This is a genomic window from Paraburkholderia bonniea, from assembly GCF_009455625.1.
In the GTDB taxonomy this organism is placed as follows: domain Bacteria; phylum Pseudomonadota; class Gammaproteobacteria; order Burkholderiales; family Burkholderiaceae; genus Paraburkholderia; species Paraburkholderia bonniea.
The window spans coordinates 171,930-229,600 of sequence record NZ_QPEQ01000001.1 but is presented as its reverse complement, the minus strand read 5'-3'; the positions used below and the strand labels follow the sequence as shown (position 1 = coordinate 229,600).

Annotated in this window: 43 protein-coding genes and 4 pseudogenes (2 of these 47 cut by a window edge); 31 read left to right on the top strand and 16 right to left on the bottom strand. The window is 59.9% G+C overall.

Annotated elements, in window-relative coordinates; all coding sequences use genetic code 11:
* The 3 genes in view from gspL to GH656_RS00995 are tightly spaced (at most 29 nt apart) and all read left to right on the top strand, a layout consistent with a single transcriptional unit that may run on beyond the window.
* Nucleotides 1-365, top strand: the end of a protein-coding gene (gspL, locus tag GH656_RS01005) for a type II secretion system protein GspL (protein ID WP_153074179.1). It extends 1,078 nt beyond the left edge of the window; only the last 365 of its 1,443 coding nucleotides appear in the window; the start codon falls outside the window, past its left edge; it ends in the stop codon at nt 363-365.
* On the top strand, nt 362-874 hold the full coding sequence (gene gspM, locus GH656_RS01000) for a type II secretion system protein GspM (protein WP_153074178.1): 513 nt from the start codon (nt 362-364) through the stop codon (nt 872-874). Before gspL ends, gspM begins: the two co-directional genes overlap by 4 nt.
* Before the next feature lie 29 nt (nt 875-903).
* Complete coding sequence (locus tag GH656_RS00995) at nt 904-1,683, top strand: type II secretion system protein N (protein WP_153074177.1); 780 nt, start codon at nt 904-906, stop codon at nt 1,681-1,683.
* A 227-nt stretch (nt 1,684-1,910) separates the two neighbouring features.
* Here GH656_RS00995 and GH656_RS00990 read toward each other — a convergent pair.
* Together GH656_RS00990 and GH656_RS00985 are read right to left on the bottom strand one after the other, a co-directional pair.
* Nucleotides 1,911-3,494, bottom strand: a pseudogene (locus GH656_RS00990) (efflux transporter outer membrane subunit); the annotation flags it as partial.
* Between the two features lie 342 nt (nt 3,495-3,836).
* Nucleotides 3,837-4,709, bottom strand: coding sequence for a pirin family protein (locus tag GH656_RS00985; protein ID WP_153074176.1), 873 nt, complete (start codon nt 4,707-4,709; stop codon nt 3,837-3,839).
* Between the two features lie 274 nt (nt 4,710-4,983).
* Here GH656_RS00985 and GH656_RS00980 point away from each other — a divergent pair, with 274 nt between their 5' ends.
* Nucleotides 4,984-5,787: a hypothetical protein gene (locus GH656_RS00980; RefSeq protein WP_153074175.1), complete on the top strand. Its 804-nt coding sequence runs from the start codon at nt 4,984-4,986 to the stop codon at nt 5,785-5,787.
* Nucleotides 5,788-6,103: 316 nt separating this feature from the next.
* Nucleotides 6,104-7,702, top strand: a complete 1,599-nt coding sequence (locus GH656_RS00975) for a DHA2 family efflux MFS transporter permease subunit (RefSeq protein ID WP_246184173.1) — start codon at nt 6,104-6,106, stop codon at nt 7,700-7,702.
* 223 nt (nt 7,703-7,925) lie between these two features.
* Here the strand turns inward: GH656_RS00975 and GH656_RS00965 are convergent, their stop codons facing one another.
* A complete protein-coding gene (locus tag GH656_RS00965; RefSeq protein ID WP_246184172.1) occupies nt 7,926-8,369 on the bottom strand; it encodes a hypothetical protein in 444 nt (147 codons plus the stop codon).
* Between the two features lie 345 nt (nt 8,370-8,714).
* Here GH656_RS00965 and GH656_RS00960 point away from each other — a divergent pair, with 345 nt between their 5' ends.
* Nucleotides 8,715-10,262 (top strand): dienelactone hydrolase family protein, encoded by a 1,548-nt coding sequence (locus GH656_RS00960; protein WP_246184171.1) that lies wholly within the window; start codon nt 8,715-8,717, stop codon nt 10,260-10,262.
* Between the two features lie 55 nt (nt 10,263-10,317).
* Here the strand turns inward: GH656_RS00960 and GH656_RS00955 are convergent, their stop codons facing one another.
* A complete protein-coding gene (locus tag GH656_RS00955) occupies nt 10,318-10,572 on the bottom strand; it encodes an AbrB/MazE/SpoVT family DNA-binding domain-containing protein (protein WP_153074174.1) in 255 nt (84 codons plus the stop codon).
* Between the two features lie 89 nt (nt 10,573-10,661).
* Nucleotides 10,662-10,895 (bottom strand): annotated as a pseudogene (locus tag GH656_RS00950) (IS5/IS1182 family transposase); the annotation flags it as partial.
* 193 nt (nt 10,896-11,088) lie between these two features.
* On the opposite strand from GH656_RS00950, the gene GH656_RS00945 reads away from it, so the two are divergent.
* The 5 genes and pseudogenes from GH656_RS00945 to GH656_RS00925 all read left to right on the top strand — a co-directional run.
* Nucleotides 11,089-20,430 (top strand): hemagglutinin repeat-containing protein, encoded by a 9,342-nt coding sequence (locus tag GH656_RS00945; RefSeq protein WP_153074173.1) that lies wholly within the window; start codon nt 11,089-11,091, stop codon nt 20,428-20,430.
* Nucleotides 20,430-20,900 (top strand): hypothetical protein, encoded by a 471-nt coding sequence (locus GH656_RS00940; RefSeq protein ID WP_153074172.1) that lies wholly within the window; start codon nt 20,430-20,432, stop codon nt 20,898-20,900. The genes GH656_RS00945 and GH656_RS00940 overlap by 1 nt, the downstream gene beginning before the upstream one ends.
* A gap of 109 nt (nt 20,901-21,009) precedes the next feature.
* On the top strand, nt 21,010-21,894 hold the full coding sequence (locus GH656_RS00935; protein ID WP_153074171.1) for an EndoU domain-containing protein: 885 nt from the start codon (nt 21,010-21,012) through the stop codon (nt 21,892-21,894).
* Nucleotides 21,891-22,220 carry a hypothetical protein gene (locus tag GH656_RS00930; protein ID WP_153074170.1) on the top strand — a complete coding sequence of 110 codons (330 nt, stop codon included), beginning with the start codon at nt 21,891-21,893 and terminating at the stop codon, nt 22,218-22,220. Before GH656_RS00935 ends, GH656_RS00930 begins: the two co-directional genes overlap by 4 nt.
* 69 nt (nt 22,221-22,289) lie before the next feature.
* Nucleotides 22,290-25,106, top strand: a pseudogene (locus tag GH656_RS00925) (hemagglutinin repeat-containing protein); the annotation flags it as partial.
* Nucleotides 25,107-25,265: 159 nt separating this feature from the next.
* Here the strand turns inward: GH656_RS00925 and GH656_RS00920 are convergent.
* From GH656_RS00920 to GH656_RS17695, 3 genes are all read right to left on the bottom strand, one after another.
* Nucleotides 25,266-25,502 (bottom strand): SymE family type I addiction module toxin, encoded by a 237-nt coding sequence (locus tag GH656_RS00920; protein WP_153074168.1) that lies wholly within the window; start codon nt 25,500-25,502, stop codon nt 25,266-25,268.
* 89 nt (nt 25,503-25,591) lie between these two features.
* The gene (locus GH656_RS00915) at nt 25,592-25,816 is read right to left on the bottom strand and encodes a SymE family type I addiction module toxin (RefSeq protein WP_153074167.1); all 225 of its coding nucleotides are present in this window, start codon (nt 25,814-25,816) and stop codon (nt 25,592-25,594) included.
* Nucleotides 25,817-25,909: 93 nt separating this feature from the next.
* Nucleotides 25,910-26,125, bottom strand: coding sequence for a hypothetical protein (locus tag GH656_RS17695; RefSeq protein WP_174769666.1), 216 nt, complete (start codon nt 26,123-26,125; stop codon nt 25,910-25,912).
* A 163-nt stretch (nt 26,126-26,288) separates the two neighbouring features.
* Between GH656_RS17695 and GH656_RS17970 the strand changes: the two genes are divergently transcribed.
* From GH656_RS17970 to GH656_RS00880, 6 genes are all read left to right on the top strand, one after another.
* On the top strand, nt 26,289-27,275 hold the full coding sequence (locus GH656_RS17970) for a hypothetical protein (protein ID WP_246184170.1): 987 nt from the start codon (nt 26,289-26,291) through the stop codon (nt 27,273-27,275).
* On the top strand, nt 27,262-27,720 hold the full coding sequence (locus GH656_RS00900) for a hypothetical protein (protein ID WP_153074166.1): 459 nt from the start codon (nt 27,262-27,264) through the stop codon (nt 27,718-27,720). Before GH656_RS17970 ends, GH656_RS00900 begins: the two co-directional genes overlap by 14 nt.
* Nucleotides 27,717-28,595: a polymorphic toxin type 22 domain-containing protein gene (locus tag GH656_RS00895; RefSeq protein ID WP_153074165.1), complete on the top strand. Its 879-nt coding sequence runs from the start codon at nt 27,717-27,719 to the stop codon at nt 28,593-28,595. Before GH656_RS00900 ends, GH656_RS00895 begins: the two co-directional genes overlap by 4 nt.
* A 475-nt stretch (nt 28,596-29,070) precedes the next feature.
* Nucleotides 29,071-29,418 (top strand): hypothetical protein, encoded by a 348-nt coding sequence (locus GH656_RS00890; RefSeq protein WP_153074164.1) that lies wholly within the window; start codon nt 29,071-29,073, stop codon nt 29,416-29,418.
* Nucleotides 29,391-29,951 (top strand): hemolysin, encoded by a 561-nt coding sequence (locus tag GH656_RS00885; protein ID WP_153074163.1) that lies wholly within the window; start codon nt 29,391-29,393, stop codon nt 29,949-29,951. Before GH656_RS00890 ends, GH656_RS00885 begins: the two co-directional genes overlap by 28 nt.
* On the top strand, nt 29,948-30,175 hold the full coding sequence (locus GH656_RS00880; protein ID WP_153074162.1) for a hypothetical protein: 228 nt from the start codon (nt 29,948-29,950) through the stop codon (nt 30,173-30,175). The genes GH656_RS00885 and GH656_RS00880 overlap by 4 nt, the downstream gene beginning before the upstream one ends.
* A 98-nt stretch (nt 30,176-30,273) precedes the next feature.
* Here the strand turns inward: GH656_RS00880 and GH656_RS00875 are convergent.
* Nucleotides 30,274-31,562, bottom strand: a pseudogene (locus tag GH656_RS00875) (IS4 family transposase).
* 457 nt (nt 31,563-32,019) lie between these two features.
* Here GH656_RS00875 and bioA point away from each other — a divergent pair.
* Genes bioA through bioB form a run of 4 tightly spaced genes read left to right on the top strand, consistent with a single transcriptional unit; the run spans nt 32,020 to nt 36,375 of the window.
* Nucleotides 32,020-33,378, top strand: a complete 1,359-nt coding sequence (gene bioA, locus GH656_RS00870) for an adenosylmethionine--8-amino-7-oxononanoate transaminase (protein WP_153074161.1) — start codon at nt 32,020-32,022, stop codon at nt 33,376-33,378.
* On the top strand, nt 33,378-34,586 hold the full coding sequence (gene bioF, locus GH656_RS00865; protein ID WP_153074160.1) for an 8-amino-7-oxononanoate synthase: 1,209 nt from the start codon (nt 33,378-33,380) through the stop codon (nt 34,584-34,586). The genes bioA and bioF overlap by 1 nt, the downstream gene beginning before the upstream one ends.
* Nucleotides 34,583-35,302, top strand: a complete 720-nt coding sequence (bioD, locus tag GH656_RS00860) for a dethiobiotin synthase (RefSeq protein ID WP_153074159.1) — start codon at nt 34,583-34,585, stop codon at nt 35,300-35,302. Before bioF ends, bioD begins: the two co-directional genes overlap by 4 nt.
* Nucleotides 35,303-35,334: 32 nt before the next feature.
* Nucleotides 35,335-36,375: a biotin synthase BioB gene (bioB, locus tag GH656_RS00855; RefSeq protein WP_153074158.1), complete on the top strand. Its 1,041-nt coding sequence runs from the start codon at nt 35,335-35,337 to the stop codon at nt 36,373-36,375.
* An 11-nt stretch (nt 36,376-36,386) separates the two neighbouring features.
* Here bioB and GH656_RS00850 read toward each other — a convergent pair whose 3' ends face one another.
* Together GH656_RS00850 and GH656_RS00845 are read right to left on the bottom strand one after the other, a co-directional pair.
* A complete protein-coding gene (locus GH656_RS00850) occupies nt 36,387-37,400 on the bottom strand; it encodes a sulfate ABC transporter substrate-binding protein (protein ID WP_153074157.1) in 1,014 nt (337 codons plus the stop codon).
* A 111-nt stretch (nt 37,401-37,511) separates the two neighbouring features.
* Entirely contained in the window at nt 37,512-38,144 is a 633-nt protein-coding gene (locus tag GH656_RS00845; protein WP_153074156.1) for an RBBP9/YdeN family alpha/beta hydrolase, read from the bottom strand.
* Between the two features lie 158 nt (nt 38,145-38,302).
* On the opposite strand from GH656_RS00845, the gene GH656_RS00840 reads away from it, so the two are divergent.
* From GH656_RS00840 to GH656_RS00820, 5 genes are all read left to right on the top strand, one after another.
* Nucleotides 38,303-38,509, top strand: a complete 207-nt coding sequence (locus tag GH656_RS00840; protein WP_153074155.1) for a hypothetical protein — start codon at nt 38,303-38,305, stop codon at nt 38,507-38,509.
* Complete coding sequence (locus tag GH656_RS00835) at nt 38,506-39,447, top strand: 2-hydroxyacid dehydrogenase (RefSeq protein ID WP_153074154.1); 942 nt, start codon at nt 38,506-38,508, stop codon at nt 39,445-39,447. The genes GH656_RS00840 and GH656_RS00835 overlap by 4 nt, the downstream gene beginning before the upstream one ends.
* 96 nt (nt 39,448-39,543) lie before the next feature.
* Nucleotides 39,544-40,470: a hydroxymethylglutaryl-CoA lyase gene (locus tag GH656_RS00830; RefSeq protein WP_153074153.1), complete on the top strand. Its 927-nt coding sequence runs from the start codon at nt 39,544-39,546 to the stop codon at nt 40,468-40,470.
* 76 nt (nt 40,471-40,546) lie between these two features.
* Nucleotides 40,547-41,077 carry a YbaK/EbsC family protein gene (locus GH656_RS00825; RefSeq protein ID WP_153074152.1) on the top strand — a complete coding sequence of 177 codons (531 nt, stop codon included), beginning with the start codon at nt 40,547-40,549 and terminating at the stop codon, nt 41,075-41,077.
* Nucleotides 41,078-41,115: 38 nt separating this feature from the next.
* Nucleotides 41,116-41,517 carry a hypothetical protein gene (locus tag GH656_RS00820; protein ID WP_153074151.1) on the top strand — a complete coding sequence of 134 codons (402 nt, stop codon included), beginning with the start codon at nt 41,116-41,118 and terminating at the stop codon, nt 41,515-41,517.
* On the opposite strand, the gene GH656_RS00815 is transcribed toward GH656_RS00820, so the two are convergent.
* Nucleotides 41,499-45,857 carry a transporter substrate-binding domain-containing protein gene (locus GH656_RS00815; RefSeq protein WP_174769665.1) on the bottom strand — a complete coding sequence of 1,453 codons (4,359 nt, stop codon included), beginning with the start codon at nt 45,855-45,857 and terminating at the stop codon, nt 41,499-41,501. The genes GH656_RS00820 and GH656_RS00815 overlap by 19 nt on opposite strands.
* Before the next feature lie 236 nt (nt 45,858-46,093).
* Here GH656_RS00815 and GH656_RS00810 point away from each other — a divergent pair, with 236 nt between their 5' ends.
* Both GH656_RS00810 and GH656_RS00805 read left to right on the top strand, forming a co-directional pair.
* Nucleotides 46,094-46,732, top strand: a complete 639-nt coding sequence (locus GH656_RS00810; RefSeq protein WP_153074149.1) for a DUF2239 family protein — start codon at nt 46,094-46,096, stop codon at nt 46,730-46,732.
* Between the two features lie 677 nt (nt 46,733-47,409).
* Nucleotides 47,410-48,717 (top strand): solute carrier family 23 protein, encoded by a 1,308-nt coding sequence (locus tag GH656_RS00805; protein ID WP_153074148.1) that lies wholly within the window; start codon nt 47,410-47,412, stop codon nt 48,715-48,717.
* Nucleotides 48,718-48,798: 81 nt separating this feature from the next.
* On the opposite strand, the gene GH656_RS00800 is transcribed toward GH656_RS00805, so the two are convergent.
* The 3 genes from GH656_RS00800 to GH656_RS00790 form a co-directional block, all read right to left on the bottom strand.
* Nucleotides 48,799-50,466, bottom strand: a complete 1,668-nt coding sequence (locus tag GH656_RS00800) for a Na+/H+ antiporter (RefSeq protein ID WP_153074147.1) — start codon at nt 50,464-50,466, stop codon at nt 48,799-48,801.
* A gap of 559 nt (nt 50,467-51,025) precedes the next feature.
* Nucleotides 51,026-52,603, bottom strand: coding sequence for a tetratricopeptide repeat protein (locus GH656_RS00795; protein WP_153074146.1), 1,578 nt, complete (start codon nt 52,601-52,603; stop codon nt 51,026-51,028).
* A 47-nt stretch (nt 52,604-52,650) separates the two neighbouring features.
* Nucleotides 52,651-52,908 (bottom strand): hypothetical protein, encoded by a 258-nt coding sequence (locus GH656_RS00790; RefSeq protein WP_153074145.1) that lies wholly within the window; start codon nt 52,906-52,908, stop codon nt 52,651-52,653.
* Nucleotides 52,909-53,258: 350 nt separating this feature from the next.
* Between GH656_RS00790 and GH656_RS00785 the strand changes: the two genes are divergently transcribed.
* Entirely contained in the window at nt 53,259-53,963 is a 705-nt protein-coding gene (locus tag GH656_RS00785; protein WP_153074144.1) for a copper homeostasis protein CutC, read from the top strand.
* 139 nt (nt 53,964-54,102) lie between these two features.
* Here the strand turns inward: GH656_RS00785 and GH656_RS00780 are convergent, their stop codons facing one another.
* Entirely contained in the window at nt 54,103-54,921 is an 819-nt protein-coding gene (locus GH656_RS00780) for a TrmB family transcriptional regulator (protein WP_153074143.1), read from the bottom strand.
* Between the two features lie 195 nt (nt 54,922-55,116).
* On the opposite strand from GH656_RS00780, the gene GH656_RS00775 reads away from it, so the two are divergent.
* Both GH656_RS00775 and GH656_RS00770 read left to right on the top strand, forming a co-directional pair.
* Nucleotides 55,117-56,739, top strand: a complete 1,623-nt coding sequence (locus GH656_RS00775) for an MFS transporter (protein ID WP_153074142.1) — start codon at nt 55,117-55,119, stop codon at nt 56,737-56,739.
* A gap of 28 nt (nt 56,740-56,767) precedes the next feature.
* Nucleotides 56,768-57,671, top strand: partial view of a nitrilase-related carbon-nitrogen hydrolase gene (locus tag GH656_RS00770; protein ID WP_153074141.1) — the 5' portion only. It continues 137 nt past the right edge of the window; the window shows 904 of its 1,041 coding nt (coding positions 1-904); the start codon lies at nt 56,768-56,770; its stop codon lies beyond the right edge, outside the window.

Below are 57,671 nucleotides of genomic sequence, written 5' to 3'. Positions count from 1 at the left end.
TGGCACGCCAGCGTGATGCGATTCACGCGCAGATGACCGAGCTGCTGTTCAATGCCTTCCCCAAAACCACGGTAGTGCTCGATGCACCCGATCAAATGTCGCGGCAGTTGCAGCAACTGCGGGTGGCGGCGGGTGAGCTTTCGCCGGACGATTTTCTGTCGCTGGCCGATGGCCTCGCGCGCTCGCTTGGGCCGGTGCCGGTGAACGGCATCGCCGCGCTCGATTATCACGATCACCGGCTTGAAGTGAGCTTCAAGCCTCAAATCAAAGTTGATCCCGATCTGGGCCAGCGCCTGGCGCGTAACGGGCTGACTGGCGCGATTGATAGCAGCACTGGCAAATGGACCATCAGGAGCGGCCAATGAAAACCGAATTGCTTGAAACATGGTCTGGCTTTTGGGAAGCCCGCACGTCACGCGAAAAAGCGCTGCTGACATGGGGTGCCATTGCGCTTGGCGTGGTGCTGGCGTGGTCCGTGCTGTGGGCTCCGGCGCAAGAAGGCCGGACGCGTTTGCGCGAAACTTTGCCGGGATTGCAGCGGCAACTGGCGCAAATGAATGCGCAGGCCAACGATGCGCGTGCGCTGTCGGCGGCGAGCCAAAGCATTGCGCCGACCGGCGGGGCACTGAAGGATGCGCTGAGCGCCTCTTTGAATGAGCGTGGCTTCGCGCCAGTCCAGGTGCAATTGATGGGCAGTGCGGTGCAGGTGCAAATGAAAAACGCGTCGTTTCCAGCCTGGATCACCTGGCTTGATGAGGTGCGCCGCCAGTTCAAGGTGCAGGTTTCCGAGGCGCATTTCACGGCGCTTAAGGACGACGGCCAGGTTGATTTGAGCGTGGTGCTGCAACCGGCTAGCGCCTCAGGCTCCCGTTGATGGCCTCTGGCGACAGGACAGGATTTTTTATGACTTTCTGGATGCGGCGCGTGCGCGCTGCCCTACCGTGGGTGCTGGTCGGCGTGCTGTCGAGCGGGGCGACGCTGATAGCGTTGTTACCCGCAGCATGGATCGCGCCGATGTTTGCCAAGGCGACTAACGGCCACATCAATCTGGCCGATCCATCGGGCTCGCTCTGGCGTGGTTCGGCCACCCTGATGCTGGCGGCGGGGACGGACGCCAGCGGCGCGACGGTGCTGCCTGGACGGATCGAATGGCAGACTGCGTTCTGGCCACTCTTCACCGGCCGAGTGCGGATGCAGATGCGGCAAACGGATGCGATGCCGGATGCCGTGCGGGTCGATGCGCAACTGCGGGGCGCGACGCTGAGCGCGGGCGGGATCGGGGTGCCAGCGGCGCTGCTGGCGGGTCTGGGTGCGCCGTTCAACACCCTCGATCTGCAAGGCGATGTGCGGTTGAGCTGGACCGATTGGCGCAGTTTTGGCTCAGAGGCGTTTGGCCAGTTGGTCATCACGCTCAACGAGATGAGCTCGCGGGTTTCGCGGGTCAAGCCGCTGGGTTCTTACCGGGTGGTGTTCCAGGCGGAAGGCGCGGGCGCGACGCTCGATCTTTCAACCACTAAAGGCCCGTTGATGCTGAGCGGCCATGGCACGCTGCGTGAAGGCGCGGTGTCGTTTCAGGGCTCCGCTAGCTCTGCGGCTGAAGCCCGTGAGAACCTTGCCGGGCTGTTGAACTTGTTGGGCCGGCCGAATGGGCCGGATTCGGTGGCGCTGGTTTTCGCGCGCTAGGTTGGGCGTGGGTTTCAGCGTTTAACGCTAGCGGCAGGGGTGGGGCAGGAGCGAGGGGCTTATAGCGCGTTTGTTGTTGCTGTTTTTGATGGGGTGGCTGTGGTCGAAGTTGCTGGGGTTGCCGCCGCGCTTGAAGAGCTTGAAGTACCCGAAGTACCCGAAGTACCCGAAACACCCGAAACACCCGAAACACCCGAAACACCCGAAACACCCGAAACACCCGAAACACCCGAAACACCCGAAACACCCGAAACACCCGAAACACCCGAAACACCCGAAGCACCCGAAGCACCCGAAGCACCCGAAGCACCCGACGCCGCCTCAGGCGCAGCCATCGCGCCAGTTTCCTGATTCATCTGCGCGGTATCCCAGCCGCCGCCTAGCGCTTTCACCAATCCCACCGACGACACCATGCGCTGCCCCGCCAGCGTTGCCAGTTTCTGCTCGGCATTGAACGCTGTGGTTTGCGCGCTCAGCACGCTCAGATAGTCGACGATGCCCGACTGATACTGGTTAGTGACGATCGCCAGCGCTTGCCGCGCCGATGTCACGGCCTGCTGTTGCACCGCGATTTCCCGCGCAAGAATGCGTTGCGATGCGAGGTTGTCTTCGACGTCCTGAAATGCTGTCAGCACCGTTTGCCGGTATAGCGCCACCTCTTGATCGTAGGCAGCTCGCGCTGCTTCGGTCTGGGCTTGGCGTAGCCCCGCATCGAAGAGCGTTGCCGCCAGTTGCGGCCCGAGCGTCCAGAAGCGCGCCGGGGCGGTGAAGAGCTGCGACATCACCGAACTCTGGAAGCCGCCGTTCGCCGAAAGTGTCAGTGAGGGGAAAAACGCGGCGATGGCGATGCCGATCTGTTCGTTGGCGGCGGCGGCTTTGCGTTCCGCTGAGGCGATATCGGGCCGGCGCTCAAGCAGGGCGGACGGCATTTGCAGTGGCACCGCAGGCGGCGTGGCGTCCAGCGGCATCGGCGCTAGCGAAAAAACCGAGGCAGGTTCGCCGATCAGCACCGCAATCGCATGCTCGTTTTGCGCTCGGGCCACGCCGTTGTCGATGGCCGCCGCCTGGGCCGATTGCAGCTGGGTTTGCGCCTGAATCACATCCGCTCGCGCTGCGACGCCCTGGGCGTAACGGTTTTGTGTCAGATCCAGTGAGCGCTGATAGGCCTGAACGGTGTCGTCGAGCAGTTTTTGTGTGGCGTCGAGCGCGCGCAACGAAAAATACGTCTGCGCCAGCGTGGCCTGCGCAGACAGCCGGGCATTCGCCAGATCAGCCGCCGCGCCTTGCTGTCCCGCCTGTTGCGCGGCGACCGCGCGGCTGACTTTGCCCCACAGATCAGGCTCCCAAGTCGCATCAAGTGTCAGATTGGCGCTATTGCCGATGCTTCCCGAACCCGCACTGCTCCCACTACTTCCGCTGCCGGAGAGCGAGCTGCTACGGTTGCGTGAGCCGCTGGCCGTTGCCCCAATCACCGGGAAATACGCGGCGCGGGCCTCGCCAACTAGCGCACGGGCCTGACGATAGGCGGCGGCGAACTGGGCAATGGTCTGGTTCGAGGCGTTAAGCCGTTCTTCGAGCGCGTTCAGTTGCGCGTCTTGATAGATCAGCCACCATGCGCCCCGGTCGTGCTGGTCGGCGGGTTGAGCCAGCTTCCAGCCGTCGGCGGCTTCTTTGTATGACGCCGGAATCTCCGCCATGGGCCGTTTGTAGTCCGGCCCCACGGCGCAGCCCGTGAGCAATGCGGCCAAGGCTATGGCCAAAGTGGCGTTGCGGCTCAGTGGACGCGGGCAAAGGCGAGATTCGGACGGCATGCGGTGAATTCCTGTTGATTCGGTGTGCTGGCGTGGCGGCGTGTCGCGCGCGGCAGGGCCGGGGCCAGGCCGGTAATGCGGCTGAAACATGGGCCACCGCGATGGCGCGTGGCTGCGGCATGGTAGCTCAGCCATGCCGTAGCCACGTATAGGGAGCGTATAGGGCACGCAAAAGCGACAGGGTAATGCGGCAGGGTGTGGAGGGGATTACGGAGGGTTCGCGCGGCGTTACGTGAGATTACGGTGCGGGGTAGATGCAATCGCGGAGCACCTCATAAAAAACAAGAAAGGGCGGCAGCGCTAACCCGGCTGCCGCCCTTTCAGATGCAATTCATGCGCCACTTACTCGGTAGCGAAGCGCCCTTCGCGGTAATCACGATAGGCATCGCTGATCTGCTCAGGCGTGTTCATCACGAATGGGCCACGTGCCACGACGGGTTCGTGCAGCGGCTGGCCAGCCACTAGCAGCAGTTCGGTGGGCTCGTCGCCAGCCTTGAGCCGCACGTCGGAGCTGTGGTGCGCAGCATCGCGTGTGAGCCAGCCCAACTGGTTTGCCGCGACACGCTGGGCCTGATCGGCACCGGCCTCCAGTGCTCCTTTCATGACATACACGAAGCCGTTGTAATCGGCGGGGATGGTTTCCGTTAGCGTCGTGCCTGGTGCCATCCGGATCAGCAGCATTTTTACCGGCGTGTAGTTCATGGTGCCGGACTGGACCTCGTTCGAAGCCCCCGAATACACCCGGATTTCGACACCTGGTTCATGCCGCACGGGCACTTTGTCAGCCGTCAGATCCTGATAGCGCGGCGGCACCATCTTGCTCGCGGCGGGCAGGTTGACCCACAGTTGCAGGCTATGCACCACGCTATCGGCGGCGGGCACTTCGTTGTGGATGATGCCGCTACCCGCGGTCATCCACTGCGCGTCACCCGGGCGAATCGAGCCCTGGTTGCCATGGCTGTCCTGGTGATCGAGCTGGCCGTCGATGATGAAGGTCACGGTTTCGAGGCCGCGATGAGGATGCAGCTCGAACACGCCACGTGGAAACCAGTCTTCCATCATCAGGATGAATGGATCAATCGCCGCCCAGTCGCCAGGGCGAATCAGCTCACGCGCGCGATGAGTGTGATTCATGCCGGGTTGCACGGACGGGCTCGACAGGCGGGCGATGCCGCGATGGAAGGTTTGAACGCTGGCTGGCTGGATGGGATTCATGGTGCGTGCTCCTTTCTGTTCTTTCTGGTTGGGCTGCTGCGCTTTACCTGTTTGACGTGCATGAAGCGCACGCAGACGCAGCGCGGCGAACGGTCTGTACCAGATGCGGACGTTAAACGAGTGCAACAGCCCAGCGTGGTGAAACACAGTGTTCCAGAAATGGAACGTGTGCCGGTGACTGAGCGCTGGGCTGTTCGGATGGAACGTTTGTCAGAGCGAGGTTACTTAGATTGGCAATATTTATAAATAATATCTTGAGAGGAATTAACCGAAAATGCTCACTAATCAATTTGTAAAATCATCTTCTGTTAATGGCAAGACATTGAATGAGGGAAGTCAGGATCTTGAAACGGCATCTCCAGAAATAGCGGGGAAGCCTTGTGCTATTGTCGAAACCGATAATCCTTCTGCGACTCATGCGCAGCAGCGGTTTTCGATGAATAATGTTCGATTTGATCATGCGGAAATCGAGAGAGGCATTGATTTACGTATGCTCGCAGCTTATCAAAGGGCTGAGATTTTAAATGGAATTAACAATGATATTTTTAAATCTATTCAAACTTTAAAAGATCTGATAACGAATTTTGATGTTTCGAATCGGTCTGTCAATTCTAAAAATTTAGAGGGGGCTATAGATTGTTTTTTCATGGCGGGAATTTCTATGGAGCAGAGAAAATTTGGCGATGAGGAATTTTTATTTGATTATGAATCACGTCCGGAAAAATTAAGAGAAAGCTCATTCTTTGCGAATTTTAATAAACATATTTCGAAGAAAAAAGAATATGCTTCGGCTTTGACGCAGTTGCTTGAAGCTGATGGAAAAATAAGTAAACTATTTAATGATAAAGCATTGTTAACGCCGATGCTCTACGAGTTTTGGACTAAATTTAATAGTTCCCCTGAAATGAATTCCGTACATCTTATTAAGGCTACTTTTGCTGAGATGAAAGAGTTTGATAAGCGGCTCGATTTTTTGGCGGAGTCTAAATCTCAAGTTTTCTCTAAAGATGATTTTCCAGCTGTAGATAATCTGTTGAGTTACAGTAAGGCAATGATTGATAAATATCTAAATAAATAAATTATGCTCTCCAGTAAGGGCGCATTTCAAGAGTCAATCGTCGTACTGGCATTGAGATTTTGCTAGATCTATTTGAAAGCAACTCCGTAGGGGCGTGCGGCTGATGATTAAATAAAGAGTGTGTTCTAGCTACTTTATTTCTGGCCGCCGCCCCCGCTTTTCCCGCCGCCTTAACGCTTTTACTCCTTGGCCTCAGGCATACCTCAAATCATCCGCCGGTAGGCAAGCAGACAAGCTAGGTAAGTCTGCTGAAAGCAGTGCTCTTCATAATCGCGGCCGTGGCGTATTCCGCTTAACAAACAAATAAAGAGAAGGGATGAACATGGCTGTCACGGTTTCCGCTGGTGCAGCATCCGGTGATCCTTCCCCACCCGCAACCACGTCTGCCGCTGCACCCGCGCCGCTAAGCGGCGGCGCGCTGGCGTTGCTGACCATCGGTCTGGCGCTGGGCACCTTCATGGAAGTGCTCGATACGTCGATCGCCAATGTCGCGGTGCCGACCATTTCTGGCAGCCTGGGTGTGGCGACCAGCGAAGGCACGTGGGTGATTTCGTCGTATTCGGTGGCGTCCGCGATTGCCGTGCCGTTGACCGGCTGGCTGGCGCGCCGGGTGGGCGAGGTGCGCTTGTTCACGCTATCGGTGGTGCTGTTCACGCTGGCTTCGGCGCTATGTGGCTTCGCGCAGAACTTCGAAGCGCTGATCGCGTTCCGGCTGGTTCAGGGGCTGGTCTCAGGCCCGATGGTGCCGTTGTCGCAAACCATCCTGATGCGTTCCTATCCGCCTGAAAAACGTGGCCTTGCGCTGGGCCTGTGGGCGATGACGGTGATTGTCGCGCCGATTTTCGGGCCGGTGATGGGGGGCTGGATTACGGACAACTACACCTGGCCGTGGATCTTCTATATCAACGTACCGATTGGCCTGTTTTCTGGGGCCTGCGCCTTTTTTCTGCTGCGCGGACGCGAAACGAAAACGTCGCGGCAGCGCATCGACGCGATTGGCCTCGCGCTGTTGGTGATCGGCGTGTCGTGCCTGCAAATGATGCTCGACCTCGGCAAGGATCACGACTGGTTCAATTCCGGTTTTATCGTCACGCTGGCGCTGATCGCGCTAATCGCGCTGACGTTCATGCTGGTGTGGGAGATGACCGAGAAAGATCCGGTGATTGATCTCTCGCTCTTCAAGGACCGGAATTTCGCGCTTGGCGCAGTGATTACTTCGTTTGGCTTTATGGCGTTTTTTGGCTCGGTGGTGATTTTTCCGCTCTGGCTGCAAACCGTGATGGGTTATACCGCGGGTCTTGCCGGACTGGCGACCGCGCCCGTGGGTTTGCTGGCGCTGGTGCTGGCACCGCTGCTCGGCCGCAACCTGCACCGGCTGAACTTGCGCATGGTGGCCAGCTTCGCTTTCCTTGTGTTTGCGTTTGTCTCGTTCTGGAATTCGACGTTCACGCTGGACGTGCCGTTCGATCACGTGATCTGGCCGCGCATCGTGCAAGGCATTGGCGTCGCCTGCTTTTTTGTGCCGATGACCACGATCACGCTTTCCAGTGTTGCCGATGAGCGTCTTGCCAGCGCCTCGGGGCTGTCGAATTTCCTGCGCACGTTATCGGGCGCGATTGGCACTGCCGTGAGCACGACGTACTGGGAAAATCACGCGGTTTATCACCATGCGGTGCTGGCGGAGTCTGTCAGTAACGCTTCGCAGAACACAGCCGCGTATAGCGACGCGCTGGCAAGCCTGGGTATCAGTGGCCTGGGCGCGACGGCGCAACTGAACCAGGTGGTGACGCAGCAGGCGTACATGATGGCAACCAACGATTTTTTCCGGATGTCGTGCGTGGGTTTTCTGCTGCTGGCGTTGCTGGTGTGGATCACCCGCCCGTCTAAAGGCGCTCGCGCGTCGATGGGGCATTGAACCTGAACCGGGGCCTGAACCGGAGCCTGAACCTGAACCTGAACCTGAACCTGAACCTGAACCTGAACCGGAGCCGGAGCCGGAGCCGGAGCCGGGGCCGGGTGCTGTGCGGGTGCTGGCGGCTGTGAGCTGTTGTGATGAGCCGCCATGAGTCACGCTGAACTGATGTAGCAACGGCCTCGGGCTGTGCCTGGTCTGGCCGGTTGTTTTTACCGAGCGGTTCTTACCGGATCGTTGAGGCGGGTAGCGCGGCTTCAGGGGCGGCCGGAGCGGGAGCCTGATTTGACATGCCGCGCACGAACGCTTTGAAATCAGCGCCTGCTTGCCACGGGTTAGGGCGGCACCCTAGCGTGCTGTCGCAGTGAGCGGCGAAATCCAGCGTGGCGGAGCCATCCGGGTTGGGGCTGCGGGTGATCTGGTAAGCCAGCGCGCGTTTGCCGCCATCTGGGGCGGCGGTTTGAATCAGTGAGTCGTTGGAGATTTCGACGGGATAGCGCGAGTGCTGTGTGATCCAGGTTTGTGCCCGGCCCCACCACTCGGTGCATTCGGCCGGGTTCGCGCAGGTTAATGGCGCGCTGGCAATCTGCATGACGTCGGGATCAAGCTGGCCGCGTGTGGAGCAGCTAGCGGCGAGGATGCATAACAGCGGTAGAAAGTACTTCTTCATGATTGCGTGCCTCCTTGAGGGTGGGGTGAAGCTCTGTGCCGCGCGTTCCGGGTGGCGGGACGCGCAGAGCCCACATGCAGGTTGGACTGCTGCCAGGGCGAGGTTGTTGCAACGGAATTGGCGGGCCATGCTGGGCGCTGGCCCACGGGTTCTCCTTGATTGTGCCGAGCCGGATTGCCGTGCGAGGATCGCCTCCAGCCAGCCGGGAGCATGCGCTTGCACCGCGGGAAAGCGTGTCCTGTCAGCCATCAGCGCTGGTTTCATCCGGTGTTTTCCTCTGTTTGTGCTTTGGCCGTGCCATGGTGCTATCGGGCCGTCGGCCGTTTTAACGCGGGAATGCAGTACATGATGTTCAGTCAAGCGCTCACGGGGTGCCGGGTAATGTGTGCAGCAGTGTTGCTGGCTGTGCCGTGCGCTCACGCTGTTGCGGTGGTGCCTGCGGTGGTGGTTTCGCCAACGCAAACGCCAACGCAAACGCCAACGCAAACGCCAACGCCAACGCCAACGCCAACGCCAACGCCAACGCAAACGCCAACGCAAACGCCAACGCAAACGCCAACGCAAACGCCAACGCCAACGCCAACGCAAACGCAAACGCAAACGCAAACGCAAACGCAAACGCAAACGCAAACGCAAACGCAAACGCAAACGCAAACGCAAACGCAGCCGGGCCCGCTGGCGCGGGCCGAGGTACCGCGTCTCGCGCTCAATGACGATGCCTGGCTGCCCACGGCATCGCTCAATGCTCAGGTGATCCGCATCCCCACCGATGCAGCAGATGTCACCGATGCCGCCGATGCATCAGGCCAGATCACACTCGAAGCCACGCTGTACAAACCCGATGGTCCAGGGCCGTTCCCATTGATGGTGTTTAACCACGGCAAGATCGCGGGCAATCCGCGTTTGCAGCCGCGCAGCGAGCCGCTTACGTTTGCTCGTGAATTCGTGCGCCGGGGTTATGCGGTGATCGCGCCTGACCGCCGTGGCTTTGCCCACTCTGGGGGGGAATATCAGCAAGACGGGTGCGATGTCGCCAGAAATGGCCTCGGGCAGGCCGCTGATGTGGCCGCGACGGTGCGCTTCATGGCGCAGCAGCCTTACGTGGATGCGCAACATATCGCGGTGGCGGGCACCTCGCATGGTGGTCTGGCGACGATTGCCTATGGCGAGCTGGCGGCACCCGGCGTGCGGGCATTGCTGAATTTCGCCGGAGGGCTGCGTCAGGATGCGTGCCGCCACTGGCAGGACAACTTGGTGGACGCTTTCGGCCGTTATGGCGCAGCGGCTCGTGTGCCGTCGCTGTGGCTGTATGGCGAGAACGATTTGGTCTGGCCTGCGGAGCTGGTGACGCGAATGTATGTTGCGTTTGCCGGCCAGGGTGGGCCGGCGGCGGTGCGGGTCGATATTGGCCGCTACAAGAACGACGCGCACCGGCTGGCGGGCGACCGCGATGGTGTGCGTCTCTGGTGGCCACCTGTCGAAGCCTTTCTCGCGCAAGCGGGCATGCCTACACGTGTGCTGTATCGCGTGGCTGATCCCGCGTTGCCGCCGCCCAGCGGCTATGCCCGTCTGGATGCCGTCGATGCGGTGCCGTTTCTCGATGACGCGGGCCGCGCGGGCTACCGCAACTTTTTGCGCCAGTATCCAAGCCGCGCGTTCGCGGTGTCGGATGCTGGCGCGTGGTCATGGGCCGAGGGTGGCGATGATCCGATGGCGGTGGCCGTCAAGAATTGCGAGCAGCAAAACGCGGGCGCTTGCCGCCTGTATGCGGTGAATGACGCGGTGGTCTGGAACCAGGATCAGGATTCGCGCAATAGCGTGGTGGCTGCCCCAGCCGATAACAAGCGCGGTTCGGGTCCCGTTGAGAGGCACGCGTTCGCTGGCCGGGAATAAGCGGCTGCCTGGTTCTGAGCGTTAGTTAGTGCGACGAGCCAAATTTCGCCGCGCACTACCATGCAAGCTCCGCGTCTTCCGTGTTACCAAACTCCCCCATCACCAGCGTGTCGCCTCCTGTCTGCGCAAGCACCTCGCTTGCCTCAGCCCAACCTTCGCGGGCTTTATGACGAGGGCGTCGAAGCACAATCGTGTCGTTTTCCACCTCCATTTCCATTTCCACTTCGTTTTCCAGACCTAATTGAGCAAGAACAGGCTTTGGAATTAACACGCCCTGCGAATTTCCCATTCTGCGAATAGTTGTTTTCATGAGTTCATCGTAATAACCATGTTATGCCGCCGTATGGGCTGGCGTAACCACAATGCTGTTACGGAAACGACTAAGCAACTGTTGCGAAATTAGTTAAACCAGGGCTTGAGGCGGGTCCGGCAAATCAAGGTGCAGGCTAACGAGAGGAAAGCCTCGTGGATATGAGCGTCGTGTTTATAGCGAATTTTCAGGTGTCGAAACGAGTGGAGCGGGGTAATTGAACGCTCGACTGGTCAACGTGTTTTGCCGAGTTCGCTGCCGAGTCTGCTGCCGTGGGGTGCGCCGATTTTTGCGAGCACGGGGGTGATGCTACGTTCGCGCAAGCTCAGGTTATTCCCCCTTCCAAATCGCGCTCTTTTCCTGCTCTAGCGCAGATTCATAAAATGCTCGATAAGCGTAATCTGATTTGTCTAAAAGCGTTGTATTTCGCTCAAAAAAGCGTGTTAACCCAAATCCTCTGATTCATCTGGCGCTAAATTGCCGCTCATTAAAGATTAGTAAAACGAATGAGACCAGATGAAACACAGCAATAAACGACTTCTGTTCAGCCGTCTGAGAGCGAGACATGCCGTGGTTAAAGCGGGCACCACGGCCAACATTCAGCAAACGCAGCAAGTCAGGACGGGCTGTTACGGTGCTACGGCAAACGTGGCGGGCACTTCAGGTGCAGGACATTGGCCAGTCACGTTTGCACTTCGTCCTGCCGCACTGGCTACGCTCGTGCTGCTCGGCACCCTGCCTGTCTGGTCGGGTGCGCAGATTGTTCCGGGTGGGGTGTATTCGCCGTCGGTCGTACAAACGCAAAACGGTTTGCCCCAGGTGAACCTCAACCGGCCTTCGGGTGCCGGGGTGTCGCTGAATACCTATGGCCAGTTCGATGTGCCCCGGCGTGGTGCGATTCTGAACAACTCGCCAGTGGTCGTGCAGACGCAGCAGGCGGGTTTGATCAACGGGAATCCTAACTTCGGGCCTGGCCAGTCTGCGCGGGTCATCGTTAATCAGGTTAACAGCCGTGCGGCGAGCCAGATCAACGGGTATCTCGAAGTGGCGGGGCCGCGTGCCGAAGTCGTGATTGCGAATGGCTCGGGTATTAGCGTGAATGGCGGTGGTTTTATCAATACGTCGCGTGCGATTCTGAGCACTGGCACGCCGAACTTCGCGCCGGATGGCTCGCTTGCGGGTTTTAGCGTGAGCCGCGGCCATATCCGCATCGAGGGTGCCGGGCTGATCGCTGGGGCGACCGATCAGGTCGATCTGATTACGCGCGCCGTGCAGGCAAACGCGGCGATCTACGCTAAAAACCTGAACGTCATCACGGGGGCAAATGCCGTCGATCACGACACGCTCGGTGCAACGGCTATCGCGGGTGATGGCCCGGTGCCGGGTGTTTCGATCGACGTGAGCCAGTTAGGCGGGATGTACGCGAACCGGATCATGCTGGTTGGCAATGAGCATGGCGTTGGGGTGTCTACTCAGGGTGTGCTCGCGGCGCAGGCGGGTGAGTTAACGCTGACCACCGAAGGCAAGCTGGTTCTTGCCGGACAGGCTAATGCCAGCGGCAATCTCAGTCTCTTTGCACGCGAAGGCATCGAGCACAGTGGCACCACCTATGCGCAACAGAATCTCAGCGTCAGCACCGCTGGCACGCTGACAAATAGCGGCATGCTCGCCGCGCGGCAGAACACCGTCATCCATGCAGGCAGCGTGGCATCGACGGGCACGCTTGGCGCTGGTGTAAACAGCGACGGCAGCCTCGCGCACGCTGGTGACCTGGTGATACTAAGCAATGGCATGCTGGGTGCGACCGGCCGCAATGCCGCGGGCGGGAATGCTGCGCTGAATGGCGCGGCGCTCAATCTCGCGGACAGCCGCACCTCGGCCAATGGCACGCTGGCCCTGCGCGCCAGCGGTGGCGATCTGAACCTGTCAGGTGCAACCACGACATCAGGTGGCGCGCTAAACCTGCACGCAGCCGGGACGCTGACGAACGACAACGGGGTGTTGTCCCCGGATGGTGCGCTGGCCATCACAGCGGGTGTACTGGGCAACCGCAACGGCCAGATACGTTCGGGCAGCACGCTTGAAGTTTCAACTACCGATGGCCTGCAGAACCAGGGTGGCACGCTGCAGGCCGCAGGTGCGTTCTCTGTCAATGCCGGTTCACTCGACAACACCGGTGGTCATGTTGCCGCGCTGGGGGCGGATGCGCTGACGCTGGCGATTGGCGGCCTGTTAAACAACGGCACGGGCGGCACGGGTGATGCAAGTGGTACAGGTGGCACAGGCAGCACCACCGGCACCATTGGCGGCAACGGCAATGTGACCGTGCAGGCCGGACAGGTCGTGAACGCTGGTTCGATTACCGCCGTGCAGTCGCTGATTGCCCACGCAGTGCAGACACTGTTCAGCAGCGGCACGCTGGCGGCAAACGGCCATCTCACGCTGAGCGCTGGTTCAACGCTGACAAATACAAACACCATCACGGCCGGTCATCTTGCGACACTGACGGCCGCGACCATCGATAACCGCCACGGCAACCTCAGCGCAGACCAGTTCACGCTGCATACGGTGAACCTCATCAACCACGGCGGCAACCTCACACAAACCGGCACCGGCACAACGACGCTTGATGTCAGCGGCACACTCGACAACACATCCGGCACGCTCCAGAGCAACAGCGACAACTTCGCGCTCAATGCTGCGGCGCTGGTCAACGACGGCGGCAGGTTAAGCAGTGCTGGCACCGGCACGCTGTCAGTCACCACAGGCACCCTGTCAAACAACCGCGGCACGCTGGCAACGAATGGCGCACTCGACATCCACGCAGACGCGGTATCGAATCGCGGCGGCAAGCTGGCCGCACAGCGTCACATAACGCTTGATACGGGCTCGCTAGACAACCGCGCGGGCGGCTATGCCGGTGCACGAAATGTGGTACTAACAAGTACAGGCATCCTGAACAATACAGGTGGCACGATCCAGGCGGACGGCACGCTGTCGGTCACCGCACAGTCGCTCGCCAACGATGGCGGCACCCTCTCGAACAGCGGCACCGGCATCACCACTGTCACCGCCAGCGGCGCAATAACGAATACCGCCAATGGCCTGATCGGTGGCAACGGCAACGTATCGGTGTCGGGCAACCGCATCAGCAATGCAGGCGGCACGATCACCGCAGGCGGCTCAGCGATGCTGCAGTCCGCCAGCACGCTTGATAACCGCGCAGGCCTGATCCAGGGAAGCGGCACCGTCTCCGTGTCTGCACAGGACGCCATCGACAACACCGGTGGACAGATTGAAGCAGGCGGTGGGTCGTCAACACTGACCCTCACCGCCACAGCCCTCGACAACACAAACGGACGCATTGCCAACACCGGATCAGGTACGACATCGCTCAGCGCGGCCACCATCACGAACAGCAACGCAGGCGGTGTTGCTGGCGCAGGCACCATCGGCGGCAATGGTGACGTGAGCGTGCACGCAGACACGCTGCTGAACACCAGCGGTGCCCAGCTCATATCCGGCCATGACCTGACGCTTGAGATCGCCGAGCTCGCAGACAACACGAACGCCACACTATCCGGCGCGAACAGCGTCACGCTCAACGGCCCCCATGCGCGGCTCATCAATGCAGGCGGCTCGATGCACGGCAACGGCGCGATCACGCTAACCACCGCCACGCTCGACAACACGGCAGGCCGCATCGGCAACGATCAGCGAACTTCATCAGCCAGCGCAGCACATCCAGACAGCGGCCCGGTCTCCATCCACACCGGCACACTGGCAAACCAGAACGGCGCGATTGGCAGCGAACAGGACCTGGCCATCACGGCAAACCAGCTCACCGGCGACGGCCGGATCATCGCCGGGAACGATGGCGCGCTCACACTCAACGGCGACTACACGCTCACTGCCAGCAACCTGATTCAGGCCAACCACAACCTGACCTTCACGACAGCGGGCCGCTTGACGAACCAGGGCACGCTCGGCGCGGTAAACGCGCTCACGCTGAACGCCACGAACCTCGACAACCAGGCAGGCGCACACCTGAACGCGTCGACCACGACGCTCAATGCGCTGAACACGATCACCAACGCAGGCCGCATCGAAGGCGATAGCGTGACGACGAACAGCACCTCGCTGCTCAACACCGCAACGATCATCGGCAACACCATTACGCTGAACGCCAGCCAGTACATCACCAGCAGCGGCACAGCGGCGGCCATCGCGGCGGCATCAACCGTGAACCTGTACACCCCAGGCGCGATTTCGCACACAGGTGGCGCAAACCTCTTCAGTCTGGGCGACATCAACCTCGCCGCAGACAGCACGCGCGATGCAAACGGCGTGCTCATCCATCGCACACATTCGGTGACGAACGACCAGTCCACCATCGAAGCCCAGGGCAGGATCGAGATCGCCACACAGACGCTGACCAACACCCGCCCCGCACCCAGCATCGAAACCGTCACGACCGGTGTGACGACGTCTCACCAGACCAAGCGCGACAAGTACCTCGCCTGCACCACCGGCAACGCCGACAGGGGCTACTGCACCCAGGCGATGTGGGACAACGGCTACCGCCATCCGCTGAATGAAACGTTCAGTAGCACTGATGTCATTACCAAAACCAGCGGCCCGAACGCGGTAGACCGCACACTGGTCGTACAGCGCAACGGCCAGCCACTGACGATCTACTACAACACGCTCACCCCCAACGCTGACGGCACGCTCAGCGTCAGCTACTGGGACGGCTACGACCCGCACATCAACTACGACCCCGGAACCGAATACGCGTCACACAACGACGCACACAAGGGCTACCAGCGTGTAGAAATCGCCCGCGACACGACCACCACCACCCAGCAGGACAGGGTCACTGGCCCGCAGGCACAGCAGGCGCAGATCATCGCGGGCGGCAAGATGGTGCTCGCCAACGTTGGCACGCTGAACAACCTGCACAGCGCGATGGCCGCAGGCGGTTCAATCCAGATCGGCAGTGCTGACGCGACTGGCGAGGTGGCGAGCGGCAGTTACGGCGGCACGCTGGTCAACAACACCGGCCAGACGCTGTACCAGCACCAGAAGCAGGACATCGTTTCGACCTACGCCTGGAACGAGAACATCGCACGTGACCGTGGTCCGGTGGTACAGCCATCGGTGGTGCTCACGCCTGTTGCTATTGGCGGTACGGGTGGCACGATCATCGCCAACCACGCTGTAAAAATCAGCGCGACTGATATCAGCAACACAAACGTGACGGCCACCAGTTCAGCCACCGGCGCGACCGGTGGCACGCTGGGGGCGAATGGCGTCGTGGGCGGCATCAGCGGCACAGGTACGCAGACGGTTGATCTGGCCACCGGGCAGACACAGACGGTGAATGCACCGCAATCCATCGCCGGACCTGGCGGCGCACTGACGATCACCCTGCCATCGAGCGGGCTGTACACCGTTAACTCCGCCCCCAGCGCGTCATATCTGGTCATTACTGACCCCCGCCTTACGCGCTACGCAAACTTCATTTCCAGCGACTACATGCTGGGAGCACTCGGGCTCGACCCGTCTAAAACCATCAAGCGTCTGGGCGATGGCGTGTACGAAGCCCGGCAGGTGCGCAACCAGATCACCCAGCTCACCGGCCGGGTTTATCTCCAGGGCTACACCAGCCACGAGGACGAATACCGCGCGCTGATGAACAGCGGCGTGCGTGTTGCGCAGGCATTCAACCTGCAACCCGGCCTTGCGTTAAGCGCCGCGCAGATGGCAGCGCTCACCAGCGATATTGTCTGGCTGGTGAACCAGACGGTGACGCTGCCCGATGGCACGACGCAGACGGTGCTCGCACCGGTGGTGTATCTGGCGCAAACGCACGCGAATGACCTGCAGCCGGCCGGAGCGCTAATCGCCGCCGATGATGTGGAGATCCGCGCCACGGGCAGTGCGATGAACGCTGGCGTCATCAAGGGCGGCACGCAGACAGTTATCGCCGCGACTAACATCCTGAACCGGGGTGGAGCAATCAGCAGCAGCATGGACACCGGCACGACCATGGTTTCCGCGACGCATGACGTGGTGAACGCGTCAGGCCGCATCACGGGCAACCGCGTCGCGGTGCTCGCCGGACATGACATCGTGAACACGACGCTGGTGGATACGGTGGGCATCCATTCGAGCGCAGGCCACAGCCAAGTCAACCAGAGCCTGCCCGGCGCACAGGGCACGATGGCTGCGACGGGGGACCTGCTGGTGATGGCAGGCCATGACCTTGCGGTTCACGGTGCGGGCATCGCTGCAGGCGGCAACGCGCAGATCACAGCGGGCCACGACATCACGGTGGATACCGTGCAGTCGGACACATCACAGTCGCTGGGAAAGCATGCCGACCATCACTGGGAAGCCTCCAGCACGATGCACCAGACCAGCGCCCTCACTTCAGGCGGAAGCCTCGCATTACAGAGTGGCAACGACACGGCGCTCAATGGCGCGACGCTCAACGCAGGTGGCGACCTGGCCGCCATCGCCGGTGGCAACCTGAGCGCAACGAACGTCACGAACACCACGACCTATAACAACATCGCCACCGACGACAAAACCCGTCAGCAAACCGACCGCCGCTACGACGAACAGACCATCGGGACGAACATCCGCGCAGGCGGCAACGCAACACTCGCGGCCGTGAGCACCGCCCCCGGCAAAGGCAACGTCACGCTCACCGGTTCTTCATTGGCAGCAGGCAGCGGCGCAGCAACTATTGCCGCCACGGGCGACGTCTACATCAGCGAAGCCCGCGAACAGCACAACGCCGACTCCGCCACCGCCTCACGACGCGGCAGCCTCATCAACGGCTCCAGTACCCGCGAGCAGCACGCCTCACAGACCAGCCTCGGCGTAGCCAGCACCGTCTCGGGCGAGGCCGTCGCGCTTCGGGCCGGACACGATCTCACCCTCCAGGGCAGCCAGGTCGCAGGCACTAACGACGTCACACTCGCCGCCCAGGGCAACGTGAACCTCACCACCGCACAGGACACATACGCCACACAGAACGGCTACCGCAAACACGAATACGGCTTCCTCTCCGGGCTCAATCCGCTGAACCAGCTTGATGGCGGGCTCCAGGGCTATTCGATCGGCACACGCAAGACGACCCAGACCCAGCAGGACACCCAGGTTTTGCACACCGGCAGCACGGCCGGTTCGCTCAACGGCAACCTGACCCTCATCGCAGGCAACCAGCTACACCTCACCGGCAGCACCCTGCATGCCGGCCAGGACGTGAATCTCGCTGGCCAGCGCGTGACGCTCGACGCCACGCACAACACCACCACGCACAAGCAGCAGCACACGTTCAGCCAGACCGGGATTACCGCAGGCCTCAGCAGCCCCGTGCTCGCCGCCGCCCAGACCGCGAACCAGATGCGCCACGACGTCCAGCAAAGCCGGAATAGCGCAGGGAACGACACCCGCCTCACCGCGCTGGCCGCCGCGACAACCGGCCTCGCGGGCAAGAACGCCTACGACGCTATCGCAAGCAACCCCGCCCAGGCAGGCGGCATTGGCCTGAACCTCTCGCTCGGTACCAGCCACAGTCACAGCAATACCTCGGAGTCCTTAAACACCGCAGTAGGCAACACCGTCAGCGCAGGCCACGGCGTGCGCATCGTTTCGGGCAGTGACCTCGACATAAGCGCCAGCGAGATCACCGCCCGCCGCGATGCGCTGCTGCACGCACAAGGCGCGATTAACCTCCAGGCCGCGCAGAACACCAGCCGCACGCGTAACGACAACAGCGCGTCAAGCGGCAGCATCGGCGTCACCCTCGGCCTCGGGCAGAGCAACGGCATCTCGTTCCAGGCCGGGGTATCCGGCACCCAAGGCCACGGCAACAGCAGCGCGGCAAGCTGGACCCCCACCCACGTCAACGCGGGCAATACGCTCACGCTGCACTCCGGTGGCGACACCACGCTCAGCGGCGCGAGTGCGGCCGGCCAGCGCGTTATCGCAGATGTCGGCGGCAACCTCAATCTCCACAGCGTGCAGGACACCCGGCACGACGACGCGAAACAGACCAGCGGCGGGATCTCGGTGAGCGTATGCGTGCCCCCCATCTGCTACGGCACATCGAGCGTATCGGGCAACTTCAGCCAGAACCGGCTCAACAGTGACTACGCGAGTGTGGCTGAGCAGAGCGGAATCAAGGCAGGCGAAGGCGGGTTTCAGATTCAGGTTGGGGGTAATACGGATCTCCGGGGGGCGTATATCGCGGGCAGTGCGGATACTGCAAAAAACACGCTCACGACGGCCACGCTCACGCACTCCGATATCCAGAACCATGCGGAATACCACGGCTCGTCGGTCGGGCTGAGTGGCGGCTATGGTGGCAATGGCGGCAATGGCGGCAATGGCGGCGATATCGGCAAAACCCAGCAAGGCACCGCGACCAATGTGAACCCCGTACCCGGCACGACGCTGCCAGACAGCGACGGTGTTTCGCTGGCTCCGCCCATCGTGATGGGGACTTCTGGCGAGGCCGATGCGAGCTCGAAGAGTGCAATTAGTGGGGGCGTGATTCACCTCACTGACGGAGAGAAACAGCAAACGCTAACTGGGCAAACTGCCGGTGAAACCGTGGCCAGCATCAGCCGCGACACCTCGAACACCAGCGGAGCACTGGCCCCGATCTTCGACCGAAACAAAATCGAAGCGGGCTTCGATATCACCAGCCAGTTCGTGAACCAGCTTGGGACGTTTGTTAACAACCGAGCGAAGGAAGCGGATGCCGCCACGACTGCGGCGCATGATCCCAGCCTGAGCGCGGAACAACGCGCACAGGCGCAACAGAAAGCCAGCCAGATCAACGCCGAATGGGGACCTGGCGGTAGCTACCGGCGAGTAATCACCGCGCTGGGCGTCGCGGCAGGCGGTAACGTGACGGGCAGCGCGGGCCAGTTCGCGGTGAACGCCACGGTGAACTACGTCCAGGGCCTGGCGGCCAATGAAGTAAAACGGCTCGCGGATGGCATGCAAAGCGAAAGCGCGCGGGCGGCACTGCATGGCATCGTCGGATGCGCAGGCGCGGCGGCCAGTCGCCAGGGTTGTGGAGCGGGAGCGCTGGGGGCATCGGTGAGTTCGGTGCTGGGCTCGTTGATGGGATCGACGACGGGTATGTCGGCACAGGACCGGCAGGCGCGTGAGAATCTTGTGACGAGTCTGGTAGCTGGAATTGCTACGGTATCCGGAGCAAATGCTGCGACGACGGTGAGTGCTGGACTGACTGAGGTGGAGAATAATCAGGTGGCGCTGCCGCCACCCGGACCGCTGGTGTTTCCATTGGGCTCAGGCCTGCCACCGTTTAAGCTGCCAGGGTATCGCCCGGAGCAGGCGCAAAAAGGTGATGGCGTCATTGCCGATCCGGCGACGCAGCTTGATCCGACGATCATGGCTGGAGCGCTGGTGACGCCAGCAGGATCGAAGCTCATTGAGGAGATTTTTAAGCCAGTTGGTGGCGCAGTTGATGCGATTGCGGGGTTGGTTGATTTTGTTTTTACGCAGGTGGGAAGGGATTCGGGGAAGGAGGCGAATACAGGTAGCGAAATACTTGGCGAAAATGGTGCGCAATTCGCTAGCAAAACAATTTGGAAAGGAGAGGAAAAAGAACGCATTGACGTTGAAAACCCCAATCCCGGACAGCGCCCAGGCCAAATTCATTATCAAGACAACAAGGGTAACAAGTACTTATATGATCCCAGCACAAATTCATTTCCCGGAGCACCGAACTCTGTTAACAAATTGTTGAGTAAATCTGCATTTAATTCAGCTATCAAGAAAGCGCTTAACCAATATCTTGGAGAAAAATAATGGAAATTAATTCCTCAATGAAAAAATTACTACTAGGCAACGAGCCCGATGATTTGCTTTCCTCTTCATTGAAAAAAATAGCTAACTCAGGATTTAAATTTGAAAGCGATTGTTATTTTTTATGTGAGCTAGTGCATAATGCAAAAAATGTTCGCAAGGAAAATTTTCCAGACAACACTGGATACGAGTGTTTTGTAAATTCCATTCATATTGATGATTACGTTGATGAAAATTTACTAAAGCAAGCTATTCTGTTTGTTATCGAAATATTTTCTTCATGGAATAAATTAATATCTGATATAGCATTGGTTGCAATTGTCTGCGTCGATGAGTTAAGCGTTACTGTCAAATTTCACGTCCATCGCTCGAATGAAATCTGGTTAAATCCTAATATCGATAGTTATGAAGATCCTATTTTTTCAGTAAAATCGCTGGAAAATGTGGCGACCGAACTTTCTAAATTTCATTAGATTAAAATAATCAGGTAACGGCATCAGAAATACAGCGGAGTCCTTAAGCGCCGCAGTGGCTGCACTCCGGTGACGACACCACGCTCAGCGGCGCACGCGCCTAAATGGCATGCAAAGCGAAAGCGCGCGGGCGGCACTGCATGGCATCGTCGGATGCGCAGGCGCGGCGGCCAGTCGCCAGGGTTGTGGAGCGGGAGCGCTGGGGGCATCGGTGAGTTCGGTACTGGGCTCGTTGATGGGATCGACGACGGGTATGTCGGCACAGGACCGGCAGGCGCGTGAGAATCTTGTGACGAGTCTGGTGGCTGGAATTGCTACGGTATCCGGAGCAAATGCTGCGACGACGGTGAGTGCTGGGCTGACTGAGGTGGAGAATAATCAGGTGGCGCTGCCGCCACCCGGACCGCTGGTGTTTCCATTGGGCTCAGGCCTGCCACCGTTTAAGCTGCCAGGGTATCGCCCGGAGCAGGCGCAAAAAGGTGATGGCGTTATTGCCGATCCGGCGACGCAGCTTGATCCGACGATCATGGCTGGCCGGCCACTGATCTATCCGATGCTGGAGCCTGCAAAAATTGAGGCGCTGATTACTGCGGTCGTACCGGATAGCATCAGGCAGTTAGTACAGTCCGTCGTCAATGCGATGAGCAGTGATTCGAGAAAAACCACAAACACGGGCAACAACTCGCTTCTTGATCCCCAAGGCGAGAATCACGTTCTCTACGGTGATGGACCTACTTCGGGCGGACATTTATCAGGCGTTGGCAACTCAGGAAAATCAGAATTCCCTGCGAATTGGAGCGCTCAAGATATTACAAACGCCATTTCCGACATTGCAACAGATCCAAATATTCAATGGTCGAAGCCTGCGCCTAACAATGGCTATGTATCCGCTACTGGCACGATTAACGGTGTCGACATCAGAGTTATCATCGATCCGGCAAAAGGTCGCATCGTGACTGGCTACCCAACGAATTTGCCGAGAAACCCAAGATGATCAACGCTTCTGATAATGAATTGATTGAGACTAACCTGAGCCTAATCCTGGCAGAGATGAAGGCGCAACCGGAAGTTGCTCCACTTTACTCTCCAGATGAACTGTCGTACGAAGAGCAGATGATTCAGATACGTGAATTTATTGAACTGGCTGGAGAGTATGGACTCGCATATGAATATATCAACGGAACTTTGGAGCGTTTTCCGTTCAAAATTTCTGGCAATGCCGCCGTGAAATTGCTGGAAGTCGGTTTGCTGATGGGATTCAAGTCTGAGCTCAATCGTGATAAGCGATTCGACCGGAGATCCAAAAAGGCAGCGCTATAGAAGACCAGCAAGATCAACTAGACCCTGCCCGGTACGCAGGGCACGATGGCCGCGACGGGGGACCTGGCCATCTCAGCCGGACACGATGTGTTCCTCCAAGGCAGCCAGGTCGCAGGCACTAACGACGTCACACTCGCCGCCCTGGGCAACGTGAACCTCACCGCCTCGCAGGACACACAAATGAGTTCGGGCTACAACCAGAAGCACGAATCCGGCTTCGGCACGGGGGGCGGAATTGGCATTTCGGTGGGCAGCAAGACGCAGACTGACACCGCGAACACCACGCAGGTGACACACACCGGCAGCACCGTCGGCTCGCTCGGCGGCAACCTCAACCTCAGCGCAGGCAAAGACCTGCACGTCACGGGCAGCGATCTGGTCGCGGCACAAAACCTGACAGGCACCGGCACGAACATCACGCTTGACGCCGCTGTCGACACGCGGCACCACGACGAGACACACGAAGTCAAACAGAGCGGCTTTACGCTCGCGCTCAAGGCCCCGGTGATCGACGCCGTGTCCAACACCATTGACCAGGCCCATGCAGCGAGCCGCAGCCAGGATAATCGCGCGGCCGCCCTGCACGGCATGGCGGCGGCCAGCGGTGCGATAGATTCGTCAGGCGCGGCTGGTGCCGCCCTGGGCGAGCTGGCCAGCGGACAAATGCCCTCGGCCAGGATCGAACTCAGTTACGGCAGCAGCCACAGCAAACGCACTTATGCCGAAGACAGCACAACGCATCGCGGCTCGAAGGTGACGGCAGGCGGCACGGCTGCGTTTGTGGCGAAGGGTGAAAGCACGCCGGGCAGCGGCAACCTGACAATCGCCGGTTCAAACGTGAACGCGAACGACGTGATCCTGGCGGCAAAAAATCAGGTCAGTCTCGTGAACACCACCGATACCATCTCGACACACAGCAGCAACGAATCTGGCAGCGCAAGCGTTGGTATCTCCTATGGCACACAGGGCTTCGGCATCTCTGCGTCGATGTCGAAGGCCCACGGTAATGGCCGCAGCGACAGCGCGACGAAAAACAACACGCACGTAAGCGCAGCCAGCACCGCGACGATCGTTTCGGGCGGCGACACAAACATCATTAGCTCGAACCTCAACGGCCGCCAGGTGAGCGCCAATGTTGGCGGCAACCTGAACATGGCGAGCGTGCAGGACACGATGTCGAGCGCCGCGCACCAGGAAAGCAGAGGAGGAGGATTTACGCTCAGCCAGGGCGGTGGCAGTGCGAGCGTCAGCCACACCAGCGCGAACGCCAGTGGCCGTTACGCGGGCGTGAACGAACAGACGGGCATTCAGGCCGGTGACGGCGGATTCGACATCAGCGTTAAAGGCCATACCGGTCTGAACGGTGCGTATCTCGCAGGCAGTGCTGATGCGTCGAAAAACACACTCACGACCGGCACCCTCACCTTCTCCGATATCAGCAACACGTCGAACTACAAGGCATCGAGCAGCGGCTTCAGCGCAGGCGTGAGCACTGGCGATGGGGGGGCGAACTACAGCACCCATGGCAATACCTCGGGGAAGAACACAGGCGGTGGTGCCCCAATGCTGAGCCAGAATGACAGCGGCAACGACAGCGCGACCACGCGTAGCGGGATCAGCGCGGGCACGATCAGCGTGACCGATGCAGCCAGCCAGAGACAGGACATCGCCAGCCTGAACCGTGACACGTCGAACACAAACGGCACGAGCGCCAGGCTACCGGACGTGAACAACCTGCTCGAGCGCCAGGCAGACATGATGGCGGCGGCCAGCGCAGCGGGTGAAGCGGTATCACGGCGGATTGGAGATTACGCACAGTCGAAGTACGACGCGGCAAAGGCGAGCGGCGATCAGGCCGGGATGGAGGCGTGGAAGGAAGGCGGCACAGCGCGAGCGGGCATGCAGGTGGCGGGAGTGGCAATGGTGACTGGCCTTGCGGGCGGAAACGCGCCTGGTAGTGCAGCGGGTGCGGGGATCGCATCGATTGCAGCGGGCAAGCTGAATGAAATTAGTGGTGCAATTGCAGGTTCAAACCCGACTGGCAGTGCTGACATCAACACCGCCCTTGGCAACATCGTGGCGAACGCTATTGCTACAGGCGCAGGTGCCGCAGTGGGCGGGAATGCGGGCGCGGTTGCTGGGGGGAATGTGGACCGGTTTAACCGGCAACTTCATGAGGAAGAGAAAGTGCTGGCTAAGAAATTGGCGGACGATAGCGGCGGGAAGTACACGGAAGCTGATGTCGTAAACCAACTGGCGCTCATGGATATGACCAAAGACGGCAAGACGGAATCGGGCGGGGTTCGTGTGGCGGTGGGCGATCAGCCGCAAGACGGCACGGATTGGAAGGTGTACGGCACGAACAAAGATGGACAAACCGTCTGGGCGCAAAGCCTGGGCGCAGGCGATCCTGATTTGCAGACGTATATCGCGAAGAATGCGAGCGGTGGCGGGGTTTCGTATCAGCCTACGACGACCGGTTCCAATCTAGGGTTAGTCAGAGCGCCGGACTTTGTGAATTTCCAGATTGATTATTTCGTGGGGAGCGTGTGGGGGACGTTCTCACGAGATGGCAACGCGTTCTTTGGGGTGGGGGTAAATAAGTCGATTCCTAATTCGCTGGGAGCTTCGGCAAGCGCCCAGCTTGGATGGCTTAATCGCAGTTCCGTTAGTCCAGGACAGGTAAATCAATTTTTATCTGGCTATTCTGGAAATGGCAGTACTGCATTTGCCACTGTCGGAGGCGGCGTGGTTTATTCGCCGGACAATGGCACAGCAACGACAATAGGTATTGGTGCGGGTGTGAATCTTGGGAATACTAGAAACCCTGCGGCTGTAGGCACGGGTAATACCTATGACCAAGGAAAAACAGGATGGAGGTGGTAATTATGCAAAGCGTTCCTAGTGGGCAAAATCCAAAAACGAAAGTGGAGAAAATCGCTTGGTGGAGCGTCTTCACGGCCATTGTGGGTTTTATTGCGTACGTGATTATTAAAAACATCTTCTTTAATTAAAAGCAAACCCGGTTTACGCCGGGTTTGTTGTTTACCGATGAGCTTTAGTCATCGGCGTAATAACAATCTTGCCGTTGCGCACGATGACTTTGACTTCGAGATCGGCTTTGAATCCAGCGGTTTCAAGCCATTTCCCGGAAAGTTTAAGCCAGGGATAAGTCAGCGGCTCTTTTATATTCGTGTTGGGAAGCCGTTGATAGCGGCGTGATTTATGAATCACCACGCAGCGCTCGCGGTGAATGGACGGGGGTTTAATTGGATCAGCCATCGTTAACTCCTTTAATTAAAAATAATCTTCTTCCGTGAAACACCATGAACCCGGCTTTACGCCTGATTCATGGTTTATCGGTAAAAGGTTTAATCAAATGGGGTGATGGTGATCTTCTCGAATTCGACTTGCACTCTCACGCGCTGATGCGGCGCGAAACCGGCATCTACGACGAGCCATCTGCCGGCGAGCCTGAGCCAAGGATGGAGCGATGGCAGCTTGGCGCCCCAAGGCAAATTCTCGCGAGAGGTTTGCTTGACGGTGAGGATGTGCTCGGCTTGAAACGGGGGTGTATTACGATTGGCGTCAGCCATGTCAACTCTCCTGTAGTGAGTTGGGGTGGTTAGCGGGCGGTGAGTGTTGGTAGCACTCACCGCCCGCGCTTCGTTTACGTCAAGAAAACATCCCTACTGCGGTGTTTGAGCCAGCACGGTATCGAGCATTTCCGAGACGAATCGCTGCCTGGCCCTGGGCAGCAGGCTAATGGCTTCGAACTGCTGTTGCAGCTTCGACGTGGGCCCGCTATAGGACATCACCAGCCTGAACCGTGACGCGTCGAACACAAACGGCACGATCGCCAGGCTACCGGACGTGAACAACCTGCTCGAGCGCCAGGCAGACATGATGGCCGCAGCCAGCGCAGCGGGTGAAGCGGTATCACGGCGGATTGGAGACTTTGCACAGTCGAAGTACGACGCGGCAAAGGCGAGCGGCGATCAGGCCGGGATGGAGGCGTGGAAGGAAGGCGGCACAGCGCGAGCGGGCATGCAGGTGGCGGGAGCGGCAATGGTGACTGGCCTTGCGGGCGGAAACGCGCCTGGTAGTGCAGCGGGTGCCGGGATCGCATCGATTGCAGCGGGCAAGCTGAATGAAATTAGTGCTGCAATTGCAGGTTCAAACCCGACCGGCAGTGCTGACATCAACACCGCCCTTGGCAACATCGTGGCAAACGCTATTGCGACAGGCGCGGGTGCCGCAGTGGGCGGGAATGCGGGAGCGGTTGCTGGGGGGAATGTGGACCGGTTCAATAGACAACTTCACCCTGACGAAAAGCAGGCAATCAAAAATCTGGCCAACGGCGACGCCGACAAGGAACATCGGCTGGAAGCGGCGGGATGCGCGCTGGTTCACTGCGCGGCCGAATTTGCGCCGGGTACGGCGGACTACGCCAAGTATTCAGCGCTGGAGACCGAGGGTGCGGGCTACACCGCCGAACAGGCACAGTTGCAGAGCTATAACGGCGTGTCCCTTTCTCTTACGGCCTATGGCGGCATGGTGCGGCAGAGCTCGGGAGGACTGTTCCAATATCCGATAACCGATTCAACTGCTGACAACAAGGCAATGCAGGCAGCAATGGAGGCCCGGCGACCAGGAGCAATTGACTACGTGACGTTGCAGGGAGGCGCGGGTGTTGGTGGGAGCACCACAATAAATCTGCATAACGGAAACGTTTACGCCGGGGCGTCTGTTTCCGCGTCTCGAGGGATTGGATTTGGGATAATTTTTGGCACGATTCCCGATAGCGTTGGAAAAACGGCAGACCAGAAAGCGAACGATACCGACAACCTTTTGCAAGGCCAATCTGTGGGCGGGAACGGCTGTTTGTTTGGTGTGTGTGGAGGCTTGAACCACGCAGTAGGAGGGAGCACAGCTGTTGAGATTGGGGTTGGCGTAGGAGGAACTACAAAAGCACCAAATCCTGGCGGAAATGGAAGCTGGGGCTATAGCGATCAAATTTTTACTGTGCCAGGAATCGGGAATGCAAAACACTAGTCGACTAAATTGGAAAGTTGCATTGATTGGAATATGGATTCTTATCTGCGTTGGTGCTTCTTTGATTTTTGGGGTTGGGAATCCGTCAAAACGGCAATCCGAGGTACAACTGGCTGGAATGAACGTAGACATGGATTATGCGTTGCACGAGGGGGGGACGGTTGATTCCAGATATTCGAACGCAAAATTTGGTGGTGCGTTGCTCTACGTAAATGTACTGAAAAATTCCTGGAGTCAGGGACTCGCGGAGAGTTACAAAAATGCATTGCTAAGCAGAGGATGGGTGGAAAAGAACGTCGAGAGAGGTGGTTTTACGCTTTGCAAGAACAAGGTTCTTGCAACGATAAATTTAGCCCAGGAACTAGATGACTCCCGTGGAGCACCGCGGGAAGTCTACGGCTTCTCAATGAAATACGGTGGAGATGCTGCCAGAATTTGCAAATGACTTTAGACCGGTTTAACCGGCAACTTCATGACAACGAGAAAAACAAAGCTAAACAAATAGAGCGCGCAACGGCGGCGCAAGGCATTAAGAATGCGGATGGATCGCCGATTACGGCGGCGCAGATCGAAAATGCGATGCGAGCAGCAAACAACAGCCAATACGGCGAGCTGGTTGCGACTGACGCGGTTGTGTCGTTAAACGCCAATACGCCGCAAGATGCCGTGTATGACGCGACGAGGATGAAGTTCGTAGCGGACCGCAGCGGAAATTATTTGGTGCAAGACGTGTCGATGCTTGCGACGCCGCCAAAGTCGATACGAGACTTAATTGCGCAAAGTACTGGCGGGAAGGATTCGCCATATAGCTGGAATCCTGAGTCGGCCCCGGTTGCAGCTAAATCAAAAATTGATGATCGCGGGCCATTCGGTCCGGGGTGGAATACGGGGGAATATTCAGCGGGCTTTGGTGCTGGCGGACATGGCATTTTGCCGGACTATGCGACTACCGGAACTAGTGTGTTTTCTGCAACTGGCGGTGCCGCCGTCAATTTATATGACGGCACGACGTATCTTTCCGGAGGCGTTACGTCGATTTTCCCAATGCCAGTATGGAAGCCTGGTGTTACTGGAACAGTGGGATGGATTTTGGGGGATCGGAGTGCGAATGCTACAAATTCATTTCTTAATGGCGATGGAAATCAAGGATTTATCTCTATTCCTACGCCATTTAAATTTAATGTTGTAGGCGCAATTACGCATGCGTATGGGGGTGCAACGGCGATTGAGTTTGGTTTAGGGACTCCGGGAGGTTTTGGTTTTGGCGTGACACCTTGGAGTCACGGGGGAAAAGTGATAAGCGGCAATGGTAAACAGTGAGGTTTGAGATGGTGCGAGGCCCTACGGAGGAAGAGTCTGAGAAATTCACACCACGACAGAAAATGGTCTACTGGGTTTGTGTCGCTATTGTGTTTGCAATATTGGGCGGATTAGCAATAAAGAAATTATTCTTTAATTAAACAACAAACCCCATCAATAAACGAAATTTTTGAACGCAAACAATGAAACCACGGAGCATACGCATAGCTGCGTATGCCGGTGAGCTTGTGGCCGCATATGCGCTTGCCTTTTGCGCCATCTACTTTGTGGACGCCCCAAAGGCCGTATTTCAGGCTGCTCTAGCGCTGTTCTTCGTTGGATGCGCTTGTTTGATCGCTCGTCTGACGATGCCACATGCGCTTTTCAAGCTATTGGCTCGACCCGCCATAGCACTAATGTCCTTTGTCGTTTTGGGATTCGGCGCATTTGGCACTCTTGAGCTGGATCTATCAGTTTTAGCCCCAGGATTGGGGCTATGTCTTTTGGGCGCGGCGTTCAACGCTCGTGTCGAGCACGCGCGTACGTAGATGTGGACCGCTTTAACCGGCAGTTGCATGAGGAAGAGAGGACATGGGCGAAGGCGCATGCGTCGGACTTTGCGAAGCGTTATGAAGAAAAGACGGGTCAGGCGCTGACGGCGGTGCAGGCGGAAAACATGCTGCTAGCCAATGGCTACCGTCTGGTTGATGCAGCGGCAAGCAAGGGGCCTGGAGGTGACGCGACGGCGGTGGCCTACATCAGCGAAAACGGGGGAAGCTGTTCACTGCGAATCCGGCGGAATACAACAGCCCGTTCATGGGAGGCAACCGGAATGGTTCTCTGAGTGCAGAGCAGGCTGCACTGCCGGGGCATGAGGCGCATCCACAGATCGGCATGGCGATTGGCGCGACGGGCGGGCTATTTGCACTTGGCGTGGTTGCGCCCACGGTAGCGGCGGCATGGGGTCTGGGCACGACGTATGACTTTGTGGGTGACGGGATCAGCCACGCAATGGGTCTGTCGAAAGACGGGCCAAACTTCGGCAAGTCGTTCGCTGTTGGAGGCGTGATGGCAGCGATGTCGCCATTGCTGCTGCCGCTGAATACGCTGAGGACGGGAATAGCCGGGAAATTTGTGGTTGGGGGATATAACGCGGCGGTGGGTGGTACGGGTGCGTTTGGGGCTACGGCGATGACGAATTCTGGTAATCCGGGTTTGTCTGGTGGTATCGGGGCTGGCTCTGCTGCGATCGGGACTGTGATGACAACGATGATGCCGGGTCCAATGGGTAACTTTATAAATCAGGTTAATCAAATTTTGTCAGGCCCGGCACAAAATGCGATTACTAAAAAAGGTAATTCTCAGGAGAGTAAATGACTCAACTAGAGCGAAAGCGTAATGTGTATCGCCGCGCAGCTATTGCATATGCTGCTGTTGCTGCATTACCTCTCTTTATTCTTTGTGTTTCTTTGTTTAAAGGGGCTGGCTGGCACCCAATGTTGATAGGCTGGCCTGCCTACTTAACGTTTTTGGCTGCCGTTACCTACCAGTTCATCAAGGAGTTAAAGGCGCTGAAGCGAGATGAAACTGGTGCGGATTAGCTGCCAGTGATATGAAACGACAAACCCAGAGGTAGCCCTAATGCCGTTCAGTTAAGGTCCTTCTTGAGGAATCGAACGGAGTAACGAGAAGGGCGTGACTAAACGACTCGAGGGCATCCGCGTTCGAGTCGTTTTTCGTTGGGGAGCACCTTGAGCCGCTCGCACAGGCGGTGCAGCAGCGCTGGCAATTTTCCGTGCGATCGCGTCGCGGCGGCCCACATCAGTTGGTACTGAATGATATGGAAGGCTCGCACGAAGCTGATGTCGGTTGGCGCGAGCTTCGCTTCGAGTGCGGCCTTGGCCATCTCCAGCCGAATCAAGTTGCAGGCAATCAGCGCGCCCCAGATTTCCTGATACACCCCATCCACGGTCTGGCTGCGCAAGGTCAACTCCATCCCCAGCATCGATTGTTTGAGCTCACGGCAGCTCGTTTCAATCTGCCAACGGCGGCTGTAGCATGCGGCGATATCGGTGGGCTTGAAGCGCTGGCGCTCACTCAGCGAGGTCAGCAACACTCGCTCACGCCCGCGCGAGTCGATCGTGCGGACCGCGCGGGTCTCCCAGAACTCGGGCAAATCGGGGGACTTCTTGCGTGCTTGTGGCGACACGCGCATGCGCACCGTGGCATCGTCTGGCTTGCCCTGGACGATTTCCCAGCGCGTGTTTGCCTTGGCGGGAATCACGAAGTGCCGATTGTGGCCGTCCGCAGTGAGCCCGCACAGAATCTCGGCAGCCAGAAAGCCTTTGTCGAAGACCGTAATCGAATCGTTCGGTATGCGCGGCACGAGCTGCCTGGCATACAGCATCTCGTTGGTGTCGTAGCGGCCGAACTCAATGTCGCGGATCAGATGCGTCGGGAGTGCGCTCAGGGTGACGGCGCGCACCTGCGGATAGCTCGCCAGCCTGTCGTTGGCGTGGGTTTGCGCACCAAAGTGTTCACGATTTGTTCACGATTGGCCGGGCTGTCAGCCGTGCGCAGAACGGTGCCATCTACCGCCAACAGAGCCAGTCCCTTGAACGCGTGGCTAGCCGCATCCTGCTGGCTTCAGGCGATGGCCGATTCACGAAACAGCCAGGCCAGAGGCGCATACCTAGTGCGCTGACGGACCTGCGCAACGGCGCTTTTGCTGACAAATGGGGCGGCCTCTGAAGGCAGCGCCAGATCGAGATCGTCGACGACCTCGCTGATTGATTGGTGCCGGTACAGCGCCAGCGCGATGACCAACCAGACGACCTGCTCGGCGGGCAATCACCTGCTCCGGATACTCGCGCTGCCGGTGGCGCGGACGGCCTGCTCGACCCATTCGTATGGCAAGTGCTGCCCCAGCCGACCAAAGTCGGCGGGTTGCCTAGCCTCGAGGAGATAGTTCAGGTGAGCGGATAACACGGCGCCGCAAAGTTAACACCAATGCGCCAGGTTTACAACCGCTCCCTTCCCTGCAATGAAAAATGCCGTCCAGGGCTTAACTGAACGGCATTACTCCTGAGGCGCAGATTTTTTTCACAGGCGACACCTGACTTTGCCGTCGCTATCAACAGGCTTTTCCAGTCTTCTGGTGTGAACCGTTCCGTGCTGTGTCGAACAGCCGCTAAGGCCCGCCCCGTCTTGCTTTGACGCTATTTTTGCGATAGTGCATCGGGGCCGCTAAAGCGCTAATCTGCGAGCCGCTGCCGCCTGAACCCGGACGATATGCATAGCGTTTCGTGCCGCGTTGGAAGAAGGCAAAACGAAAGCGCAAAGCAGGAGCGCAAAACACGGCCACTGGTTCCATCGCTACTTCGCCGGGACGCTTGCGCTGGCATGCCTGCCTTGCGCGGCACTCATTCGAACTCTGGATCTCCATATGACTTTGAACCGCACTCCCCTGGCTCCGGACGACTGGGTCGCCCGTAGCCTGCAAGCCGTCTGGCATCCGTGCACACAAATGAAACATCACGAACGCGTGCCGCTGATTCCGGTGGCGCGTGGTGCGGGGCCCTGGCTTTACGATCCGGCGGGCCAGCGCTATCTGGATGCGATTAGTTCGTGGTGGGTCAATCTGTTCGGCCATGCCAACCCACAGATCAATGCCGCGCTGAAAACGCAGCTCGATACGCTCGAACACGTGATGCTCGCAGGTTGTACGCATCAGCCCGCGATTGAGCTGGCCGAGCGCCTCGCGGCACTCACACAGCACACGCTAGGCCATGCGTTCTTCGCGTCGGATGGCGCTTCGGCGGTTGAGATCGCGTTGAAGATGAGCTTCCACACCTGGCGCAATCGTGGCTATGCCGACAAACGCGAGTTCATCTGTGTGGCAGGGAGCTATCACGGTGAGACCATCGGCGCGCTCGGTGTGACCGATGTGGCGTTATTCAAGGATGCTTATGATCCGTTGATCCGCCATGCGCATGTGGTGGCCTCGCCCGATGTGCGTCTGGCACAGCCAGGCGAAGACGCCGCTGCGCTCACGGCACGGGCGCTCGATAGCGTGCGCGCCCTGCTGGAAGCGCGCAGCAACCACATCGCCGCATTGATCGTCGAGCCGCTGGTGCAGTGCGCGGCAGGCATGGTGATGCATGAGCCGTCGTATCTCGCCGGTTTGCGCGCGCTTTGCGAGCGCTATGCGGTGCATCTGATTGCCGATGAAATCGCGGTGGGTTGTGGCCGTACCGGCACTTTCTTCGCTTGCGAGCAAGCGGGGATCTGGCCGGATTTTCTGTGTCTGTCGAAGGGGATTAGCGGTGGCTATCTGCCGTTATCCATCGTGTTGTCGCGCGACGAAATTTTTGCTGAGTTCTATGACGACGACACAGCCCGTGGCTTCTTGCACTCGCATTCATACACCGGCAATCCGCTGGCGTGCCGCGCGGCGCTGGCCACGCTCGACTTGTTCGACAGCGGCAAGGTGCTGGCCGCCAACGCGGAAAAATCCACGCTGTTACGCGCTGCGCTCGCGCCACTGGCCGAGCATCCGCGTGTGCGTCACCTGCGCCAGTGCGGCACGATTTTCGCGTTCGACGCGGTATGCGACGACCCTGCCGAAGCCCGCACTTTTTCCCGCCGTTTTTTCGCTCATGCGCTTGAGCGTGAATTACTGCTGCGCCCGATTGGCACGACGGTGTATCTGATGCCGCCGTACATCCTTGAACCCGACGAACTCACCTGGCTGGCTGCACGAACGTGCGAGAGCTTCGACGCCACCCTCAAGGACTTCCGCTGATGCATCTGCTCGATACGCTTGAACTCAACCTGAAAACACTTGATGCGCAAGGCTTGCGCCGTCGTCGCCGGATTGCGGATTCACCGTGCGCTGCGCAGATGACTGTGGACGGCCGGCGCGTGACAGGTTTTGCCAGCAACGATTACCTGGGCCTGGCCGCACATCCGCTGCTGGTGCAAGCGCTAGCTGAAGGGGCCGCGCGTTATGGCGCGGGGAGTGGTGGCTCGCATTTGCTGGGCGGCCATTCGCGGGCGCATGTCCAGCTCGAAGAGGATCTGGCGAGTTTCGCAGGCGGCTTTGTCGATAAGCCTCGCGCGCTGTACTTCAGCACGGGCTACATGGCCAATCTGGCGACGCTGACGACGCTCGCTGGCCGTGGCACGGCGATCTTTTCCGATGCGCTGAATCACGCGTCATTGATCGACGGCGCGCGTTTGTCGCGGGCTGAGGTGCAGATTTATCCGCATGCCGATGCGGCGGCGCTGGGTGCGTTGCTGGAGGCTTCGTCAGCGGCTCACAAGCTGATCGTGTCGGATACGGTGTTCAGCATGGATGGTGATATCGCGCCGCTCGCGGCCTTGCTGGCGCTGGCAGAAAAGCATGGTGCGTGGCTGGTGCTGGATGATGCGCACGGCTTTGGCGTGCTTGGGCCGCAAGGGCGTGGCGCGCTGGCGCAAGCGGCGCTGCGCTCGCCGCATCTGGTGCTGATCGGCACGCTGGGCAAGGCGGCGGGGGTATCAGGCGCGTTCGTTGCGGCGCACGAGACCGTGATCGAATGGCTCGTGCAACGCGCTCGCCCCTACATCTTCACTACCGCTTCGGTCCCGGCTGCTGCGCATGCCGTGTCGGCCAGCCTGAAGTTGATTGGCAGTGCGGAAGGTGACGCACGCCGCGCCCATCTGCAAACGTTGATCGCCCGCACCCGCGCGATGCTGCACACCACGCCATGGCAGCCGGTTGATTCCGCAACAGCGGTGCAGCCACTCATCATTGGCAGCAACGAAGCCACGCTTGAAGTGGCCGCCGCATTCGATGCAGCGGACCTGTGGGTGCCCGCAATCCGGCCGCCGACGGTGCCGGTGGGCACTTCGCGTCTGCGGATCTCGCTGTCAGCGGGGCATTCGCATGAGGACCTGGATCAGCTTGAAGCCGCGCTGAGCCAGGTGAGCCAGGTGAGCCGCCTGAACCCGAACCGGAGTGCGGCATGAGCCACGCGTGTTCGGTTTTTGTCACGGGCACCGATACCGAGATCGGCAAGACGCTAGTTAGCGCGGCGCTGCTGCATGGCCTGAATGCGCTTGGCGTGCGCACCGCAGCGCTGAAACCGATTGCGGCTGGGGCGTTCGAGCGCGATGGCGTCTGGCATAACGACGATGCCGATCAGCTCGATGCTGCGGCCAGCGTGTTGCTGCCGCCCGAGATTCGCACGCCGTACCTGCTGCGAGCGGCAATGGCACCGCATCTTGCAGCGGCTCAGGAAGGCGTCACGCTCGAAATCGCGCCGATCCTCGCGTGCCATGAAGCGGCGCGGCAGCGAGCAGAGGTGGTGGTGGTAGAGGGCGTTGGTGGTTTTCGCGTGCCGCTGAATGACACGCTCGATACCGCCGATCTGGCCTGCGCGCTGAACCTGCCGGTGGTGCTGGTGGTGGGGGTGCGGCTCGGCTGCATCAGCCATGCGTTGCTGAGCGCAGAAGCGATTGCCGCGCGCGGGTTGACACTCGCGGGCTGGGTGGCGAACCGGATCGACCCGGCGATGCCATGCGCCGCCGACAACGTGGCCACGCTCCGCGCCCGGTTCGAACGCGCTTACCACGCGCCCTTGCTGGGCGACGTGCCTTATCTGACACCCGTGCGGCCCGAGCAGGCCGCGCGTCATCTCGATGCTTCCCTGCTGCTGCAAACGTTGCGCGCCGCTAGCGTGTAGCGCACGCCTTCATTACAAGGATTCCCGACATCATGACTTCGTCTTTGCCTTCGTCTTCGTCTACTCCGCTGGCCACGGTGGCCGCAACCCATGCCGATGTGGCGAGCGCCACGGCTCCGGCGCGCTGGCGCGTTGCCGACGTTGTCGCGCTCTACGAACTGCCGTTCAACGATTTACTGTTTCGCGCGCAGCAAGTCCATCGCGCCAATTTCGCGGCGAACACGGTGCAGCTTTCGACTTTGCTGTCGATCAAAACTGGAGGGTGCGAAGAAGATTGTTCGTACTGCCCGCAATCGGTACATCACGACACCGGGCTGAAAGCGGACAAGCTGATGCCCGTCGCAGAAGTGCTGGCTGCTGCGCGCGTCGCGCAACAGCAGGGTGCGACGCGGTTTTGCATGGGCGCGGCCTGGCGCAATCCGAAAGACCGCCATCTTGAGCCGATCAAGGAAATGATCCGTGGCGTCAAGGCGCTGGGGCTGGAAACCTGCGTGACGCTCGGCATGCTGGAGCGCCATCAGGCGGAAGGCTTGCGCGAGGCAGGGCTCGATTACTACAACCACAATCTCGACACCGCGCCCGAGTTCTACGGCCAGATCATCACTACCCGCACCTACCAGGACCGGCTAGATACGCTGGAGCGCGTGCGCGATGCCGGCATCAACGTGTGCTGTGGCGGCATCGTCGGGTTGGGAGAATCGCGCCGGGAACGGGCGGGCTTGATCGCTCAACTGGCGAACATGGAGCCTTATCCAGAATCCGTGCCGATCAATAACCTGGTGCAGGTGGAGGGCACGCCGCTGGCGGGCACGGAAGCGCTTGATCCCTTCGAATTCGTGCGCACGATCGCGGTGGCGCGGATCACGATGCCGCGCGCGATGGTACGTTTGTCAGCGGGCCGCGAGCAGATGGATGAAGCGTTGCAAGCGCTGTGCCTGCTGGCGGGGGCGAATTCGTTTTTCTATGGTGACCAGTTGCTGACCACCAGCAACCCGCAAGCCGTGACGGATCGCCGCTTGCTGGAGCGGCTGGGGATGACGGCTGAGCACGTGCAGGCGAGGCCTGCCGCGTAGCTCACGTCGTTTTACTTACGGTCGACCACGATCTGGTCGAAGGTGCCGCCATCAGAGAAATGGGTTTGCTGCGCTTTTTGCCAGCTGCCGAACATTTGTTCGACGGTGAAGGTTTTCAGTGGCTTGAATTCGCTGGCGTGCCGGGCCAGCACCGTGGCATCGCGCGGCCGCAAATGATGGCGCGCGATGATTTCCTGGGCTGGGGCGCTGTACAGATAGTCGAGATAAGCCTGAGCGGCCTTGCGCGTGCCACGCTTGTCGGCCACCTTGTCGACGATGGCCACGGGCGGCTCAGCGAGCAGGCTGATGGATGGATACACCGCATCAAAGCCCTTGGCCGCTGCGCCGTTATCAATTAACGCGACTTCGTTTTCGAACGTCACCAGCACATCGCCAATCTCACGTTGCGTGAACGTGGTGGTCGCGGCTCGGCCACCGGTATCCAGCACTGGCACGTTACGCAGGATCGACTTCACGAAATCGAGCGCCTGGGCGTCGCTGCCGCCTTGCTGTTTGCGATAGCCCCAGGCGGCCAGATACGCATAACGGCCATTGCCGGATGTTTTTGGATTGGCGATCACGACTTGCACACCCGGCTTGGCCAGATCGTTCCAGTCGGTGATGTGCTTTGGATTGCCCGCACGGACGAGGAACACCATCGTCGTGGTGTAAGGCGCGCTGTTGTTTGGCAAGCGTGTGCGCCAGTTGGCGGGAAGCAGATGACCGCGTTCGGCTAGCAGGTCGATATCGTTGGGCTGGTTCATCGTCACCACATCGGCTTGCAGGCCTTGCAGCACCGAGAGCGCCTGGGCGCTGGACGCGCCATGCGACTGACGCAGCGTGATCCGCTCACCGGTTTTTTGCTGGTACGCCGCGATGAAGCTGGCGTTGATGTCTTTATAGAGTTCGCGCGTCACGTCATACGACACGTTTAGCAGCGAGGTTTCAGCGGCGGCAGCGGGAAGGCTCGTGGCAAGCGTGAGTGCGGCAAGGCCTGCGGCCAGCCAGCGTGAGTTGCGTGTCATGGTGTCGTCCGTGTGGTTTTGATGGTTCTGATTGAAATAGGGAGCTGGCTTGAAAGGGGCTGGTTTCTAACGCTGGCAATGCCAAAGCCGGGCGCAGGGGATTCTAGCGAACTAGCCGCTGGCCTTCAGGTTCAGTTCAGCGGCCGGGTGGCTCAGATGCTCCGGTGTGCTGGGCGGCGGGCGGAAGCGTTGTTGCGCGGCGCAATGCACCAGTGTGTCGATGTAGTGCCGGGCCCGAGGCCAGGGCCCGAAACCTGCTGCGGTATTGATATGCCCCGCGTCTCCGAGATTGATGAACGTGCTGCCAAGATGCTGCGCCAGCTCGCGCGAACCTTCGAGCGGCATCCACGGATCGGTTTCGCTGCCGATCAGGATCGACGGCACGCCCAGACGACGCGGCTCAAACGCCGCAGCAGAAGCGAATTTTTTCGGGCTGGCCGGGGCCACCAGCAGCACGCCGATGATGCTGGTGGCTACGGGCAGATGCAGTAGCGCATGCGCGCTGGCGAGGCAGCCAAAACTGTGTGCCGCCAGCACAAAGGGCCCGCGCTCACGGCTCAGGCGCTGGTGCAGCGCGAGCGACCAGCGGGCGAGATCAGGCGCATGCCAGTCGTCCTGCTCGACTCGCAGCGAGCGGGCGAACTGCCGCTCCAGCCACGATTGCCAGTGCGCCTCTTCGCTGCCGTAAAGGCCAGCCATGGTGACGAGCCGTGGCGGCCAGTTCGGTTGGCTGCATGAAACCATGGGTCCTCCTTGCTGCCGCAATCTGGAGCCGCATTGTGGCTTGCGCGGCCAGCGAGCAAAACAAACTTTTTCTGCTTTGCTTATCCCGGGGCCAGGGGGTGCGCATCTGATCCCGCGAAAACGTAGAATGAGCGCCACCCATGAATGCCGGAGACGCCATGGCTTTCTTGTCCGCTGCTGCACCCTCTGCACGTGCCGCGTTGCCTTCTGTTCTGTCTGCCCGGTTTGCCCCGTTGCTTCCTGCCCAGGTGGCGTTATGCGCGGTGTCCGCCTGTGTCTATGCCTCTGCCTCTGCGTCGGATGGCCTGACGCTGCGCCACTTAGTGAATGCCAGAGCGCAGGCTTTTTCGGCGGAGGGCGCATGAACCTCCTCTTCTATATGCGCGACGCCAGCGCCGCTGAATGGCTGCACGATCTGGCGCGCGCGCTGCCGCAAGCCAGCCTGCGTGAATGGCAGCCCGGTGATGACGCCCCGGCTGATTTCGTCTTGGTCTGGCGGCCGCCGCGCGAACTGTTTGCGCCACGTGACGGCCTGCGTGCGGTGTTTAACCTGGGCGCGGGGGTCGATGCGATTCTCGCGCTGGAATACGCTCACCCCGGCACGCTGCCGCCAGACGTGCCGCTGGTTCGTCTGGAAGACAGCGGCATGGCGCAGCAGATGATCGAATACGTGACGTATGCGGTGCTGCGCTATTTGCGGCGCTTCGATGATTACGCGCAACTACAGGCCCAGTGCCGCTGGCAGGAACTGCCGCCGTATCCCCGCGAGCACTTCACGGTTGGCGTGCTAGGGCTGGGTGTGCTGGGTGCTCAGGTGGCTCAGGCGCTCGCGGCACTTGGGCTGCCGGTGCGCGGCTTCAGCCGTCACGCACGGCCGCTTGAGGGCGTGACCACGTATGCGGGCGCGGAGCAGTTCGACGCGTTTTTGCAGGATCTCCAGGTGCTGGTGAATCTCCTGCCGCATACACCCGCGACCCGTGGCGTACTCAATGCACACACGTTTGCGCAGCTCGCCCCCGGCGCACGCCTGGTGAACGTCGCGCGTGGCGCACATCTGGTTGATGCCGATTTGCTCGCGGCACTCGAAACCGGCCAGTTGTCAGCGGCGACGCTTGATGTGTTCAATCAGGAGCCTTTGGCCGACGATCATCCGTTCTGGCGCAACTCGCGCATCACGCTCACCCCGCATTGCTCGGCGCAAACCTTGCGGAGCGAAGCGATCGAACAGATCACGCAGAAGATCAACGCGCTGATGCGGGGCGAGGCGATTAGCGGCGTGGTTGATCCTGCGTCGGGTTATTGACGAGCGCAAACCGCAAAGCGCAAAGCGCAAAGCGCAAAGCGCAAACCGAGTCAGACCACCTTTACAGGCCGCCCGGATGCGGCAGGAGTTCACAGCATGACGTTGCCTGAAGCAGTCAAGATCGTTGAAGTTGGCCCGCGCGATGGGTTGCAGAATGAAAAGGAATTTGTACCCACCGCGATCAAGATCGAGTTGATTAACCGCCTTGGCGCGGCCGGGTTGCGCAATATCGAAGCGGCTTCGTTCGTGTCGCCGAAATGGGTGCCGCAGATGGCGGATGGGGCGGAGGTGATGGCCGGGATCGAGCGCGTGGCAGGCACGCTGTATTCGGTGTTGACGCCCAATTTGCGTGGCTTTGAAGGCGCACAGGCAGCAAGCGCGGATGAGATCGTGATTTTTGGTTCTGCCAGTGAAGCGTTTTCGCAGAAGAACATTAATTGCAGCATCGCCGAAAGCATTGAGCGTTTTGTGCCTGTGGCCCAGGCGGCGCAGGCGCGCGGCTTGCGCGTGCGCGGCAGCGTGTCGTGTGCATTGGGGTGCCCGTATCAGGGAGACGTGCCGGTTGCATCGGTGGTCGGCGTAGTGGAGCGGTTTGCCGCGCTCGGTTGCGATGAGATCGACATTGCCGACACCATCGGCGTGGCCACGGCGGAACAGACCCGGGCGCTGTTTCGCGCGGTCACACAAGTTTTTCCGCGTGAGCGTCTGTCAGGCCACTTTCACGATACCTATGGCCAGGCGCTGGCGAATATCTACGCGGCTTTGCTGGAAGGCATCGAAATTTTTCATGCGTCGGTGGCGGGGCTTGGCGGCTGCCCCTATGCCAAGGGTGCAACCGGCAACGTCGCTACCGAAGACGTGCTGTACCTGATGCATGGGCTTGGCATCAGGACCGGTGTGGATCTTTCTCAGGTCGTGGCGGCGGGCGAGTTTATTTCGTCGGCTATTGGCCGGCCCAATGCGTCACGCGCGGGCAAGGCGTTGCTAGCCCGGACGCAGAGCGCTGCGGCGTCGTGCGCTTAAACCGTCTGTCCGGCGGTTGCCCGGTTTTGGCCGTGCCGAACGCGGCCCCTTCTCTTCAAGCGGAATTCTTTACACCATGAACTCATCCTTCTCGGCTCCCGTTGGCCTTCCCGAGCTTTCCAGCGCGTTGCCCGACGCCGCACAGCGAGTCGTGCGGCTGCTGCGTGAACGTGGCCATAGCGGTCATGTCGTGATGCTGGCCGAAACCGGCAAAACTTCCGCCGAAGCCGCTGCTGGTCTGGGTTGTGAAGTCGCGCAGATTGCCAAGTCGATTCTGTTTCGCCGGCTGGACGACGATGCACCGGTGCTGGTGGTGGCAAGCGGTGCGAACCGCGTGGATGAGCGCAAGGTGGCTGCGCAAGTGGGCGCGATTGGACGGGCCGATGCGAAGTTTGTCCGCGAAAAAACCGGGTATGCGATTGGCGGCGTCTGCCCGATTGGGCACGCGGTTGAACCACTGACGCTGATTGATGCAGACCTGCTGGCGCTCGACAGCTTGTGGGCGGCGGCGGGTCATCCGCATGCGGTGTTCAACCTGTCGCCGGACGAGCTGCTGATGCTGACCGGCGCGGCTGCTAGTGATGTCGCGTTGCGCGAGCTTGCCTGAGTGCTTCAGGCGTGAGGGGGGATTCAGGCGGCTTTGTAATGGGGATGCCTGATGAGAATGGCGGTATTCCTGGCAGCACCCTTGGCGGTATTTCTGGCGGTGCCTTTAGCAGCACCCTTGGCGGTATTTCTAGCGGTACCTCTAGCTGCACCGTTGGCGGCATTCCTGGCGGTGCCTCCTTTAGCAGCACCCTTGGCGGTATTTCTAGCGGTACCTCTAGCTGCACCGTTGGCGGCATTCCTGGCGGTGCCTCCTTTAGCAGCACCCTTGGCGGTATTTCTAGCGGTACCTCTAGCCGCACCGTTGGCGGCATTCCTGGCGGCACCTCCTCTAGCCGCACTCTCGGCAGCCTCTCCCAGCAGCAGCCCCCCGCGCATAGCGGGCACATCGCCCGCCCACGCAAAGCATCGCTAGCACCGCATCACCCGGCCAGTTCCTGATCCAGTTGCGCGAGCAGCGCGACGCACAGTTCGCAGAGTGCGTGATTCGCCCGTTTCTGCGCCGTTGCATCACCCGACTGCAACGCGGTGCGCGACGCAGTAATAGCGTCCACCAGGATATCCAGCTGCATAGATGCGGCCGCCCCTTCATTGCGGTGCAGCCATTCGCGCAGCTCGGTGGGATCAGGCTCAGTGCAGTTCGCCAGAATCTCGCGCAGCGCGGCGTAATCGTCCCGTAGCGTGTCGCGCAGCAGTTTCAGCATCGGCATGGCGCTGGCCTTTTCTCCACCGAACATCTCGTAGATCCGCTCCAGATGGGGCTGGACCTGTGGCGTAGCAGTGCTCTCACTAGACGTGCCAGAGGTGTCCGGCGCGGCGTTGATGGTTGTTGCACTGGTTGCGGCAACACTTTCCGTTGCTTCTGTCTGGGCCTGCACGACTGGCGTCAGAAAGCGTGTCAGACACGCCTCCAGCGAAGAGATGCTGACAGGTTTAATCAGGCATTCATCCATTCCCGCCCGCAACGCGAGTTGAATATCGTCGGCACCGGTGCTGGCGGTGATCCCGACCGTAATCAAGCGCCCGCCCCGCACTTTCTCCCGGCGGCGAATTTCGGCCACCAGCTCATAGCCATCCATCCGTGGCATATGGCAGTCGGTCAGCAACATCGCATAGTGGGTGCGCTCCAGCAGCGCCAGGGCTTCGATGCCATCTTCCGCAACGTCAAAGTCGTAGCCGAGGTTCTCCATCTGATGGCCGATCAGCGCACGGTTAATCGGATGATCTTCGGCAATCAAAATGCGTCCGGCGCGTTTTGCCAGCGCGGGGTCTGCTACGAAGTTCAGCACGGAGGTCGCGCTGGAATGCCTCGTACGGTCGCCCTGGAACACATGCAGGCAGGCTGTTTTCAGCGCTTGCCATGACAGCGGGTTCGCACTGATGGTCACGCGTGGCTGGGTTTCGTCGAAACCAAAGATCACGGTTTCAACCGAGCGTTCCAGATAGATCGTGGGGGTGGTGCTGGAGACCAGGTCGCTATCGGTGATGATGAGTTCGGCCTGGTCGGACTGATCGGTCGTCATGTTCAGCGCCTGCACGTAGTCATGCACGATGCTCGACAGGGCCTGGTCTGCGATCTGGATATGCACGCGCCGCTCGTTCAGTAATGGAATGTCGTACTTTCCTGCGATCACCGGCAAGGTCAGCAAAATATTCACCCGGGTGCCGAAGCCGACTTCGCTATGAATCGAGATGGTGCCGTCCATCAGGCGTGTGAGCTGCTTGCAGATGGTCAGGCCCAGCCCGGTGCCGTCGTATTTGCGGTTGGTGGCGCTGTCGGCCTGCACGAACGGATCAAAGATATGTTCGAGGTCACTGGCCGTCATGCCGATGCCGGTATCTTCGATGCGCAACACGATATGCGGGCTATTTACCTGGTCATCGGCCGTGAGCAGGCGCAGGTTGACGGAGCCCCGATTCGTGAATTTGATGGCGTTGCCCACCAGGTTGAAGATGATCTGGCGCAGTCGCACCCCGTCACCGATGCAGGTGGCCGCCACCTTCGCATCAATCGACACGTTGAGCGCGAGCGATTTCGCATACGCCTTGACGGACAACAGCCCGACCGCTTGATCGACCACCTGGCGCAAGTCAATCGCGGTGGGGTTGATGGTCATTTTTCCGGCTTCGATCTTCGAGTAATCGAGGATGTCATCGAGAATCGCCAGCAAGGTGCTGGCGGAGTCTTGCATCATGTCTGCCAGCGCGATCTGCTTTTTATCTTCCAGCGTTGGCCGCAAGACTTCGATCAAGCCGAGCACCCCGCTCATGGGCGTGCGAATTTCATGGCTCATCGTCGCCATGAATTTGTCCTTGGCGAGCGATGCGTTATGCGCGGTGTCACGCGCTTGCATCAGCGCTTCCTCGCGTTCCCGGTCGCGCGTGGTGTCGATCCAGTAGCCGTTCCAGAGCACGCTGCCATCGGGCTCACGGCGCGGCATCGCACTGCCTTGAATCCATAGCGAGCGCGTGCCGTTATTCACGCGGAACGCCACATCGGCGCGATCGAGCGCCAGCGCTGAACGCTCTACTTCCTGCAGCAGCGCAGCCTGGTCATTGACATCGACCACGCTGATGGCGGCATCGGCATCGGCCATGATGTCTTCGGCCGAAACACCGAACAACTCGATCACGTTCAGGCTGACAAACGGAAACGACAGCGTGCCGTCCGCTGCCCGGCAAGCCTGGAACACGATGGCGGGCAGGCGCGCGGTGATCTCGCGCAAACGCCGCTCGGACAGGATGACTTTTTCTTGCGATTCACGGATCTCGGTGACATCGACATGCGTGCCAACGACGCCAATTGCCGGGCCACCGGGCGCGCCCCGGACCGGGACGAACCAGTAGCGGCCAACGCGTTTTTTGTCGCCATCGAAATATTCGAGTTCAGCTTCGTGCCGCAAACCGGTAATCAGCGCGCGCAGGCCATGTTCATGAATCGCTTTGCGATACGGAACATCAAGAATGTTCAGCTCAGGTGTGGTTTTGCCCAGCACATCGGCGCGCGTCACATTGAAGGTGCGCTCGTAAGAGCGGTTGACCTCAAGAAAGCGTGCATCCGCGTCTTTGTAAATCACTGGATAAGGCACGGCATCCATCAAGGTTTCCAGCACCTTCAGTTGTTTGCTGGATTCTTTCTCGGCGCGTATGCGGGCTGCGATTTCGCGCCGGTTAATGAAGTGCGCCCGCAGCAGCACCGCGATCACAATCAGGATGGCCAGCGCCAGCGGCCCCAGGCGGATAAAAATATCCGACCACGCCACACCAAAATCAAAGCGCGTATCCAGCCACTTGTTGCGGATACGGCGCACCTCGGTTTCAGGCATCGCGCGTAGGGCGCGGTTAATCAGGGGGACTAGTTCTTCGAAACGGGGCGCGACACCAAACGTGAGTGGCTGCACCCGATTTAACGGTGTGCCGATTTTGAGCTTGCCGATATAGCGTTGCTGGATCAGCGAATCGAGTACCACCAGGTTGCCAGCAAAGGCATCAGCCTTGCCGTCGGCGACCATTTTCAGGCCTTCTTCTTCGCTGTTGACCGTAACGATATGGGCTCGGGGCAACACGATCTCGGCGGGCATGTCGCCAATCCGGCCATCTTTGACGGCCAGGCGGCGGTGCTGGAGATCGGCTAGCGAAGCATGCGTGGGTTCGGACTGGCGCTGCACGATGGCAAGTGGATAAGCATCGAGCGGCCGTGACAGCAGCATTGGGCCGTAGCGGTCATCGCCCGGCGTCACGCCCGCGACGATATCTATGGAGCCTTGCGCCACGGCAATGCCGATGTTGCGCCAGTCGTTAATGGGTTCGCGCTCGAATTTCAGCCCTAGCGTGCGCGAGAGGTAATCGACGTAATCGCTCAACACGCCGCTCATGCGGCCGTTGCTGTCCAGATAGGACAACGGCACCCAGTCAGCGGAAAAGCCCAGCCGCAGCACCGGCAGCGAATACAGGTATTCCTGCTCCTTGGGGCTTAGATCGAGAAGGGTGTCGGGCAGAGGAATGCTGCTGCGCCGGTAATAGTTATTGAGCCAGCGAGCATTGATGGAGCGCTGTTCATCAGGCGAAAGGTGGCTGAGCCGCTGGTCTAGCGCGCGGATCAGCTCCGCATTTTTTTTGGGGGCAGCGAAATGCAGTTCGACACCGCTGCCGGGCAAATCTCGTAGAACCGTAATGTCAGGCGTTTGCGCCCGCGCTAGCTGGTAATCGATGACGCTGCCCGTGCCCAGATACACATCAATCTTGCCGGACTGAAGAAAGTCGACCGCCTCGCCAAAGCGCAGCTTGATGATCTTGGCGTGGGGGTAGCGTTGCTCGAAAATTTTTTCGTAATTCGAACCTTCGTAAATCCCGATCCGCGCGTTATCCAGATTGCTCGCGTTCTTGAATTTTTCGTTTGAAATTTTGCCGACCAGAACCGCCTGATCTTTCAGATAAGGCACTGAAAAATCGAGGCAGCGCGCGCGCGCATCGGTGCGCGCGACGGTGGTGATCAGATCAACCTCGCCACTGCAGGCGGCTTGCACCAGCGCCGTCAGACTGTCGTACTGCTTCACGCGGATATGCACTTCGTCATGCTTGAGCAGCGCGCGCAGCAAATCGGGGCTGAGCCCTTCCAGCGTGCCTTTTTTGCTTAAGGTTTCGAGCGGTGCGCGGCCTTGGGTGCTTGTGCCGATGACCAGTTCCGCATGCTCGCTGAACCAGTCGAGTGCAGGCGCGGCCTTGGCCGCTTCATGCGCCGCGAGGGCAGGCACGGCAACGAAGAGCCAGAGCAGTCCCACGAGCGATCTGCACGGGTGCAGGCGTGCCCAAACAGATTTAACTGACATAGATAGTGCTCAAGTCGATAGGCGAAGGTGACAAAACCGGCGTTCTCCTGTGCGCGAAATCATGCTTGCGAGTGCAGCAAGAGAGTAGGACGACCGTGCAAAGCCGTGAATTATATCCGGGCGTAATATTGCCCGTTTATTTTTACCCGGGTAAAATACGGCTTTATTCTTACATCGAACTTTTTGCTATGTCTGATTCCTTGATCTCTTGCCTCGCATTTTCCGACGGACGTTGCATTGCCTCCGGCACCGTGCAGGAGGTGGCACTGGCGCTGAAAGCCGCTGCCCAGCGTACTTCAGGCGTGTTGCCGAACGCGCTGATATTTAACGCCGTGACTAGCCAGCCGCTTGAACTGGATTTGCGCGGCACGCTTGACGAGGTGCGGGCGCGGTTTTCTGCTGCACCCGACGGGCATGGGCATGAGTGGGCGGAGCCGCAACCGGCGGCTGACGACCTCGCCGATGACAGCCTGCCCCGTAGCCGTGGGCGGCCGAAGCTTGGCGTGGTGGCGCGGGAGGTGACGCTGCTGCCGCGCCATTGGAGCTGGCTGGGCAGCCAGCCGGGCGGGGCTTCAGTGGCATTGCGGCGGCTGGTGGAGAATGCCCGGCGGGCGAACCAGGCGGCTGACGGGCAACGCCTGGCGCAGGAATCGGCGTATCGCTTCATGACCGCCATGGCGGGCGATTTGCCCGGTTATGAGGAAGCGGTTCGTATGCTGTTTGCGCAGGACCGGGCGGGTTTTGAAGCGGCCAGCGTTGCGTGGCCAGCCGATGTGCGCGAGCACGCACGGAAATTAACTGCCGCGACGCTTGCTGAAATTGGCTGAAAGCTGTGATGAATGGGGTCTGTGGACGGTGGTGCGGCGGGGTGGCGTGGGTAGCCTGGCAACAAAAGTAGAAGCAAAAAAAACGCCGCTCATACCGGGGAGTATGAGCGGCAAGTTGGAGGGGAACCAACTTGTCGGCGCCCTGCAGGGGGGGAGGCAGGGGCACATGACTTGCGTAGTGTAGGAAATCGCACTAATTCGTTACATCAGACAACTCCCAAAGGTGGGGCCGGTGTCGAATTTCTGACAGACCCCATCGGTGTGCCCGGTCATCGGCTTTTGCGGTGTTTTTGCTGATGCAGGAGGGCACGGGGTGGCGCATCGGATGGCGTTGCCAGCATCGTCGGATTGGGCTTATCGGTCTGAGGCTTTCTCATAAAACCAGGGCAAGTAACCAAGGACAAGGAACCAAGGGCAAGGAACCGGGGCAATGAACTAGGCCAAGGTGCCTGGCTCGCACCGCGCGGTGAATCATTACGGGGTGCAGGCTCTTCTGCTCGCCCCAGTCCCCACACAAGCCAAGCTGCCCCCACACGCTTGTCAGCATAGGGAGCTCTTCCGTACACTCGCGCGTGCCTCGCTCACCCTCTCCGAGGCCACACGGAAAGGCGGCGCGCTGCCGCTTCTTTTCTTCTTTTATCCAGGCTCATTTACCTGCACCGAGGACTTCCTGCGCCATGGCTCAATCTTTCTTTCCTCGCTGGCGTGTGCCGCCTCATGCCACCCAGGGTCGTGTCATCGGTCCAGACGAACGGCTGCCGTGGCCTCAGATGGTGGCGATGGGGGTCCAGCACGTCGTGGCGATGTTTGGCTCAACCGTGCTGGCACCGTTGCTAATGGGCTTTGATCCCAACCTCTGCATCTTTATGTCCGGCATTGGCACGTTGTTGTTCTTCGTGCTGGTGGGTGGGCGTGTGCCTAGTTACCTGGGCTCCAGCTTTGCGTTTATCGGCCTCGTGATTGCGGTTACGGGCTACAGCGGCCATGGACCGAACCCAAATCTCGCGGTGGCGTTAGGCGGAATCATTGCGTGCGGCGTGGTGTATGCGCTGATCGGCCTGGTGGTGTCGGCGCTCGGCACGCGCTGGATCGAAACGCTGATGCCACCCGTGGTGACTGGCTCGATCGTCGCGGTAATCGGGCTGAATCTCGCGCCGATGGCGGTGAAAGGCGTGAGCGCGAGTGCCTTTGATTCGTGGATGGCGCTGGTGACGGTGCTGTGCGTGAGTGCCGTGGCGGTATTCGCGCGGGGTATGTGGCAGCGGTTGCTGATCTTGCTGGGCTTGCTGGCCGCGTATGCGCTTTATGCCATCGTGACGAACGGCATGGGGCTAGGCCGCCCGATTGATTTTTCCGCTGTCAGCCAGGCCGCGTGGCTTGGCATGCCGCGTTTTACCGCACCGGTATTCGAACTGCACGCGATGACTTTGCTGGTGCCCGTGGCAATCATTCTGGTGGCGGAAAACCTTGGCCATATCAAGGCGGTGAGCGCGATGACGGGGCGCAACCTCGATGGCTATGTCGGCCGTGCGTTTATTGGCGATGGGCTGGCCACGGTGGTGTCAGGCTTCGCGGGCGGCACGGGGGTGACGACCTACGCGGAAAACATCGGCGTGATGGCCGTGACCCGGATTTATTCGACGCTGGTGTTTGTCTTTGCCGCTTTGATCGCGTTGGTGCTGGGGTTTTCACCCAAATTTGGCGCGGTGATCCAGACCATTCCGTCGCCGGTGCTGGGTGGCGTGTCGATCGTGGTGTTTGGCCTGATTGCCGTGACCGGCGCGCGCATCTGGGTGGTCAACAAAGTGGACTTTTCTGACAACCGGAACCTGATCGTGGCGGCGGTGACGCTGGTGCTTGGCGCGGGTGATTTTTCGCTGAAGATCGGCGGCCTGGCGCTGGGTGGAATCGGGACGGCAACTTTCGGCGCGATTATTTTGTATGCGTTGCTGCGGCGGCAGCCCGCCCGCACGACCGTGGTTTGAGCGGTAGCCGTTGCGCTGGCAGATGGTTTTCAGCGTAGCGGTTAGTGGTTAGCAGCTTGCGGCCAGCGTGATGCCAGCGTTTCAGGCCTTGAAGCGGCCACGGCTGGTCAGCGCGGTTTCGGCCAGATCAGTCTCGCGCATCAGTTTGTTGAGGGTTTCATCGTTGATCTGCTGTGTGCTGCGTAGCGAGAGCAACGTCGCCCGCTCTGCGCGAATGGCCGCCAGTTTCATCTGGCGCTCTAGCGCTTCGGCACGGCGGGCGACTTCGGCGGGCTCTTTCTCGTCGGTCAGCGTCGCCAGCCTGCGCCGGTACAAATCCATTACCCGTGCGGTCACTTCAGTGGCATACGCTGAAGCGGCTTCGTCTAGTTCGGCCGCCACGGTGTCATGCACGTCTTCGATCGCGCGGATCGCAGCTTGCGCCGACTGGGTGCGCGCCAGCCGCTCTTCGGCGGCATGCGGGTCCTGGCCACTGTGACGCCAGCCGCGCAGCAGCAGCGGCAAGGCCACTACCGCTATCAGCAACGACACCAGAATTACCCCCGACGCAATAAAAATTGCCACGTTCCGCCCTGGCAGTGCCGTGCCGTTGGAGAGCACCACGGGCAGCGATAGCACGCCTGCAAGCGTGATTGCTCCGCGCACACCTGCCACGGTGGTGACGGCGACGGTACGCAGGCCAGGCACCGCGTTGCTGACGCCATGCTTGACCGCGTTGCGGCTGGCAAACCAGCGCAGCAGCCAGACCCAGACAAAGCGCAGCGCATACAGCGCGAGCGTGACTGCGGCGACATAGCCCAGCAGCACACCGACTAGCGCATTGCTGGTTTCGTGCGCTTCCAGCAGCGCGCTGCCGAGGATATGCGGGAACTGCAGTCCCAGCAAAATAAACACCATGCCGTTGAAGATGAATTCGATCATGGCCCACGTGCTGTTGGCGCGCATCCGCGCGGCCACTGGCCCGGCATGCGAGACGCTGGTGTGGTTCATCATCATCCCGGCCGCGACGGCCGCCAGAATGCCGGACCAGCCTGCGTGTTCCGCGAAGAGATACGAGGCGAACGGAATCAGCAAAGTCATGATGACGCCCGGGGCGGGGTCCCCTTCTCCGCTGAAGGCGCTCACCCGCACCGAGATCACGCTGAAAATCCAGCTGACGGCTGCACCAGTTGCCAGCCCGCCCAGCGCGATGATGACGAAGCTGAGCGACGCATCGCGCAGCGAAAACACGCCGGTCAGCGCGGCTGCGATGGCGAACTTCAGTGCGACGAGGCCGGACGCGTCGTTCATCAGCGCCTCGCCTTCGAGGATGTGCATCAGCTGTGCGGGAATACGGTCTTTGCCCGCGATGCCGGAGAGCGCGACGGCATCGGTTGGCGAGAGCACGGCAGCCAGCGCGAATGCAATCGGCAGGGAGATCACCGGCACTAGCGCATGAATGAAGTAGCCCACGGCCAGCACGGTCATGAATACCAGGCCGAGCGCGAGCATCAGGATGGCGCGACGCTGCATGAAAAATTCGCGCTTGGGGATGCGCCAGCCATCGGCGAATAGCAGCGGCGGAATGAACAGCAACATGAAGAGTTCTGGATCGAACGTGACGTGCAAGCCAAGCGCAGGCCAGGCGAGTAACGCACCGAGCGCGATTTGCACGAGCGGCAGCGGCACCTTGAATGGCAGAAGCCGCACGCCGACACCGGAGAGTGACACGGCCAGCAGCAAGATCAGAACGGTAAAGACGATTTCCATTGGCTGGATGGGTGTGGTGGTGTGTCGGTGTGGGGAGGCGGTGAGGTGTGGCTGGGCGTCGGGCCTGGCTGGCTGGTTATGCGAGCCGGTTGTGGCTTGTTGTGGCCGGTGACGGCTGGGCCGCTGCGCTTGCGCGAAGGCTGAAGTTTAGCCTGAGCCGTCAGGCTGGGAGGGGTAAGGAAAACGTAATGGCGAGGAGGGTGATTGTTCTTGGCTGCGGCTTGGTGCCGGGGGGCGCAGTGTTTTGGTGGCGGGGTGCTCGGGTGTCAGTGCGGCTGGCATGCTTGGCATCTTCAGTACTTCCAACCCCTCCGGCACTTTCAGTGCCTCCAGCGGCTTCCAACCCCTCCAGCATCACGGCACACCCGGTGCTGGCTTTCTGCTTTGAAGCGGGTTTGGCCGCCGGTTGTACTGCTTATTAGCGGAATAAACCAGTTCATCTGGCGCTTTCTTCAGGTATTCAGGTGTCCACCGCAACTAGCAGATTCCAGAGCGTAAAGCCCGGCCAGCGATCTAATCGCGGCGCGACGAGGCCGTCACGCCGCGCTGAATTCTCCAGTCAGGCGCGCTGCGGTGCCCATGTCCCATCCGGCAACTGCAACGCGCGCGTGACGCGCTCAATGACCCCATCCCAGTCGCCCGCTTGCGTTTGCCTGAAGAGGCGAGCGCTCGGATACCACGGCGAATCATCCCGCTCGGTCAGCCAGCGCCAGCAGCCGTCGAATCTCGACAGTATCCACACCGGTTTGCCGAGCGCCCCGGCCATATGCGCTACGGACGTATCCACGGTGATGACAAGGTCCAGATGCTCGATGATCGCGGCGGTGTCGGCGAAGTCTTGCACCTCGCCCATCAAGTCAAGTGGCTGCAATTCCTGGGGCAGCTCGGTGAGCTGCACGCGTGTGGTCGCACCCACCTGCAAGCTCACAAAGACGATACCCGGCACGCGCAGCAGCGGCAGATAGGCAGAAGCCTTAAGTGAGCGGCGGGCATCAACGGCATTCGCACCAGGTCGATCCAGACGCGGGTTGCCTGCCCAGACCAGGCCGACGCGAGGCAAGCGGGAGGATTCGCCGGACAGGTTTAGCCGGTCGTGCCAATGCTGTATGCGCTCACGGTCTGCGTGGAGATAGGGGATGGTGGCCGGAATGGTCTCGAGACGTGTGTCGAAGGCCATCGGCAGAGACATCAGCGGGCATTGCCAGTCCCAGTCAGTGAGCACGTCTGGCAATGATTCGAGCAGCACGAGATTGGCGTAACGAGAGCAGAAGGAGTCTTCGAAGAGACGCCAAAGCGGAGCGGGGCAGACATAGCCGACTTTCTGAAATCGTTCATGCACCAGTGGCAGATAACGCGCGAACTGAAGCGCGTCGCCCAGGCCTTGCTCATGAAACACGAGTAAATGCCGCCGCGGTGCCAGCGGGTCGTCGGTTGCGCTGCTCCATTGCGGGAGTGGAATATCGGGGCGCGGCACCGGTGGAGAACCGTCCGCGCCGTTATTGCACACCCAGCGGTCTTCGAAGTAGGGCCATGCTTCAGCGAAGCGCCCGAGTTTTAACAGGACATGGCCCAGGTTGCTGCGCGCTTCACTATTGCTGGGATCTAGCGTAATGGCGCAACGAAAGTGAGGTTCGGCCTTGGCCGGTTGAACCATCTTTGTTAGAACGAGGCCGAGATTGTTATGCGCGGCGGAATGCTCAGGTTCAAAGCTGATTGCTGTGCGATAGCACGCGGCGGCTTCTTCGAAACGCCCCAGCATGTGCTTCGCCAGGCCCGCATTGAAGTGCAGGATTGCACAATCAGGTTGCAGTGCGAGGCCTTGCTGGATGCTATCTATCGCGTTTTCGTAATCACGGCATGCGGTGTACACCGCGCCAAGGCTGTTGAACGTTGTTGCGCTGGGTTGAATGGCTGCTGCGCGATGAATCCAGTGCAACGCTTCCTCATACTGCTGCAGGGCAAACGCAACGAGCCCTCGCAGGTGCTGGATATTCGCGTCGAACGGTTGCGACTGGAGCCGCGGTTCGAGGATCTCCACGGCTTGCGCATACCGTCCTTCGGTATAAGCGCACAGAGCGGCCTGATAGTGAGCGGCAGCGTCAGATGCGCTATCCGGGTTGGCTGGCGAGGTGTTCATAGCGTTTCCAGAAACAAGGTTATTCCGATGAAGACGCAGCAGATTAATCAGGGTAAGCAGGGCGTTCGCCACATCGGTACGGCATTCAGATCGACATCCTGCAGCAAGGGCGCTCGACGCTGGTCACGAGAGAGGGGCCGGATGAGAAGACGACGGGTGACGAAGCTCGTGCCGCTGCGTTGCTGTAATGCGTCGATGGCAACGCCAGCACCCCTGAGCATCATTGCCACGTCTGCCGTGGCTGACGATTGCGTTGCGCGGGCAGGCGCTTCGTCGATGATTTCGTCTGCTGAATATGTGTTCATGGCACTGCCGACGATCTGATCTATCTGCTGGCCGCGAATTCGCCGATTTTAGCGCCATCGGTTGCCGGTGAGTGCCGGCTGGAACACGCGCAGGTTGCGGATGATTCCAGCGATGCCGCGCTACATGAGCCGCTTGCCACAGCAAGGTGGCTGCGTTTTTCTGCGCGTGTCATGGCCTCGGTGCATGTCTGAATGACGCTCGTTGCTACACTGCCTGGCGTTTCAGTGCGCTATCTCTCGCCCGTCATCCAGAGCCTCGCCTCAGTGCCGCTGTTGGCCTGACACAGGCTTCCGGTTTCAGTGCGCTCAGGTTTCGTGTGTTCCATCCTGCCCCTCCGGTTTGCCAGATCATGCCCAATCCATCCGTCTTGCTCGAAGTCATCGCCACCACACTCACCGACGCCCGTTTGGCCGAACAGGCTGGGGCGAACCGCCTCGAACTAGTCACCGGGATGGCCGAAGGCGGCTTGACGCCCAGCCTCGGTTTGATCGAAGCGGTGCTCGATGCGGTGCGGATTCCGGTGAACGTGATCGTCAGGCCGCATAGCCGGTCATTTGTTTTTTCTGCCGATGACTACGCGGTGATGTTGCGTGATATCCGCACGCTCGTCGCAGCGGGGGCGCACGGCATTGTCATCGGGATGCTGACAGCCTCTGGCGAGATCGACCAGGAGGGCCTGAAACGCGTGATTGAGGCAGCACAGGGCGTGCCCATTACGTTTCACCGGGCATTTGATGAGGTGCGGGATCAGCCTCGGGCACTGGATGTGCTGCTGGCCTATCCGGGCGTGACGAACCTGCTGACATCGGGTGGACAGCCTTCTGTACTGCAGGCCATCGACACCATTCGTGCGCTGGTGCAGCAGGCGCAAGGGTCGCACTGCACGGTGCTGGCGGGAGCCGGACTGACGCTTGAGACGGTCGCGGGGCTGGTTCAGGCCAGCGGCGTGCAGGCAGTGCATTTTGGTAGCGGCGTGCGCGTAGGCGGCAATGGGCTCGCGCCAGTGGACGCGGCTCAGGTAGCGCGCGTGCGCGCGTTACTTGACGCTCTTTGAATGGCCTTGCGGGTTTGGTCTGGCGCGCTGGGGCTGGCATTACAGCGGTTGCGGATATCGGGCTTGTGCTGGCTGCTGAGCCTCTGCTGCTAAGGCCGTTGCTAAGCCCGCTAAGCCCGCTAAGCAGCCAGCAACGGCCTTATCCAGGAGCAGGTTCAGTGGCGGTCGCGCGGGTTTTAGCCGTGGTTGCCGCTACGCGCGTCTGCTGCGGCGCAACTGGCGTCGAGGTGTGCCACAGGCCTTCGAACATCGCGCGCTGAAACGCGGCGAACTCAGCGCTTTCGATACACAACGCGTAATGCTCCCGGCGCGATGAGATGTACGCCACCTTGTCGTCGTAGACATACGAAGTCATGCCTAAATCGAGCGTGCTGGGGGCATAGCGCAGATACCGCCGCTCGGTGTGCGAGGCAGGCCATAGCAAGCCTGCTTCGCGGCTTTCGGAGCGCACTACGCGCAGATTTAAGCCAGCCTTGATCCGCGCCTGGATATAGCGCTGCATCACGTCCTGCCCGGGTGTTTCCAGCAGTTCAGCCATGGCCAGCACGCCGCATAGCTCACCGCTCTGGCACGAAAGCGTGTCGTACAGCACTTCCGTGATGCCTTCGATGCCTTCGAAATAACGCACTTGTGGTTTGCTGCCGCCGCGCTGATGCAACGAGCGTAACTGCGGCACGAGGCTTTGCGCGATCAGCCGTTGCTCCTCGATGCGCCGCAAGAGCACCAGCGGGTCCTGGGCCTGCACATAGGAACGGGGGCCACGCGAGATGCGCGAGATCAGGCCATCAGCGATGAGCCGTTCCACCACTTCATAAGCATTGGTGCGACCGATGCCCGCACGCCGGGAAATATCCGCAATCGAGGCTTCGCCTAACTCCAGTGCGGCGAGGTAAAAACGGGCCCGGTTGCCATCAAGGCCTAGTTGTCCGAGTAATGACTCAATTGTCTGCTCAACCATATGTCTCTCTTTTGCTATGTGTTGTATGGGTACTTAATACAAAAAATCTTTTTAAATATCAGTTAATTAAGCTAATTAACCAGATTTAATGCAGGTTAAGGTTGACGTTTTATTCGCTCAACTTCAATGTTCGGCCGGGAAGTTACAAAGAAATCATTCGTAGACCGAAGACAGATTTTATCCGGGGAAAAGTACATGGCAGAGAACTCTTTGGCGGGCACCGCCGATGTCAAAGCAGGTATTTCACGTGAAGACCGCAAGGTTATTCTGGCGTCATCCCTCGGCACTATTTTTGAGTGGTACGACTTTTATCTGTATGGCTCGCTAGCGGTTGTTATCTCGCGCCAGTTCTTTGCCGGGGTAAACGAAGCCACGGGTTTTGTTTTTGCTTTGCTGGCCTTTGCAGCGGGCTTTATCGTGCGGCCGTTTGGCGCGATATTTTTTGGCCGGCTGGGCGACATCATCGGGCGCAAGCACACCTTCCTCGTCACGATGCTGCTGATGGGGCTTTCCACGCTGGCCGTGGGCCTTTTGCCGAACTATGCCGCGATTGGTGTCGCCGCGCCGATCCTGCTGATTACCGCGCGTCTGCTGCAAGGCCTGGCGCTGGGCGGTGAATACGGCGGTGCGGCGGTGTATGTCGCGGAACACGCTCCCGCGTCACAGCGCGGCTACTACACCAGCTGGATTCAAACCACCGCAACCATTGGCTTGTTGCTCTCGCTGGCGGTCATTCTGGGCTGCCGTCTGCTGACTGGCGATGCATTCGATACCTGGGGCTGGCGGATTCCGTTCTGGGTGTCGATTGGCATGCTGGCGGTGTCCATGTGGATTCGCCTGTCGATGCATGAGTCGCCCGCGTTCTTGCGTATGAAGGCTGAAGGCAAGCTGTCGAAAGCGCCATTGCGCGAAGTGTTTGGCGAGCGCCGCAATCTGGCCAAGCTGCTGATCGCGCTGTTCGGCATGATCGCTGGCATGACGGTGGTCTGGTACACGGGGCAGTTCTACGTGCTGTACTTCATGACTCAGTCGCTGCGGCTCGATCCCATGAGCGCCAACCTGCTACTGGGCGCGGCGTTATTGCTCGGTAGTCCGTTCTTTATTTTCTTTGGTGCGCTGTCGGATCGCATTGGCCGCAAACCGGTGATGCTGGCTGGGATGCTCGCAGCCGCCATCTTGCTGATGCCCCTCTTCAAGGGCCTGACTCAGGCGATCAATCCTCAGATTGCCGCCGCCGCGCAAACCTCGAGGGTGGTCGTGGCGGCTGATCCAGCCCAATGCCATGTGCAGTTCGACTTGCTTGGGCAGCGCAAGAATACGAGCGAGTGCGACCAGATCAAGGCGTTTCTTGCCAAGGCCGGCGTGCCATACAGAAACCAGACGTTAAATGCGGGTGACGCCGCCCATATATGGATCGGCACGAAACAGATCGAAGGTTTTGATCCCGTCCGCCTGAAACAGGAACTAAACGCGGCGCACTATCCGGCGCAAGCCGACCCGGCACAGGTCAATTACCCGCTGGCGCTCGCCCTGCTGTTCGCATTGATTCTTCTCGTGACAATGGTCTATAGCCCGCTTGCTGCGGCGTTGGTCGAGATGTTTCCGACACGGATTCGTTACACGGCGCTGTCGGTGCCGTATCACGTTGGCGTTGGCTGGATCGGCGGGCTGCTGCCGACGATCTCGTTTAGCCTGGTTACGGCCACGGGCGATATGTATTTTGGTCTTTGGTATCCGGTTGCCATTGCTGCATTCGGCTTTGTTGTGGGCCTGGTTTTCGTGCGTGAAACCCGGGGTGTGGATATTGAACAAAACTGATGTTTTACCTGTCGAGGAGCGCTAGCACATGACTGATGAGCCAACTTCAATTCAGGGCCGTGCGCCTGTGCGCGTAGCTGTCGTCCAGGCCGCGCCGGTGGCATTCGATCTGGAGCGCACGCTTGCCAAAACCTCACGGCTGGTTCGGGAGGCCGCCGCTAGCGGCGCGCAACTGGTGCTGTTTCCCGAGGCATTTATCTCGGCCTATCCGCGCGGGATGGATTTTTTCACGGTGATTGGCGCACGCGGCGCGGCGGGCCGCGAATGGTATCGCCGCTACTGGGCCAGCTCAATCGAGGTGCCTGGCCCGGTTACCCAGCGGCTGGGTGAGATGGCGCGCGAGCATGCGCTGCATCTAGTGCTTGGCGTGATCGAGCGCGAAGGCGGCACGTTGTATTGCACCGCGCTGATGTTCGGGCCGGACGGCCAGTTGCTGGGCAAACACCGCAAGCTGATGCCCACTGGTGCCGAGCGGCTGGTGTGGGGGTGTGGCGATGGCTCAACGATTCCGGTGGTGGAGACCCCGCTAGGGCGGCTGGGCACGGCGATTTGCTGGGAAAACTACATGCCGCTGTATCGCACGGCGCTCTATGGCAAGGGTATCGAGTTGTACTGCGCGCCTACTGCCGATGCCCGCGATAGCTGGCTTGCCAGCATGCAGCACATCGCGCTGGAAGGACGCTGCTTCGTGCTGTCGTGCAACCAGTTCGCCCGGCGCAGCGATTACCCGCTTGATTACCCGGCGTTCCATGATGCTGCGCCGGACGAAGTCGTGTCACGCGGCGGAAGCTGCATCGTGAGCCCAATGGGCGAATTGCTGGCTGGGCCTTGTTTTGACGGCGAGCAAGTGCTGGTCGCAGAACTGGACATGGACGACATCGTGCGCGCGAAGTTCGATTTCGATCCGGTTGGGCATTACGCACGGCCCGATG

Bases quoted from the DNA above. Each gene is read 5' to 3' on its own strand.
- GH656_RS00920 (WP_153074168.1), bottom strand. From the start codon at position 25,502: ATGGCTGATCCAATTAAACCCCCGTCCATTCACCGCGAGCGCTGCGTG.
- GH656_RS00805 (WP_153074148.1), top strand. From the start codon at position 47,410: ATGGCTCAATCTTTCTTTCCTCGCTGGCGTGTGCCGCCTCATGCCACC.
- GH656_RS00845 (WP_153074156.1), bottom strand. From the start codon at position 38,144: ATGGTTTCATGCAGCCAACCGAACTGGCCGCCACGGCTCGTCACCATG.
- GH656_RS00775 (WP_153074142.1), top strand. From the start codon at position 55,117: ATGGCAGAGAACTCTTTGGCGGGCACCGCCGATGTCAAAGCAGGTATT.
- GH656_RS00835 (WP_153074154.1), top strand. From the start codon at position 38,506: ATGAACCTCCTCTTCTATATGCGCGACGCCAGCGCCGCTGAATGGCTG.
- bioA (WP_153074161.1), top strand. From the start codon at position 32,020: ATGACTTTGAACCGCACTCCCCTGGCTCCGGACGACTGGGTCGCCCGT.
- GH656_RS00890 (WP_153074164.1), top strand. From the start codon at position 29,071: ATGTCTTTTGGGCGCGGCGTTCAACGCTCGTGTCGAGCACGCGCGTAC.
- gspM (WP_153074178.1), top strand. From the start codon at position 362: ATGAAAACCGAATTGCTTGAAACATGGTCTGGCTTTTGGGAAGCCCGC.
- GH656_RS00800 (WP_153074147.1), bottom strand. From the start codon at position 50,466: ATGGAAATCGTCTTTACCGTTCTGATCTTGCTGCTGGCCGTGTCACTC.
- GH656_RS00995 (WP_153074177.1), top strand. From the start codon at position 904: ATGACTTTCTGGATGCGGCGCGTGCGCGCTGCCCTACCGTGGGTGCTG.
- GH656_RS00940 (WP_153074172.1), top strand. From the start codon at position 20,430: ATGGAAATTAATTCCTCAATGAAAAAATTACTACTAGGCAACGAGCCC.
- GH656_RS00945 (WP_153074173.1), top strand. From the start codon at position 11,089: ATGAAACACAGCAATAAACGACTTCTGTTCAGCCGTCTGAGAGCGAGA.
- GH656_RS00850 (WP_153074157.1), bottom strand. From the start codon at position 37,400: ATGACACGCAACTCACGCTGGCTGGCCGCAGGCCTTGCCGCACTCACG.
- bioF (WP_153074160.1), top strand. From the start codon at position 33,378: ATGCATCTGCTCGATACGCTTGAACTCAACCTGAAAACACTTGATGCG.
- GH656_RS00840 (WP_153074155.1), top strand. From the start codon at position 38,303: ATGGCTTTCTTGTCCGCTGCTGCACCCTCTGCACGTGCCGCGTTGCCT.
- GH656_RS00985 (WP_153074176.1), bottom strand. From the start codon at position 4,709: ATGAATCCCATCCAGCCAGCCAGCGTTCAAACCTTCCATCGCGGCATC.
- GH656_RS00955 (WP_153074174.1), bottom strand. From the start codon at position 10,572: ATGAAAACAACTATTCGCAGAATGGGAAATTCGCAGGGCGTGTTAATT.
- GH656_RS00780 (WP_153074143.1), bottom strand. From the start codon at position 54,921: ATGGTTGAGCAGACAATTGAGTCATTACTCGGACAACTAGGCCTTGAT.
- GH656_RS00965 (WP_246184172.1), bottom strand. From the start codon at position 8,369: ATGAAGAAGTACTTTCTACCGCTGTTATGCATCCTCGCCGCTAGCTGC.
- GH656_RS00810 (WP_153074149.1), top strand. From the start codon at position 46,094: ATGTCTGATTCCTTGATCTCTTGCCTCGCATTTTCCGACGGACGTTGC.
- GH656_RS00790 (WP_153074145.1), bottom strand. From the start codon at position 52,908: ATGAACACATATTCAGCAGACGAAATCATCGACGAAGCGCCTGCCCGC.
- GH656_RS00930 (WP_153074170.1), top strand. From the start codon at position 21,891: ATGATCAACGCTTCTGATAATGAATTGATTGAGACTAACCTGAGCCTA.
- GH656_RS00895 (WP_153074165.1), top strand. From the start codon at position 27,717: ATGACTTTAGACCGGTTTAACCGGCAACTTCATGACAACGAGAAAAAC.
- GH656_RS00820 (WP_153074151.1), top strand. From the start codon at position 41,116: ATGGGGATGCCTGATGAGAATGGCGGTATTCCTGGCAGCACCCTTGGC.
- GH656_RS00960 (WP_246184171.1), top strand. From the start codon at position 8,715: ATGATGTTCAGTCAAGCGCTCACGGGGTGCCGGGTAATGTGTGCAGCA.
- GH656_RS17970 (WP_246184170.1), top strand. From the start codon at position 26,289: ATGGTGACTGGCCTTGCGGGCGGAAACGCGCCTGGTAGTGCAGCGGGT.
- GH656_RS17695 (WP_174769666.1), bottom strand. From the start codon at position 26,125: ATGTCTGCCTGGCGCTCGAGCAGGTTGTTCACGTCCGGTAGCCTGGCG.
- GH656_RS00830 (WP_153074153.1), top strand. From the start codon at position 39,544: ATGACGTTGCCTGAAGCAGTCAAGATCGTTGAAGTTGGCCCGCGCGAT.
- GH656_RS00900 (WP_153074166.1), top strand. From the start codon at position 27,262: ATGCAAAACACTAGTCGACTAAATTGGAAAGTTGCATTGATTGGAATA.
- bioD (WP_153074159.1), top strand. From the start codon at position 34,583: ATGAGCCACGCGTGTTCGGTTTTTGTCACGGGCACCGATACCGAGATC.
- GH656_RS00825 (WP_153074152.1), top strand. From the start codon at position 40,547: ATGAACTCATCCTTCTCGGCTCCCGTTGGCCTTCCCGAGCTTTCCAGC.
- GH656_RS00980 (WP_153074175.1), top strand. From the start codon at position 4,984: ATGCTCACTAATCAATTTGTAAAATCATCTTCTGTTAATGGCAAGACA.
- bioB (WP_153074158.1), top strand. From the start codon at position 35,335: ATGACTTCGTCTTTGCCTTCGTCTTCGTCTACTCCGCTGGCCACGGTG.
- GH656_RS00785 (WP_153074144.1), top strand. From the start codon at position 53,259: ATGCCCAATCCATCCGTCTTGCTCGAAGTCATCGCCACCACACTCACC.
- GH656_RS00795 (WP_153074146.1), bottom strand. From the start codon at position 52,603: ATGAACACCTCGCCAGCCAACCCGGATAGCGCATCTGACGCTGCCGCT.
- GH656_RS00975 (WP_246184173.1), top strand. From the start codon at position 6,104: ATGAACATGGCTGTCACGGTTTCCGCTGGTGCAGCATCCGGTGATCCT.
- GH656_RS00880 (WP_153074162.1), top strand. From the start codon at position 29,948: ATGACTCAACTAGAGCGAAAGCGTAATGTGTATCGCCGCGCAGCTATT.
- GH656_RS00885 (WP_153074163.1), top strand. From the start codon at position 29,391: ATGGGAGGCAACCGGAATGGTTCTCTGAGTGCAGAGCAGGCTGCACTG.
- GH656_RS00915 (WP_153074167.1), bottom strand. From the start codon at position 25,816: ATGGCTGACGCCAATCGTAATACACCCCCGTTTCAAGCCGAGCACATC.
- GH656_RS00935 (WP_153074171.1), top strand. From the start codon at position 21,010: ATGCAAAGCGAAAGCGCGCGGGCGGCACTGCATGGCATCGTCGGATGC.